The sequence below is a fragment of the Streptomyces hyaluromycini genome, assembly GCF_002217755.1.
GTDB classification, from domain to species: domain Bacteria; phylum Actinomycetota; class Actinomycetes; order Streptomycetales; family Streptomycetaceae; genus Streptomyces; species Streptomyces hyaluromycini.
The window spans coordinates 56,972-105,271 of record NZ_BCFL01000042.1; the positions used below are offsets into that span (position 1 = coordinate 56,972).

General features: G+C 70.3%; 41 protein-coding genes and 3 pseudogenes (1 of these 44 running past the window's edge). 30 read left to right on the top strand and 14 right to left on the bottom strand.

Annotated features, from left to right (window positions below; genetic code table 11):
* From SSP29_RS49830 to SSP29_RS49840, 3 genes are all read left to right on the top strand, one after another.
* Positions 1 to 587: the 3' portion of an MMPL family transporter gene (locus tag SSP29_RS49830; RefSeq protein ID WP_150136497.1), read on the top strand. Its footprint begins 532 nt before the window's first position; 587 of the gene's 1,119 nt are visible here — the last part of the coding sequence; the start codon falls outside the window, past its left edge; the stop codon is at positions 585 to 587.
* A gap of 66 nt (positions 588 to 653) precedes the next feature.
* On the top strand, positions 654 to 1,619 hold the full coding sequence (locus SSP29_RS49835) for an NAD(P)H-quinone oxidoreductase (protein ID WP_089107655.1): 966 nt from the start codon (positions 654 to 656) through the stop codon (positions 1,617 to 1,619).
* 106 nt (positions 1,620 to 1,725) lie between these two features.
* The gene (locus SSP29_RS49840) at positions 1,726 to 2,145 is read left to right on the top strand and encodes a pyridoxamine 5'-phosphate oxidase family protein (RefSeq protein ID WP_089107656.1); all 420 of its coding nucleotides are present in this window, start codon (positions 1,726 to 1,728) and stop codon (positions 2,143 to 2,145) included.
* A 5-nt stretch (positions 2,146 to 2,150) separates the two neighbouring features.
* On the opposite strand, the pseudogene SSP29_RS60810 reads toward SSP29_RS49840, so the two are convergent.
* Both SSP29_RS60810 and SSP29_RS49850 read right to left on the bottom strand, forming a co-directional pair.
* Positions 2,151 to 2,346 (bottom strand): annotated as a pseudogene (locus SSP29_RS60810) (IS481 family transposase); the annotation flags it as partial.
* 53 nt (positions 2,347 to 2,399) lie between these two features.
* Positions 2,400 to 2,882, bottom strand: a complete 483-nt coding sequence (locus SSP29_RS49850; RefSeq protein ID WP_089107688.1) for a nuclear transport factor 2 family protein — start codon at positions 2,880 to 2,882, stop codon at positions 2,400 to 2,402.
* A 96-nt stretch (positions 2,883 to 2,978) separates the two neighbouring features.
* On the opposite strand from SSP29_RS49850, the gene SSP29_RS49855 reads away from it, so the two are divergent.
* The 10 genes from SSP29_RS49855 to SSP29_RS49900 all read left to right on the top strand — a co-directional run bounded on the left by SSP29_RS49855 (position 2,979) and on the right by SSP29_RS49900 (position 13,461).
* Entirely contained in the window at positions 2,979 to 4,448 is a 1,470-nt protein-coding gene (locus tag SSP29_RS49855; RefSeq protein ID WP_089107657.1) for an FAD-dependent monooxygenase, read from the top strand.
* Between the two features lie 89 nt (positions 4,449 to 4,537).
* A complete protein-coding gene (locus SSP29_RS49860; protein ID WP_089107658.1) occupies positions 4,538 to 5,233 on the top strand; it encodes an antibiotic biosynthesis monooxygenase family protein in 696 nt (231 codons plus the stop codon).
* Positions 5,234 to 5,444: 211 nt separating this feature from the next.
* On the top strand, positions 5,445 to 5,774 hold the full coding sequence (locus tag SSP29_RS58145) for a TcmI family type II polyketide cyclase (RefSeq protein WP_089107659.1): 330 nt from the start codon (positions 5,445 to 5,447) through the stop codon (positions 5,772 to 5,774).
* Complete coding sequence (locus tag SSP29_RS49870; protein ID WP_089107660.1) at positions 5,771 to 7,042, top strand: beta-ketoacyl-[acyl-carrier-protein] synthase family protein; 1,272 nt, start codon at positions 5,771 to 5,773, stop codon at positions 7,040 to 7,042. Before SSP29_RS58145 ends, SSP29_RS49870 begins: the two co-directional genes overlap by 4 nt.
* Positions 7,039 to 8,253, top strand: a complete 1,215-nt coding sequence (locus SSP29_RS49875) for a ketosynthase chain-length factor (RefSeq protein ID WP_089107661.1) — start codon at positions 7,039 to 7,041, stop codon at positions 8,251 to 8,253. The genes SSP29_RS49870 and SSP29_RS49875 overlap by 4 nt, the downstream gene beginning before the upstream one ends.
* A gap of 51 nt (positions 8,254 to 8,304) precedes the next feature.
* Positions 8,305 to 8,571: an acyl carrier protein gene (locus SSP29_RS49880; RefSeq protein WP_089107662.1), complete on the top strand. Its 267-nt coding sequence runs from the start codon at positions 8,305 to 8,307 to the stop codon at positions 8,569 to 8,571.
* 11 nt (positions 8,572 to 8,582) lie between these two features.
* On the top strand, positions 8,583 to 9,368 hold the full coding sequence (locus tag SSP29_RS49885) for an SDR family NAD(P)-dependent oxidoreductase (RefSeq protein ID WP_089107663.1): 786 nt from the start codon (positions 8,583 to 8,585) through the stop codon (positions 9,366 to 9,368).
* A gap of 44 nt (positions 9,369 to 9,412) precedes the next feature.
* Positions 9,413 to 10,354: an aromatase/cyclase gene (locus tag SSP29_RS49890; RefSeq protein WP_089107664.1), complete on the top strand. Its 942-nt coding sequence runs from the start codon at positions 9,413 to 9,415 to the stop codon at positions 10,352 to 10,354.
* 2 nt (positions 10,355 to 10,356) lie between these two features.
* On the top strand, positions 10,357 to 11,817 hold the full coding sequence (locus SSP29_RS49895) for an FAD-dependent oxidoreductase (RefSeq protein ID WP_089107665.1): 1,461 nt from the start codon (positions 10,357 to 10,359) through the stop codon (positions 11,815 to 11,817).
* 99 nt (positions 11,818 to 11,916) lie between these two features.
* Positions 11,917 to 13,461 carry an FAD-dependent monooxygenase gene (locus SSP29_RS49900; RefSeq protein ID WP_089107666.1) on the top strand — a complete coding sequence of 515 codons (1,545 nt, stop codon included), beginning with the start codon at positions 11,917 to 11,919 and terminating at the stop codon, positions 13,459 to 13,461.
* A 105-nt stretch (positions 13,462 to 13,566) separates the two neighbouring features.
* Here SSP29_RS49900 and SSP29_RS49905 read toward each other — a convergent pair whose 3' ends face one another.
* A complete protein-coding gene (locus SSP29_RS49905; protein ID WP_245883593.1) occupies positions 13,567 to 14,616 on the bottom strand; it encodes a methyltransferase in 1,050 nt (349 codons plus the stop codon).
* Positions 14,617 to 14,852: 236 nt separating this feature from the next.
* Here SSP29_RS49905 and SSP29_RS49910 point away from each other — a divergent pair, with 236 nt between their 5' ends.
* Positions 14,853 to 15,809, top strand: a complete 957-nt coding sequence (locus tag SSP29_RS49910) for an ACP S-malonyltransferase (RefSeq protein WP_145969079.1) — start codon at positions 14,853 to 14,855, stop codon at positions 15,807 to 15,809.
* Between the two features lie 38 nt (positions 15,810 to 15,847).
* Complete coding sequence (locus SSP29_RS49915; protein ID WP_089107690.1) at positions 15,848 to 16,894, top strand: phenylacetate--CoA ligase family protein; 1,047 nt, start codon at positions 15,848 to 15,850, stop codon at positions 16,892 to 16,894.
* A gap of 85 nt (positions 16,895 to 16,979) precedes the next feature.
* On the opposite strand, the gene SSP29_RS49920 is transcribed toward SSP29_RS49915, so the two are convergent.
* Genes SSP29_RS49920 through rfbB form a run of 4 tightly spaced genes read right to left on the bottom strand, consistent with a single transcriptional unit; the run spans position 16,980 to position 21,605 of the window.
* Complete coding sequence (locus tag SSP29_RS49920) at positions 16,980 to 17,966, bottom strand: Gfo/Idh/MocA family protein (protein ID WP_150136503.1); 987 nt, start codon at positions 17,964 to 17,966, stop codon at positions 16,980 to 16,982.
* Entirely contained in the window at positions 17,936 to 19,297 is a 1,362-nt protein-coding gene (locus SSP29_RS49925; RefSeq protein WP_089107668.1) for an NDP-hexose 2,3-dehydratase family protein, read from the bottom strand. The genes SSP29_RS49920 and SSP29_RS49925 overlap by 31 nt, the downstream gene beginning before the upstream one ends.
* On the bottom strand, positions 19,294 to 20,598 hold the full coding sequence (rfbH, locus tag SSP29_RS49930) for a lipopolysaccharide biosynthesis protein RfbH (RefSeq protein ID WP_089107669.1): 1,305 nt from the start codon (positions 20,596 to 20,598) through the stop codon (positions 19,294 to 19,296). The genes SSP29_RS49925 and rfbH overlap by 4 nt, the downstream gene beginning before the upstream one ends.
* Positions 20,595 to 21,605, bottom strand: coding sequence for a dTDP-glucose 4,6-dehydratase (gene rfbB, locus SSP29_RS49935; RefSeq protein ID WP_089107670.1), 1,011 nt, complete (start codon positions 21,603 to 21,605; stop codon positions 20,595 to 20,597). The genes rfbH and rfbB overlap by 4 nt, the downstream gene beginning before the upstream one ends.
* A gap of 362 nt (positions 21,606 to 21,967) precedes the next feature.
* Between rfbB and SSP29_RS49940 the strand changes: the two genes are divergently transcribed.
* The 9 genes and pseudogenes from SSP29_RS49940 to SSP29_RS49975 all read left to right on the top strand — a co-directional run bounded on the left by SSP29_RS49940 (position 21,968) and on the right by SSP29_RS49975 (position 30,728).
* Complete coding sequence (locus SSP29_RS49940; RefSeq protein ID WP_089107671.1) at positions 21,968 to 22,789, top strand: AfsR/SARP family transcriptional regulator; 822 nt, start codon at positions 21,968 to 21,970, stop codon at positions 22,787 to 22,789.
* Positions 22,786 to 22,917: a hypothetical protein gene (locus tag SSP29_RS61100; protein ID WP_275539800.1), complete on the top strand. Its 132-nt coding sequence runs from the start codon at positions 22,786 to 22,788 to the stop codon at positions 22,915 to 22,917. Before SSP29_RS49940 ends, SSP29_RS61100 begins: the two co-directional genes overlap by 4 nt.
* Before the next feature lie 59 nt (positions 22,918 to 22,976).
* The gene (locus SSP29_RS49945; protein ID WP_150136504.1) at positions 22,977 to 23,315 is read left to right on the top strand and encodes a 4Fe-4S dicluster domain-containing protein; all 339 of its coding nucleotides are present in this window, start codon (positions 22,977 to 22,979) and stop codon (positions 23,313 to 23,315) included.
* A complete protein-coding gene (locus tag SSP29_RS58150) occupies positions 23,315 to 25,279 on the top strand; it encodes a hypothetical protein (protein WP_245883594.1) in 1,965 nt (654 codons plus the stop codon). The genes SSP29_RS49945 and SSP29_RS58150 overlap by 1 nt, the downstream gene beginning before the upstream one ends.
* Entirely contained in the window at positions 25,269 to 26,669 is a 1,401-nt protein-coding gene (locus SSP29_RS49955) for an amidase (RefSeq protein ID WP_245883595.1), read from the top strand. Before SSP29_RS58150 ends, SSP29_RS49955 begins: the two co-directional genes overlap by 11 nt.
* Positions 26,670 to 26,672: 3 nt before the next feature.
* Complete coding sequence (locus SSP29_RS49960; protein WP_089107673.1) at positions 26,673 to 28,190, top strand: type I glutamate--ammonia ligase; 1,518 nt, start codon at positions 26,673 to 26,675, stop codon at positions 28,188 to 28,190.
* Positions 28,191 to 28,246: 56 nt separating this feature from the next.
* A complete protein-coding gene (gene purB, locus SSP29_RS49965; RefSeq protein WP_089107674.1) occupies positions 28,247 to 29,533 on the top strand; it encodes an adenylosuccinate lyase in 1,287 nt (428 codons plus the stop codon).
* The gene (locus SSP29_RS49970) at positions 29,517 to 29,921 is read left to right on the top strand and encodes a GNAT family N-acetyltransferase (protein WP_089107675.1); all 405 of its coding nucleotides are present in this window, start codon (positions 29,517 to 29,519) and stop codon (positions 29,919 to 29,921) included. Before purB ends, SSP29_RS49970 begins: the two co-directional genes overlap by 17 nt.
* Before the next feature lie 84 nt (positions 29,922 to 30,005).
* Positions 30,006 to 30,728: pseudogene (locus SSP29_RS49975) on the top strand (transposase family protein).
* A gap of 362 nt (positions 30,729 to 31,090) precedes the next feature.
* On the opposite strand, the gene SSP29_RS49980 reads toward SSP29_RS49975, so the two are convergent.
* Genes SSP29_RS49980 through SSP29_RS49990 form a run of 3 tightly spaced genes read right to left on the bottom strand, consistent with a single transcriptional unit; the run spans position 31,091 to position 36,395 of the window.
* The gene (locus tag SSP29_RS49980) at positions 31,091 to 32,785 is read right to left on the bottom strand and encodes an MDR family MFS transporter (protein WP_089107676.1); all 1,695 of its coding nucleotides are present in this window, start codon (positions 32,783 to 32,785) and stop codon (positions 31,091 to 31,093) included.
* Positions 32,786 to 32,823: 38 nt separating this feature from the next.
* Positions 32,824 to 34,338: a nitrosuccinate lyase gene (locus tag SSP29_RS49985; RefSeq protein ID WP_089107677.1), complete on the bottom strand. Its 1,515-nt coding sequence runs from the start codon at positions 34,336 to 34,338 to the stop codon at positions 32,824 to 32,826.
* The gene (locus SSP29_RS49990) at positions 34,335 to 36,395 is read right to left on the bottom strand and encodes an FAD/NAD(P)-binding protein (protein WP_089107678.1); all 2,061 of its coding nucleotides are present in this window, start codon (positions 36,393 to 36,395) and stop codon (positions 34,335 to 34,337) included. The genes SSP29_RS49985 and SSP29_RS49990 overlap by 4 nt, the downstream gene beginning before the upstream one ends.
* Before the next feature lie 450 nt (positions 36,396 to 36,845).
* Between SSP29_RS49990 and SSP29_RS49995 the strand changes: the two genes are divergently transcribed.
* Complete coding sequence (locus tag SSP29_RS49995) at positions 36,846 to 37,958, top strand: ParB/RepB/Spo0J family partition protein (protein WP_167450204.1); 1,113 nt, start codon at positions 36,846 to 36,848, stop codon at positions 37,956 to 37,958.
* A gap of 34 nt (positions 37,959 to 37,992) precedes the next feature.
* Here SSP29_RS49995 and SSP29_RS50000 read toward each other — a convergent pair whose 3' ends face one another.
* Positions 37,993 to 39,000: an AfsR/SARP family transcriptional regulator gene (locus SSP29_RS50000; RefSeq protein ID WP_089107680.1), complete on the bottom strand. Its 1,008-nt coding sequence runs from the start codon at positions 38,998 to 39,000 to the stop codon at positions 37,993 to 37,995.
* A 182-nt stretch (positions 39,001 to 39,182) separates the two neighbouring features.
* Between SSP29_RS50000 and SSP29_RS58160 the strand changes: the two genes are divergently transcribed.
* From SSP29_RS58160 to SSP29_RS50015, 4 genes are all read left to right on the top strand, one after another.
* Positions 39,183 to 39,458: a hypothetical protein gene (locus SSP29_RS58160; RefSeq protein WP_145969080.1), complete on the top strand. Its 276-nt coding sequence runs from the start codon at positions 39,183 to 39,185 to the stop codon at positions 39,456 to 39,458.
* Positions 39,455 to 39,967 (top strand): hypothetical protein, encoded by a 513-nt coding sequence (locus SSP29_RS50005; RefSeq protein WP_089107681.1) that lies wholly within the window; start codon positions 39,455 to 39,457, stop codon positions 39,965 to 39,967. Before SSP29_RS58160 ends, SSP29_RS50005 begins: the two co-directional genes overlap by 4 nt.
* A 122-nt stretch (positions 39,968 to 40,089) precedes the next feature.
* Positions 40,090 to 41,988, top strand: coding sequence for a 2-oxoacid:acceptor oxidoreductase subunit alpha (locus tag SSP29_RS50010; protein ID WP_089107682.1), 1,899 nt, complete (start codon positions 40,090 to 40,092; stop codon positions 41,986 to 41,988).
* Between the two features lie 4 nt (positions 41,989 to 41,992).
* Positions 41,993 to 43,054 (top strand): 2-oxoacid:ferredoxin oxidoreductase subunit beta, encoded by a 1,062-nt coding sequence (locus SSP29_RS50015; protein ID WP_089107077.1) that lies wholly within the window; start codon positions 41,993 to 41,995, stop codon positions 43,052 to 43,054.
* A 344-nt stretch (positions 43,055 to 43,398) separates the two neighbouring features.
* Here the strand turns inward: SSP29_RS50015 and SSP29_RS60820 are convergent.
* A pseudogene (locus SSP29_RS60820) lies at positions 43,399 to 44,067 on the bottom strand (hypothetical protein); the annotation flags it as partial.
* 7 nt (positions 44,068 to 44,074) lie between these two features.
* A complete protein-coding gene (locus SSP29_RS60825) occupies positions 44,075 to 44,410 on the bottom strand; it encodes a helix-turn-helix domain-containing protein (protein ID WP_107436442.1) in 336 nt (111 codons plus the stop codon).
* A gap of 334 nt (positions 44,411 to 44,744) precedes the next feature.
* Between SSP29_RS60825 and SSP29_RS50030 the strand changes: the two genes are divergently transcribed.
* Positions 44,745 to 45,329, top strand: a complete 585-nt coding sequence (locus SSP29_RS50030) for a hypothetical protein (RefSeq protein WP_089107078.1) — start codon at positions 44,745 to 44,747, stop codon at positions 45,327 to 45,329.
* A 22-nt stretch (positions 45,330 to 45,351) separates the two neighbouring features.
* Here the strand turns inward: SSP29_RS50030 and SSP29_RS50035 are convergent, their stop codons facing one another.
* The gene (locus tag SSP29_RS50035; protein WP_089107079.1) at positions 45,352 to 47,748 is read right to left on the bottom strand and encodes a DEAD/DEAH box helicase; all 2,397 of its coding nucleotides are present in this window, start codon (positions 47,746 to 47,748) and stop codon (positions 45,352 to 45,354) included.
* Positions 47,749 to 48,300 lie beyond the last annotated feature (552 nt).

Sequence of the window (48,300 nt, forward strand, 5' to 3'; positions counted from 1 at the left end):
TCGCGATCGTCATCGCGCTGTCCCTGGCGCTGCTGATCGGGCTGGTCCGGTCCGTCACGATCGCGCTGCAGGCCGCTGTCATGAACCTGCTGTCGATCGGTGCTGCCTACGGCGTGCTGGTCGCGATCGTGCAGTGGGGATGGCTCGGTTCCGCCCTCGGTTTCACCACCGACATGCCGATCACGACCTGGGTGCCGATGATGATGTTCCCGCTCCTGTTCGGCCTGTCGATGGACTACGAGGTCTTCCTCATCTCCCGGGTCCGTGAGGAGTACGAACGCATCGGTGACAACCGGCAGGCGGTCACGTACGGACTGGCGCGCACCGCGAGGGTGATCACGGCCGCGGCCGCCATCATGGTCGTCGTCTTCGGGACCTCCCTGCTCGGCCCGGATGTCGCGGTCAAGCAGATGGGCCTGGGCATGGCCGTCGCCGTGCTCATCGACGCCACCGTCGTCCGGATGATTCTCGTCCCTGCGGTCATGGAACTGTGCGGCAAGGCCAACTGGTGGATGCCCGGACGCCGGACGGTGCAGCCGGCGACACCGGTCGCAGCGGTCGCTGTCGGAGAAGAGAACCGGGTCTGACCCTCCAACGCCTGGACGCGGCTGTGCCGGCGACAACGCCGGCGGTCGAACGGTACGGTCGCAGCCATGCAGGCGATCACAATTCCCCAGTACGGCGGCCCGGAAGCTCTCGTCCGGGCGGAGGTGCCCGACCCGATACCGGGGCACGGCGAGGTACTGATCGACGTGGCTGCGGCAGGACTCAACCGGGCCGATGTCGCCCAGCGGCAGGGCAAATATCCGCCCCCGCCGGGTGCCTCGCTCTATCCCGGGCTGGAGATTTCGGGCCGTGTCTCCGCTCTGGGCCCCGGTGTGGCCGGCTGGTCGGTCGGTGACGAGGTGTGCGCTCTTGTCACCGGTGGCGGCTACGCGGAGAAAATCGCCGTTCCGGCCGGCCAGTTGCTGCCGGTGCCCCAGGGCATCAGCCTCACGGAGGCCGCAGCCCTTCCCGAGGCCACCTGCACCGTGTGGTCGAACGTGGCCCAGGTCGCGCACTTCCAGGCCGGGGAGACGTTGCTCGTCCACGGCGGGTCCAGCGGCATCGGGACGATGGCCATCCAGCTGGGCAAGGCCATGGGCGCGCGCGTCGCGGTCACGGCGGGCAGCGCCAGGAAGCTTCAGGCGTGCCGCGAGCTGGGCGCGGATCTCGCGATCAACTACCGCGAGCAGGACTTCGTGCAGGAGCTCAAGCCGCAGGGCGCGGACGTGATCCTCGACGTGATCGGCGCCCAGTACCTGGCCCGGAACGTCGATGCCCTGGCCGTGAACGGCCGGTTGGTCATCATCGGTCTGCAGAGCGGGGGCCAGGCGGAGCTGAACCTTGGCAAGTTGCTTGTGAAGCGTGCGACCGTCGTGGGCACCACCCTGCGCGCCCGCCCTCTGGCCGAGAGAGAGGCCGTCGTGGCCGCCGTGCGCGAACATGTCTGGCCGCTGCTGGAGAACAACCGGGTGCGCCCTGTAGTGGACCGTGTTTTCCCGCTCAAGGACGCGGCCGAGGCGCACCGGCTGATGGAGAGCAGCGAGCACATCGGGAAGATCCTCCTTCAGGCGTAGGCGCAACTCCCCGCATGCGCCGGGCGTCCGGACCCGTGCGCGAGTGCGGTGCGTCAGCAGTCGAACGCCCCACGAACACCCCCACCAGAGTTAGGACGCACAGGCGATGTCGCTGGCCCAGCCGCACTCCGCTTCCGTGACGGTGTCCGCGTCGGTCGAGGTGTTCCTGAACGACCCCCGGTTCGTGGCGGCGTTCACCACGATCAGGCCGGGCGGGGCTCCGCACGTGGCGCCGGTGCGGTTCACCTGGGATGCGAAGGCCGGCCTGGCGCGGGTGCTCACGGTGCTGTCGTCGCGCAAGGCCCGCAACCTGCTGGCGGAGCCGGGCGGACGCGTGGCGCTGTGCCAGGTGGACGGCTTCACCTGGGTGACGCTGGAGGGCACGGCGCATGTGGTGCAGGACCCGCAGCGGCTGGCTGAGGGCGTCGCCTGGTACGCCCGCCGCTACCGGACGCTGCCGCCCGACCGCCCCGGCCGGGTCGTCATCGAGATCGCCGTGGAGCGCGTGCTGAGCCTCAACGCCTGACCGCGTCAAGTGCATTGCCCTGTCAGGTCGGGGACGCGGCTGGCGGGTGATCTGCCCTTCAGCGCGGTGTGTCCGCGGTGGTGATTGCGGGTGTGCAGCCAGCCGGGGAAGGCGTCGCGTCATTCAGCTTCCGGGCCGTACGGGGGCGTGGGCCCACTCGTCGAGCAGGGTGCGGTCGAAGCGTTCGGCGTTCCCGTCGGTCTACGGCCTCTCTCAGCCGGGACCCGCGTCACCGACCTCCGTGGACAGAACAGCTAAAGCCCGCGCCCGGGGCTGCCGTTGGACCACACCAGACGGAACGACAGCTCCGACAACCGCCACCCGAGGGGCGTGCGCCGGGCCCGGCCTTGCACGAAGGTCCCCGTGGTGAAGAGCTGCGGGGCCTCTTCCTGCGCCCTGGCGTGGTGGACGTGCGTGGAGATCAGGTTGGCCTGCAGTTTCGCACTGTCCCCGGTCACCTCGACCACGGCCGGGGAGCCGAGGTGCTGGGTGGCGGCGAACGCCGACAGGGCGGTGGCGTGGTAGGCGGCCATGCCGTCGACGCCCTCGTGCCAGCTGATCGGGAAGGTCACGACCGCATCCTGCGTGAACAGACCGGCCGCCCACGCGTCGTCGAGTTCCTGTACGTCGAGCGAGACCAGATAGCGGTCGAGTAACGCCGCCACACGGGTCTGGAGTTCGGTCTCCGATTCGGAGTTTTCCGTGTGTGATTCTTCGCTTGTGCGGATGAACGTCATGGCCATAAGAATGCCATCTGCGGCACGTTTGGAACGCTGTTTACGCCCTCGGTCGGTTGTAGCAATACTGGTCCTACGCAGGTGAGAAGAGGGTAGATGAACTCCTTTGACACGGACGTCTTGATAGTGGGAGCGGGCCCCACTGGACTCATGCTCGCGGGAGAATTGAGACTCAATGGAGTTTCGGTCACGGTTCTGGACAAGCTGTCGGAGCCCATGCAATTCTCGCGTGCTCTCGGATTTTCGGCGCGGACGATCGAGGAATTCGCCCAGCGCGGTCTGACCGCGCGATTCGGTGAGGTCCAGGTGATTCCGGCCGGCCACTTCGGCGGGGTGCCGCTGGACTACCAAGTGATCGAGGGCGGCTCCTACGGCGCGCGCGGCATTCCACAGTCGCGTACCGAAGCGGTCCTCGGCGGATGGGCGGCCGAACTGGGCGCGCAGGTGCGGCGTGGCGTCAAGGCCACCGGCCTGGAGGCCGGCCCCGACGCGGTGCGCCTGAAGGCCGTCGGCCCGGAGGGCGAGCTGGAGCTCACCGCCCAGTACGTGGTGGGCTGCGACGGTGCCCGCAGCGTCGTCCGCACCCTCGCGGGGATCGGCTACCCCGGCACCGACCCGGCCATCGAGCTGCGGTTCGCTGACGTCGAGGGGGTGCGGCTGCGGCCGCGCCTGAGCGGCGAGGCGGTGCCCGGCGGCATGGTGATGGTCATCCCGATCGGCCCCGAACGCAGCCGCATCATCTACTTCGACGCCGCCGAGCCGCTGCGCCCGGCCGAGCGGGCCATCACCTTCGACGAGGTCCGTGAAGCCTTCGAGCGTCTGTCGGGGGAGGACCTGTCCGGGGCCCGCCCGCTGTGGGTCAGCTCGACCACCGACGCCAGCCGGCAGGCCACCACCTACCGGCAGGGCCGGATCCTGCTGGCCGGCGACGCCGCCCACACCCATCTGCCCATCGGCGCGCAGGGGATGAGCGCGGGCATCCAGGATGCGGTCAACCTCGGCTGGAAGCTGGCACTGGAGGTCAAGGGCCGGGCGCCCCAGGCATTGCTTGACACGTACCACAGCGAGCGGCACCCGGTCGGCGCCCGCATCCTGACCAACACCCTCGCCCAGCGTCTGCTGTACCTGGGCGGCGACGAGACGGCCCCGCTCCGCGAGGTCCTCGCCGAGCTGGTCGGCTCTCACGAGGCCGTGCGGCGGCACCTGGTGGGCATGGTCACCGGCTTGGACATCCGCCACGAGGTCGGCGAGGGCGACCACCCTCTGCTGGGCCGGCGCCTGCCGGACCGGGAACTGGTGGTGGACGGCGAGAAGACGACCGTCTTCACGCTGCTGCACGCCGGCCGTGCGGTCCTGCTCGACCTCACCGGGGACCTGGGCCGGGCCGCGGCCGGTTGGGCGGACCGGCTCGACGTGGTGGCCGTGGAGCGCCTCGACCACGACGTCCCCTTGGCCGGTCTGCTGGTACGGCCGGACGGCTACGTCGCCTGGGCTGCAGCGCCGGGCGAGAACACGGCCGGACTCACCGACGCCCTGGCCCGCTGGCTCGGCCCAGCCACCCGCTGACACCTTGCCAGGCCCACTCGTGGGCTTGTCCGCAGCACCGGGCAAGCCCCACTCCGTCAAGTCCGTACTTCACAGGAAGAGACACATCGATGCCCACCATCTCCGCTCAGGACAAGCACCTGACAGTCCTCAACCTCTTCACCACCGACGCGCCCGAGAAGCAGGACACACTGATCCAGGAGATGACCAAGATCGTCCAAGCCGCGGCGTACGAGGGCTGGATGTCCAGCACCGTGCACTCGGCGGTGGACAGCCCCGGCACGGCCAACCTCATCCAGTGGCGCAGCGGTGAGGACCTGGAGAAGCGCTACGCCGGCGAGGAGTTCAAGCACCGCACGCTGCCGGTCTTCTCTGAGATCACCACCTCGATACGCCTGCTGCAGAACGAGATCGCCTATACCGTCACCCACCCGTCGCTGGGCGGCGTCGTCGAGGTCGACCCCGAGCGCAACGACTACACCGCCATCACCGTCTTCGGGGTCGCCGAGGAGAACCGGGACGAGCTCGTCGACGCCCTCGGCCCCGCGCAGACGGACATCACCGACGCCTCCGGGTTCCGGTCGCTGTCGGTCTTCAAGGGCCTGCGCGCCCGCGGCGTGGAGGGCTCCTTCGTGGTGGCCTACTCCCAGTGGGAGAGCAAGGAGGCCTACGACGCCTACCGCGCTCTGCCCGAGGCCGGCAAGCCGCTGAGCCGGCAGAAGGCCGAGGCCCGCGTGAAGGACCTCGCCACGTGGGTGGACTCCAACACCTACCGGGTGGTGCTCACCCGCGCCGGCGGAGCGTAGGGGCACATCCCGCACGGCCCGCACGCAGTCGTACGGGCGGTGCGCGCTACGCCGCGGGGCAGCGTCCAAGCGCGGCTCCGGCCATGCTCCGGCACTGCCCGTGCACGGCGCTACCGGCAGGCCGCACGGTCGAGGCGGCGGTCCCGGTGCACCGCCGCGCGCATGCCGCTGTCCGCGCGCCACATCCCACGCCGCCTGAGGAGGCACCCCTATGCACAGCACGCTGATCGTCGCCCGGATGGCACCAGCCGCCGTCAACGACGTGGCCGGGCTGTTCTCCGCCTTCGACGCCACCGACATGCCCGACCGCATGGGGACTCGCCGTCGCCAGCTGTTTTTCTACCAGGGCCTGTATTTCCACCTGCAGGACTTCGACGCGGCCGACGGCGGGGCGCGGATCGAGGCCGCCAAGACCGACCCGCGGTTCGTCCGGATCAGCGACGACCTCAAGCCGTTCATCGAGGCGTACGACCCCAAGACCTGGCGCTCGCCGGCCGACGCGATGGCCACGCGTTTCTACCACTGGGAGGTGTCCCGTTGAACGGGCGACGCGTTGTCCTCACCGGGATCGATGTGATCGCGCCCGGTGGTGTCGGCAGGGAGAACTTCTGGGACCTGCTGAGCAGCGGTCGCACCGCCACGCGCGGCATCACCTTCTTCGACCCCCTGCCGTTCCGCTCGCGGGTGGCCGCCGAGGCCGACTTCGACCCGTACGACCACGGCCTGACCCCGCACCAGATCCGGCGGATGGACCGAGCCGCGCAGTTCGCGGTGGTGGCCGCGCGCGGTGCGGTGGAGGGCAGCGGCCTGGCGATGGCCGACCTGGACCCGCACCGGATCGCGGTGACCGTGGGCAGCGCGGTGGGCGCCACGATGGGCCTGGACCAGGAGTACCGGGTGGTCAGCGACGGCGGCCGACTGGACATCGTGGACCACACCTATGCCGTTCCGCATCTGTACCACCACATGGTGCCCAGCTCCTTCGCCACGGAGGTGGCCTGGGCGGTGGGAGCCGAGGGCCCGAGCACCGTGGTGTCCACCGGCTGCACCTCCGGCATCGACTCGGTCGGCTACGCGGTCGAGCTGATCCGGGAGGGATCGGCGGACGTGGTGGTGGCCGGTTCGTCCGACGCCCCGATCTCGCCGATCACGATGGCGTGCTTCGACGCGATCAAGGCCACCACGCCCCGGAACGACGAACCCGAGCACGCGTCACGGCCGTTCGACGCCACCCGCAACGGCTTCGTGCTGGGCGAGGGCGCCGCCTTCTTCGTACTGGAGGACCTGGAGGCGGCCCGGGCGCGCGGCGCGCACATCTACGCCGAGATCGCCGGCTATGCCACCCGTTCCAACGCTTACCACATGACCGGGCTGCGCTCGGACGGCCTGGAGATGGCGGAGGCGATCAGGGTCGCCCTGGACGAGGCGCGGCTGAACGCCGACGAGATCGACTACGTCAACGCGCACGGCTCGGGCACCAAGCAGAACGACCGCCACGAGACCGCGGCGGTCAAGAGGAGCCTGGGCGAGCACGCCTACCGGACCCCGATGAGCTCCATCAAGTCGATGGTGGGGCATTCGCTGGGTGCCATCGGCTCGATCGAGATCGCCGCGTCCGCGCTGGCCATGGAGCACGACGTGGTGCCGCCGACGGCCAACCTGCACCACCGCGACCCGGAGTGCGACCTGGACTATGTACCGCTGACCGCACGCGAACAACGCACCGACACGGTGCTGACGGTGGGCAGCGGTTTCGGCGGGTTCCAGAGCGCGATGGTGCTGGCCGCTCCCGAGAGGAGCGTCCGATGACCGGCCAGGTGGTAGTCACGGGAATCAGCGTGGCCGCACCGAACGGGCTGGGTGCGGCCGACTGGTGGCCGGCGACGTGCGGAGGAAAGAACGGCATCGCTCGCATCACCCATTTCGATCCGTCGGCGTATCCGGCGCGACTGGCCGGACAGGTCCCGGGCTTCCAGGCGGAGCAGTACCTGTCCAGCCGGCTGCTGCCGCAGACGGACCGCGTGACCCGGCTGTCGCTGGTGGTCGCGGACTGGGCGCTGGCCGACGCGGACGTGACTCCGGCGAACCTCCCGGACTTCGACATGGGCGTGATCACCGCCTCGTCCGCGGGCGGCTTCGAGTTCGGCCAGGGCGAGCTGCGCAACCTGTGGAGCCGTGGCAGCCAGTATGTCTCGGCGTACCAGTCCTTCGCCTGGTTCTACGCCGTCAACAGCGGGCAGATCTCCATCCGCCACGGCTTGAAGGGCCCCTCCGGGGTGGTGGTCAGCGAGGGAGCGGGCGGCCTGGACGCGGTCGCACAGGCCCGCCGGCAGATCCGCAAGGGCACTGCCTTGATCGTCACCGGCGGGGTGGACGCCTCGATCTGTCCGTGGGGATGGGCGGCGCAGCTGTCCACCGGGAAGCTGTCCACCAGCGACGAGCCGACCCGCGCCTACCTGCCCTTCGACCGCGACGCACGCGGCTACGTGCCGGGTGAGGGCGGTGCACTCCTCATCACCGAGGAAGCCCGCACCGCCCGCGCGCGCGGCGCCCGCATCTACGGCGAGATCGCCGGCTACGGCGCCACCATGGACCCCCGGCCCGGCAGCGGCCGCCCGCCGGGCCTGCGGGCGGCGATCGCCCTGGCGCTGGCCGACGCCGGCATGGAGCCCGGTGGGATCGACGTGGTCTTCGCCGACGGCGCTGCCGACCCGGTCGCCGACCGGACCGAGGCCGAGGCGATCGGAGCTGTGTTCGGTGACCGCAGCGTGCCGGTGACCGTGCCCAAGACGATGACCGGACGGCTGTACTCCGGGGCGGCGTCGCTGGACCTGGCGGCGGCGTTCTTCACGATCCGCGACGGCGTCATCCCGCCCACCATGCACATCGACCCGTGCCGGGACTACGCCCTGGACCTGGTCATCGGGCAGCCGCGCCGGGCGCGGGTGCGCGCGGCCCTGGTCCTGGCCCGCGGCAGCGGCGGCTTCAATTCCGCGATGGTCGTGCGTGCCGCCGACTGAGACGTCGCACACCTTCACCACACCACCACGAACGAAAGGGGGCCGAATTCCATGGCCGACAACAACGCGTTCACCCTGGACGATCTCAGGAGCACCCTGCGGCAGGCCGCGGGCGTGGCCGAGGACGTCGACCTGGACGGCGACATCTTCGACACCGATTTCGAGGCGCTGGGCTACGAGTCGCTGGCACTGCTGGAGGTCGGCAGCCTCGTGGAACGCCAGTACGGCATCTCCCTGGACGAGGTGGCCATCAACGACGCCCGCACCCCGCGCGCCTTCATCGACGCGGTCAACACCCAGCTCGCCGCCGTTTCGTGAAAGGACCCGACATGACGCAGTTTTCCGCGCCCAAGGTGGCCGTCATCACCGGCGCCACCTCCGGCATCGGGCTGGCCTCGGCCCGGGTGCTGGCCGCCGACCACCGCGTCTACATCGGCGCGCGCACCGCGGAGAACGTGGCGTTGACCGTCAAGGACCTCACCGACGCCGGCTTCGAGGCGGACGGCTCGGTGGTCGACGTCCGCGACACCGCCTCGGTCGAGGCGTTCGTCGCCGCCGCAGTGCAGCGTTTCGGCGCCGTCGACGTCCTGGTCAACAACGCTGGCCGGTCCGGGGGCGGGGTCACCGCCGATCTGGCCGACGAGCTGTGGCTCGATGTCGTCGAGACGAACCTCAACAGTGTCTTCCGCGTCACGCGTGCGGTGCTGACCACCGGCGGCATGCGCGAGAAGAACCGCGGCCGGATCATCAACATCGCCTCCACCGCGGGCAAGCAGGGGGTGGTGCTCGGTGCCCCGTACTCCGCCTCCAAGCACGGTGTGGTCGGCTTCACCAAGGCGCTGGGCAACGAGTTGGCGCCCACCGGCATCACCGTCAACGCGGTGTGCCCGGGCTACGTCGAGACGCCCATGGCGCAGCGGGTGCGGCAGGGCTACGCGGCGGCCTGGCAGACGTCCGAGGACGAGATCCTGCAGAAGTTCCAGGCCAAGATCCCGCTCGGACGGTACTCCACCCCCGAGGAGGTGGCCGGGATGGTCGGCTACCTGGCCTCGGACATCGCCGCCTCGATCACCTCCCAGGCTCTGAACGTCTGCGGCGGTCTGGGCAACTTCTGACGTCCGGGTCACCGCATCCCCTTCCAGGACAGGAGTCACAGGTCATGACGACGCGTGAGGTGGAGCACGAGATCACCATCGACGCACCGGCCGCCGCGATCTACCAGTTGCTCGCGGACGTGGTCAACTGGCCGCGCATCTTCTCGCCCACCATCTTTGTCGACCGAGAGCCGACCGGTGCCGGGCAGGAACGCATCCGGATCTGGGCCACCGCGAACGGCACGGCCAAGAACTGGACCTCGCGCCGCACCCTGGACCCGCAGGTCCTGCGGATCACCTTCCGGCAGGAGGTGTCCGCGCCGCCGGTGGCGGCCATGGGAGGTGCCTGGATCATCGAGCCGCTGGCCGCGGACCGGTCCCGGGTACGGCTGCTGCACGAATATCGGGCCGTAGACGACGATCCGCACGACCTGCTGTGGATCGAACGGGCGGTGGACAAGAACAGCACCGCCGAACTGGCCGCGCTCAAGGCCAACGTGGAAACGGCGCACGCCGCCGACACCGACGAGCTGACGTTCTCGTTCACCGACAGCGTCCGAATCGCCGGCAGCGCCAAGGACGCGTTCGACTTCATCAACGACGCGGCGCTGTGGCCCGAGCGGCTTCCCCACGTGGCGGTCGCCCGGCTGACCGAGGACACCCCGGGTCTGCAGCGCCTGGAGATGGACACCCGGGCCAAGGACGGCTCGGTCCACACCACGGCCTCCTACCGGGTGGTCTTCCCGCACTACCGGATCGTCTACAAGCAGGTCACGCTGCCCGCGTTGATGACGTTGCACACCGGAGAGTGGACGTTCGAGGAGAATGAACAGGGCACCGCGGCCTCGTCACAGCACACGGTGACCATCAACACCGCCAACATCGCCGCTGTGCTGGGCGAGCGGGCCACCGTCGCCCAGGCGCGCGACTATGTGCGCGAGGCGCTGTCGGCCAACAGCAGGGCGACGCTCGGGCACGCCAAGTCCTATGCCGAACAGAAGGCCTGATCGTGGCCGAGGACCGTTCGTCCGCCGACGTCGTGGTCGTCGGGGCCGGCCCGGTCGGGCTGCTGCTCGCTGGTGAGCTGGCCGGGGCGGGCGTCGACGTGGTGGTGCTGGAGCGGCTGGACGTCCCCACCACCGCGTCCCGTGCCTCCACGCTGCACGCCCGCACCATGGAGATCCTCGACAGCCGCGGCCTGCTGCCGCGGTTCGGCCGCCCGCTCAGTGAGCTGCGCGGCCACTTCGGCGGCATACCGCTGGACCTGACGCTGCCCAGTTCCCACCCGGGCCAGTGGAAGGTGCCGCAGACGACCACCGAGGCGGTGCTGCAGGAGTGGGCGATCGCCCGCGGCGCCGTCATCCGCCGCGGCATCGAGGTCACCGACGTTGCCGAGGGCACCGGCCAGGTGGCCGTCCGGGCAGCCGGCCGGGGCGGCGAAGCCGTGGTCCGCGCCTCCTACGTGGTGGCGTGCGACGGCGAGGACAGCACCGTACGGCGCCTGGTCGGTGCCGACTTCCCCGGCCAGGACGCGGGGCGCGAGCTGCTGCGGGCCGACGTGGACGGCATCGACGTACCCGACCGGCGCTTCGAGAGGCTGCCCGAGGGGCTGGCCATCGCGGCGCGCCGCGCGGACGGGGTGACCCGGGTGATGGTGCACGACTTCGGCGCCCGGGCGGGCCACCGCGACAGCGAGGCCTCCTTTGAAGAGGTCGCCGCTGCCTGGAAGCAGGTCACCGGCGAGGACATCTCGGCCGGCACCCCGCTGTGGGTGAACTCCTTTGGCGATGTCTCCCGGCTGCTGGCCCGCTACCGGCACGGCCGGGTGCTTTTCGCCGGGGACGCCGCGCACAAGCAGATGCCCATCGGCGGGCAGGCCCTCAACCTCGGCCTGCAGGACGCCTTCAACCTCGGCTGGAAGCTGGCCGCGGTCATTCGCGGCCAGAACGGCGAGGAGCTGCTGGACACGTACCACGACGAGCGGCACGCGGTCGGCACCAGGGTGCTGGTCAACATCCGTGCCCAGGCACTGATGCTGCTCGGCGGCCCGGACGTGGAGCCGCTGCGGTCGGTGCTGGCCGAGCTGATCGGCCACGAGGAGATACGGGCCCACCTGGCGGGCATGATCAGCGGCCTGGACATCCGCTACGACATGGGCGGCGGCAGCCACCCGCTGCTGGGGGCCCGGCTGCCGCACGCCACGCTGCGGGCCGGCGGAGATCGGGTGACCACCGCAGCCCTGCTCCACGGCGGCAGCGGACTGCTGCTGGACCTGCGCGGCGGGCGCGGCGGCGGCCTGGAGTGCGCGGGCTGGCCGGATCGGGTCACGGCCGTGAACGGGCGGGCCGGCCCCGGCAGCGCTCTGGACGGCGCCGGGGCAGTCCTGGTGCGCCCCGACGGCTACGTGGCCTGGGCGGGCGACGAGGGGTTGACCGAGGCGCTGACCCGCTGGTTCGGCCCGGCCCGCTGACCGGCCGCGGGCCGCTTCCGCGCACGGCCGGCCGGCCGGACGGGGCGGCCGTCGGCACACACCGAAACGTTTTCCCATTACCAGGAGGGATTCCCCATCATGGCAGCGACAGCGGTTGACGCCGACGTCATCGTCGTCGGTGCAGGACCGACCGGGCTGATGCTCGCCGGTGAACTGTGCCTCGGCGGAGCACGCGTCGTCGTCCTGGAGAAACTGACCGAGCCCACCGGGCAGTCGCGGGGCCTCGGCTTTACCGCCCGTGCCATGGAAGTGTTCGACGCGCGCGGGCTGCTGCCCCGCTTCGGGCAGGGCGAGACCCTCGACGTCAGCCCCATGGGCCACTTCGGCGGGACCGTGTTCGACTTCACGGTCCTGCCCGACGCCCACTTCGGCGCCCGCGGCATCCCGCAGAGCGTCACCGAGAAGGTCCTGGAGGACTGGGCGGGCGAGCTGGGCGCCGACATCCGGCGCGGCTGGGAGTACGTCTCCCTCGACGACGGTTTCCTCGACGGCGACAGCGTGCGCCTCATGGCCCGCGATCCGCAGGGCGGCACACGGCGGCTGCGCGCTCACTGGCTGGTGGGCTGCGACGGCGGCAGCAGCCGGGTGCGGGCCGCGGCCGGGTTCGACTCTTCCGGCCGCGGCGCCACCCGCGGCATGTACCTGGCCGACGTCACCGGCGTGAAGCTGCGCCATCGCCCGCTGGGCGAACGCACGCCCTACGGCATGGTGATGTCCGCCCCGCTGGCCGAGGGTGTGGACCGAATCATTGTCTGCCCCGACGGCACACCCGTCCGCGAGCGGGAACGCACCATCACCTTCACCGAGGTGGCAGCCGCCTGGCGGCACATCACGGGCGAGGACATCTCCGGCGGCAGCGCGGACTGGGTGAGCTCCTTCACCGACGCCACACGCCAGACGACGCAGTACCGGCGCGGCCGGGTCCTCCTGGCCGGCGACGCCGCCCATATCCACCTGCCGGCCGGCGGACAGGGCCTGAGCGCCGGCGTGCAGGACGCCTTCAACCTCGGCTGGAAGCTGGCCGCGGTCATTCGCGGCCAGAACGGTGAAGAGCTGCTGGACACGTACCACGACGAGCGGCACGCGGCCGGCCGTCGGCTGCTGATGAACACCCGCGCCCAGGGCACCGTCTACCTCGGCGGGGCCGAGGCGGACCCACTGCGCGAGCTCTTCGGCGAACTGATTCGGTACGACGACGTCAAGCGCCACCTGGCTGGCATGGTCAGCCACGTAGACCTGCGCTACGACCTCGGTGAGGACGACGCCCACCCGCTGACCGGCCGTCGCATGCCGCCGCGGCCGCTGACCTGCTCCGACGGCACCGTCGGCATCGCCCGCCTGCTCCAGTCCGGCTACGGGATCCTGCTGGACCTGGCCGACGACGCGGACGTACGCCGGGAGGCGGCCGAATGGGAGGGCCGGGTATCGACGGCGACGATGTCGGTGCAGCCGGTCGACGGCACCGACATCCTGGCCGGCGTCCAAGCCGTACTCGTGCGCCCCGACGGCTACGTGGCCTGGGCGGGCAGCCCGGCCGACGGCGGTCTGAAGAGGCTGCGGGCTGCCATGGAGCGATGGTTCGGTCCGGCCGACTGGTCGGCGGGCCGGCGTCCCGCCGCCTGAGCCGCCCCCTCGGCGCGGTTCGCCGACGCCCGCACACAACACGCAGCGGCCCCGGAGCGGGCGAACACTCCGGGGCCGCTGAACCGTATGCCCGCGCCTGCCGGGTCAGACCGCAGTGGCCTCCACGATGGACACCGCGGCGGCGGTCTCCACCACGCGCTCCATCGTGAAGCCGGCCCGGGCGACCAGGTCGGCGTACTGGGAGGCGGTGCGCTCCTTGCCGCCCACCAGCAGCAGCAGCCACAAGTCGACCAGCTTGCCGGAGTGCGGTTCGTTGCCCTCCTCCGGCGGAACCATCTCGATCAGCAGCAGTTTGCCGCCCGGCTTCATGGCAGCCCGCACGTTGCGCAGGATCTGCAGCGCCTGCTCCTCGGGCCAGTCGTGCAGGATGTGCTTGAGCACATAGGCGTCCCCGCCGGGCACCACCGAATCGAACATCCCTCCGGCGACCGTGCGGCACCGCCCGTCGACGCCCTCCGCGGCCAGGAATTCCGCCGCCCCGTTCCCCTCGACCCGCGGGTCGGACAGAACTCCGCTGACATGCGGCGCCTGCTGCAGAATTCCCGCGATCAGCCCGCCGCGGCCGCCGCAGAAGTCCACCACGGTGCCGAAGCCGGAGAAGTCGTAGGCCGCCAGCACCGGCCCGGTCTCGGTTTCCGAGAGGGCGCCCATTCCCTTCATGAACACCTCGCCGTACTCGGCGTTGTGCTCCAGGTACTCGAAGGCCCCCATGCCCCGCAGTTTCGGCAGGCTCGGCTCACCGGTGACCACGGCCTCCAGGAGGTGCGCCCAGTCCTCCCAGTGGATCGGGTGCCCCATCAGCAGGGCGAGGTCACGCATCGACATCGGGTGGTCCGCGCGCAGCGCGTCGGCTATCGGGGTGAGCTCGTACATGCCGTCCGGCCGCCGCGCGAAGATCTGATGACTGGCGAGCAGGCGCAGCAGCCGGGCCACCGCGTCCTCGTCCGCCTCGACCTGCTTGGCGACCTGAGCCGGCGACAGCGGCCCATCGGCCAGCGCCTCGGCGATCCCGAGCCGGGCGGCGACGTACACCGACTGGGTGACCATGGAACCCATCACGATCTCCAGCAGCGCGAACGGAGCAGGCGCCAGGTCCTGGGACGCGCGCTGCAGGTCCGCCCGGGATTTCTCCACGGCTCGGACCACTGGCGGGGGCGGAAATACGGGCATGTAAATACCTCCGGTGCGACCTCTCGGATTTTCCGTCCCTCTCGCGTGAAGGGACCCGGCAAAGCAGGGTAATTAAAAGACCTACATGCTCCCTGGAGGCGTACTCGAATCTGTACGCCATCGCTTCTGAATGACATTGCGTCAGCAGTGTTGCTTGACCTTGAATAGGCTTCGGCAGAATTTAAGGTCGAGGAGGCCCTATGGGGTTGGGATTTCTATTGGGTGGCGGTGTCACCCGTGAGCCGCAGGGAATGGAGCTGTACCAGGCATTTCCCGTGATGCGCGACCTCTACGAGCAGATCGCCGACTGGTGCGCCCTGCCGGTCTCCATGCTGCTCGGCGACGAGCTGCCGCGGGAGGCCGAGGTGCAGCAGAGCCTCGCCGCCGTCCGACAGGCGGCGCTGTCCATGGCGGTGCACGACATCCTCGCCGAGCAGCACGTGCACCCGTCCGTGATCGGCGGACTCAGCCTCGGCGGCATGGCCGGTGCCGCGCTGGCCGGAGCCGTGCCCAGGAAGCAGGTGTTCCGGCTGATGGCGGCCGGGGTCGACTTCCCGGGCTGGCCGGAATCCGCACCCCGGCAGGGCATGGCCGTGGTCACCGTGCCGGACGGCGAACGGATCGGCTCCTATCTGGCCGGCCACCCCCGGGTTCACCCGGCCGTGTTCGTGGGCGCCGCAGCCGACGGATCCGGGACGTTCGTCGTGGTGGGCGGAGAGGCCGATGCCCTGGATCGGCTGGCCGAGGCCCACCCCGGCGGCGTCGTCACGGCGGTACCGGGGGAACTGGCGATCCACACACCGCTGCGTGAGCCCTATCGCGCCTTTCTCGCACCGTATCTGGCGGAGCTGGAATTCAAGAACCCCTCGCTCCCCCTGTACTCGGGCCTGGACAAGAAGCGGTTGACCACCGCCGACGAGATACGGGACATGTTCGATCGCAATCCCGTCGAGTCGGTGCACCTGCCGTACATCCACGACGGCATGGTCGACGCCGGTGTCGAACTCGCGATCATCGTCAGCGCGTCCATTCCCCCCGGACTGCTGACACTTCCGTTCCCGGTGGTCCATGTGGACCAGCCGGAGGACCTGCAGAAGGTGTTCTCCACCCTCTACGAACTCGACGTCCGGTACCCGGAAAGGAGCCTGGTGGCGTGACCACGGAAGGACTGAGCGCGCGTGACTGCGAGCGCCTCATGGACGGGTGGCTGAACACCGATCTGGACGACTGGACCCGGAGCGTCGTGCGTCGGCACTTCGACCCCGAGTCCGGCAGCCCCTACTGGCTCAGGCGCGCCGCCGAACTGCCTTTCGACCCGCGGGACATCACCTGGTACGAGCAGCTGGCCGACCTCGGGCCGTTCGACCTCGACGTGCTGCGCCACTGCGACCCGGCCGACTTCGTCCCGAGGGCGGTGAAGCGCCCGCTGAACGGCCGGATCTGGGACACCGGCGGCACCAGCGGCGCGCCCTGCCGGGTCTTCTACACCCGGGACATGCTCGTCCACCGCGGGGTGTGGCGCCGCTGGTCGTTCACGACCGAGGGCTTCGAGCCGCACCGAACCTGGCTCCAGGCCACCCCGACCGGGCCCCATCTGATCGGCAACGGGGTGTGGGAGACCGGGGAGCTGTATGCCGCGCGGGTGTACGCCATCGACATGGACCCGCGCTGGGTCAAGCGGCTCATCGCCGGCGGCCGCCTGGAGCAGGCCCGCGAGTACACCGATCACCTGCTCGACCAGATCACCATCGTGCTGTCCACCCGGCCCGTGGACTACATCAACACCACTCCGGCCCTGATGCTCGCCCTGGTCCGGCGGGAGCCGGAACTCGTCGCGCAACTGGCGGGGGTACGGCTCAGCGGTACTCACCTGACCCCGGCCGCCTACCGGGAGATCAGGAAGGCGCTCGGCGACGGACTCGTCGGCCGCAGCTACGGCAACACGTTCGGCAACGCCGCGGGCCTGCCGGTGGAGCAGCCGGACGACCTGATGCCCTACGTCCCGAACTTCCCGCAGGTCACCCATGCGGTGGTGGACAAGACCGATCAGCGCACCATCGTCCCGTACGGCGCCGTCGGCAGGGTGCGGCTAACCGTCCTGCACCAGGACCTCTTCCTGCCCAACATCCTGGAGCGGGACGAGGCCGTGCGCTACGACACGGGCGACCGGTTCCCCGTCGACGGAGTCGCCAACGTACGCCCGCTGCAGACAGCTGTCGGCAACGTGGAGGGGATCTACTGAGAGCCCGGGGGACGGCGGGCCGGCCCCCGGGTGACCCGGCCGGGACGACCGCACCGCAAGGCGCGGCCGTCCCGAGCGGAACGCGTCACCTCGCGGCCGGGTATCCGGCCGCGATCTGCGCCAGCAGTTCCGCCTGGCGGACGGTGGCCCCCTCGGCGACGACCCTGCCCTGCGCCGCTGCGGCGGCGAACGCCGCGACGCTGAGGGCGACCTGGTCGGCGGGCGGCAGGGGCGGGGAGCCCGGCAGGAGCCGGGGCACGTGCGTGGCCTGTGGTGTGAAGGCGTGCGAGAGGTCCAGCGTGGCCTGACTGCCGGTGAGGGTGTACTCCGAGCGGTAGGCGTGGTCCAGGCCGAAGGCGAGGGTGACCGTGGTGGACGTGGCGGCGTGCAGGAACAGGGCGGTGCCGGCCGTGGGCACACCGAGCCCGCCGGGATCGGACAGGTGGGAGGCGAGCAGGGTGAGGTCGGGCCCGAGCAGGTGGAGGGCCGCCCTCAGCGGGTAGACGCCGGTGTCCCACAGGGCGCCGCCGCCGAGGTCCGCCCGGTAGCGGATGTCACCGGGCGGACGCCGGGGAACGGTGAACTGAGCGTGCAGAGTCCGCAGTTCACCGAGGGCACGGTCGGCGATCAGCTTGCGGACCGCTTCGTGCTGTGGGTGCTGCACGAACATGACGTTCTCCATCAGGGCCAGCCGCCGGCGCGCGGCGAGCGCGAACAGCTCCGCCGTCGTCGTCGGCTCCAGCGTCAGCGGTTTCTCGGCCAGCACGTGCTTGCCCGCTTCCAGCGCCGCCCGCGTCCACCGTGCGTGCAGTGCGGCCGGCACCGGTATGTACACCGCGTCGACCGTGGGCTCGGCGAGCAGTGCCTCGTACCCCGTGATCGCGCGGCACCCGTACGGCCGGGCCGTCTCCTGCGCCGTGCGCGCATCCCGGCTGGCGACGGCGACGAGCCGGGTGGCCGGGCAGGCGGCGAAGGCCGGCAGCATCCGCCGCCGGGCGATGTCGGCGCAGCCCAGCACCCCGACCCGCAGCGGGGCCTCGGTCACCAGGCTACGGCCCCGGTCGTCATGCACGCCAGGAGCGTACGCGCCTGCACATTGACGTAGTGCCCGTGCCTGGCGAGTGACGCCAGCTGCCCCGGCGTCACCCAGCAGTACCCTGGCGGCAGTTCCTCATCCAGGGGCAGGTCCGGTTCCACGATCAGATACCGCGACTCCGCGTTCAGGAACCGGCCGCCCTCCTCGGAGTGCACCGCCTCGTACCGCACCTGTTCCGGCTTGGCCTGTGCCACCAGGTCCGCGAAAGGCGGCCCGTCGGTGTAGTTGTCCGGTGTGCACTGCACGGTCGGCCCGAGTTCCACGGTGTCGAGGAACCCGCCCTCGACCCTGGCGTGTGCCAGCACGTGCGGCACCCCGTCGAACCGCCTGGCGACGAAGGCGGCAAGCGCCAGTCCGGTCGGTTCGAACAGCGGCTGGGTCCAGCTGCCCACCTCGCGGTTGCCGGCCTCGACGCCGACCGAGACGACCTTGAAGTAGCGGCCGTCCGGGCGCTGGATCGACCACTGGTCGCGCTCCCAGTCCCTCACCTCGTTCAGCGGACCACACGTCATCCGCGTCTGGTGCCGCGCCCGTTCACCGGTGAACCAGGACCGCAGCAGGGTGTCCGGCAGCAGCGCTCCCTTCTCGCGGAGGGCCACCGGCGCGCAGGCCAGCACCGTACGGGCGTCCATGTTGACCAGGTTGTCCGTGTGCAGCAGTTCGCCGATCTGGCCAAGGGTCAGCCAGACGAAGTCCGGGTCCTCGGGTAACTCTTCGTCCGTCTCGACGAGCATGTTCCGGTTGGACTTGTGGAAGAACCAGGAGCCGTGCTCGGACTGCAGCACGTCGGCCAGCACCCGGCCGCGGCCGGGCTGGGTGAAGTGTTCGAGGTACTTCACGGCCGCGCCGCGGTGGACCTTGGTGTAGTTCGAGCGGGTGGCCTGCACGGTGGGGGAGAGCTGCAGCAGGTTGGGGTTGCCCGGCTCCATCTTGGCCTGCATCAGGAAGTGCAGCACCCCGTCGAGCTCCTTGGCCAGGATGCCGAGGATGCCCACTTCAGGCTGCCTGATGATGGGCTGCGTCCACCGTACGGCCGGATCCTCGCCGACTTCGGCGCGCAGTCCCTCGACGGTGAAGAACCGCCCGCTGCGGTGGCCGAGGTTGCCGGTGTGCGGCTCGAAGGACCAGCCTTCCAGGTCGTCGAACGGTATCCGGGTGACCGCGAAGTGGTGCGCGGCGCGGCGCTCGGCCAGCCAGCCCGGTATCTCTGCCGTGCGCGGCCCCGCACCGGCGGTCCGCTGCGCGGCGGACCTGGCCAGCCGCTCGGCCAGGGCGGCGTCCTCGCGGGAATGCACAGTCACCGTCATCGGTAGCTCCTCGTGAACTCCTTGATGGAGGCGATTACGTAGTCGATCATCTCGTCGGTCAGGCCGGGATAGACCCCGACCCAGAACGTCTGTTCGGTGATCAAGTCGCTGTTGCTGAGATCGCCGACCACCCGGTACGGACGGCCGACCCAGGCCGGCTGCCGGGTCAGGTTGCCCGCGAAGAGCTGCCGCGTGCCGATCTTGCGGTTCTCCAGGAAGTCCACCAGCGCCGCCCGGCCGAACGGTGCCTTCGGGTCGACCGTGATGACGAAGCCGAACCAGCTCGGTTCGCTGCGCGGGGTCGGCTCGGGCAGCCACAGGTACGGCACTCCGTCCAGGCCCTCCCGCAGCCGCCGCCAGTTGTGCCGACGGGCGGCCACGAAGCCGTCGAGCTTGTCCAGCTGGGACAGGCCCAGCCCGGCATGGAGGTCGGTGCCCTTCAGGTTGTAGCCGATATGGGAGAACGTGTACTTGTGGTCGTAGCCGTGCGGCAGATTGCCCATCTGCTGGTCGAACCGCTTCAGGCAGGTGTTGTTCTCACCCGGCTCGCACCAGCAGTCGCGGCCCCAGTCCCGCAGCGACTCCACCGCGCGGGCCAGCTTCAGGTCCGAGGTCAGGACGATGCCACCCTCACCCATCGTCAGGTGATGGGCGGGGTAGAAGCTCACGGTGGCCAGGTCGCCGAAGGTGCCTGTGAGCCGTCCGTCGTAGGTGGATCCCACCGCGTCGCAGTTGTCCTCGACGAAGGCCAGGCCGTGCTCCTTGGCCAGGTCGGCTATCTCCCCGACCTCGAAGGGGTTGCCCAGCGCGTGCGCGATCATGATCGCTCGGGTCTTCGGGCCGATCGCTGCCGTGACCCGCTCGGCGGTGGTGTTGTAGATCGGGAGCTCGACGTCCACGAAGACCGGGACCAGGCCGTTCTGCACGATCGGGTTGACCGTGGTCGGGAAACCCGCCGCAACCGTGATCACCTCGTCGCCCGGCCGCAGTGCGCGGTCACCGCGCACGGGTGACGTCAGCGCGGTCAGCGCCAGCAGGTTGGCGGAGGAACCTGAGTTGGTCAGATGCGCCTTGCGCCGGCCGAGCAACTTCGCGAACCGGGACTCGAACTTCCGGGACCGCTGGCCCGCCGCGATCCGCAGGTCGAGCGCGGCCTCCACGAGGGCGGCCCGGTCGTCGGCGTCGAGCACTGCGCCGGACGGCCAGATCTCGGTGACCCCGGGGATGAAGCCGGTGTCGCTCTGCTGGTCCGCGTGGTACTTGCGGACCTCGTCGAGAACCAGGGCCTTGCGGTCGCTCATGTGAGACCTCCGGTCGCATCGATCGGGTCGGCGGCGCCTCGGTGGCTGTCCACCGTCTTCCACCACCCGGGGTTGTTCCGGTACCAGGCGACGGTTCCGGCCAGTCCCTGGTCGAAGGGGACCCGCGGGCGGTATCCGAGCTGCTCGCGGATCTTGCTGTCGTCGAGTGAGTAGCGCCGGTCGTGGCCCTTGCGGTCGGGGACGTACCGGATCACGGACCGGTCTGCGCCGCACAGCGCCAGCAGTCGCTCCGTCAGTTCCAGGTTGGTGTGCCCGGTGCCGCCGCCGATGTTGTACACCTCGCCGGCGCCACCGCCGGTGAGGACCGTCTGCACGGCCCGGCAGTGGTCATCCACGTGCAGCCATTCGCGTACGTTGTGCCCGTCGCCGTAGAGCGGCACCGGCCTGCCCTCCAGCAGGTTCGTCACGAACAGCGGGATCAGTTTCTCGGGGAACTGGTAGGGGCCGAAGTTGTTGGAGCAGCGGGTGACCGACACATCCAGTCCGTGGGTGCGCCAGTACGCGCGGGCGATCAGGTCGGAGCTGGCCTTGGACGCCGCGTAGGGCGAGTTGGGCATCAGTTGGGCGTCCTCGGTCCACGAGCCCTCGTCGGTCGAGCCGTACACCTCGTCCGTCGAGACGTGGACGAACCGGGGCGTGCCGCGGCGCAGGCATGCCTCCAGCAGGGTCTGGGTGCCGCTCACATTGGTCCGGACGAACTCCGCGGCGGAGCGGACCGAGCGATCCACGTGCGACTCGGCGGCGAAGTGCACCACCGCGTCGTGGCCCGGCAGCAGGTCCAGCAGCAGGGGGAGGTCGCAGATGTCGCCCTGCACGAAATCCATCCGGGGATGGCCGGCGGGCAGGTTCTCCCGGCGGCCGGCGTAGCTCAGGACGTCCAGGACGGTCACCTGGGCCTGCTCGTAACCGGGGTAGCCGCCGGCGAGCAGCGTGCGTACGTAGTGCGAGCCGATGAATCCGGCACCGCCCGTCACCAGGAGCCTCATCAGGCAGCGATCCCGGTCCGGGTGTGCAGGCGCGTATCCGGCCCGCCTGGCAGCAGCAAAGCTTTCACTTTCTCTCCTCGATCGAGTGCGGACGCGTCAGCTGTCACCAGGACGCGGTGGACCACGAGCTGTCGCTCGCGTCACCTCAGAAGTGGCCCACCGCCGCCGATTCACCACCCGGCCGCCGGCAACACGGTATAGGGAGCAGGCTCTCGTGCACGAAGTTCAACCGCATTGCATCCGCGGTTGAACACCCCGGCCGGCGAAACCGTGGCACCGTCAGCGATGGACAGCGTCCGGTAATCAACAGAAGATTCATTGCTGGATATTCGGGCCTCGGCTGAGAAGGACCGGAGGGAAATATGAAGGTAAGAATCCTGGGCGCGCTGGGCGCCGAAATAAACGGGAAGTCCATTGTCCCGACCGCTAGAAAGCCACGCCAGATCCTCGCCTCACTGGCACTGTATCCGGGCCGGGTGGTTCCGGTGCCGACCCTCATGGAGGAGATCTGGGGGACCAAACTGCCGCAGAGTTCGCTGACGACGCTGCAGACGTACATCCTGCAGCTGCGCCGCCTGATCGCCGATGCCCTGGGCCCGGAAGACGCCAGCTCTGTCAAGAAGGTGCTTGCCACCCGCTACGACGGCTACTCGCTGCATATCCCCCCCGAGGACGTCGACGTCTACACCTATGAACGTCTGGTCGCCGAGGGACGGCACGCCTTCGACCAGGGCGAGGACCAGCGCGCGGCCCAGTGCCTGCGCAAGGCGCTCGACCTGTGGGAGGGGTCCGCGCTGGTCGACGTACGCGTGGGGCCGATCCTGCAGATCGAGGTGATGCGGCTGGAGGAGAGCCGCCTGGTCGCCCAGGAGCGCCGGATCGACGCCGAACTGCGGCTGGGCCGGCACGTCGAGCTGATCGCCGAGCTTACGGATTTGATCGCCCGTCACCCGCGCAACGAAGGGCTGCACTCGCAGGCCATGGTGGCCTTCTACCGGTCCGGTCGGCAGGCCTCCGCGCTCGACGTCTACCGCGGGCTGCGGCAACGGCTGATCACTGAGCTCGGCGTCGAGCCCTCCCCCCAGCTGCAGCGCCTGCACCAGGCGATGCTCGCCGTGGATCCCCGGCTGGACGTCATCGCCGGACCGCGCCGGACCTCGACCTTCGACCTGTACGCCGCGTGAGCGCGGCCCGGCCTCCGGCGCCGCACCCGCTGCTCCGCCGTACCGACCTGCTGCCGGCCGACCTGGAGACGGGGCGGTTCCACCGCTTCTCCACCGACGCTGCGGCTCATGTCGAGACTCTCCCCTGACAATCGGACGCATCCGGTTGCCGACTGTGGCCGAGAAGGCTCAAAAGGGGTCAGCTCCAGTGGAAAACGTCGTGAAAGACACCGCCTCACCGCCGGTGCCGTCCGGGCGGGCCCAGCGGATCACCGAGCGGACCCGCAGCGAGGGCTGGAAGAAGCCGCCACGCCGTATCGAGACGTCCGAGTGCATCACCTGCGACACATGCCTGCGCAGCTGCCCTTCGGAATTCGGTGCCATCTTCGACATCGGCCTGGATGTCGTGATCATCCCCGAGCTGTGCTCAGGCTGCCCGGCGTGCGTCCTGGAATGCCCCGTCGACTGCATTTACGTCGATGAGAACTGGACGCCGACCGACGAATCCGTGTGGAACCACATCGAACTCACCACCGAGGGTGCCTGATGTCCGCCCCTGTCGAGCGCGGCGAGTCCCGCCGCGCTGCCAACGCTCGTAAGCGGATCAGCCGCCGCCCAAGCAGGCTCGGCACCCCCGCCGGCGCCGCCGCCCCCGATCGTGTGCGGCCGGCCGACGCTGGCTTCCCCGGCCTGCTCGGGCGGGCCTGGCACCGCGCCGAGCAGGCCGGCGACCTGCGCACTGCGGTGCAGGTTCTGCTGACCCTCGACGGACATGTGCCGGCCGACGTGCAGCTGCGGGCCCTGAGCAGCAGCGACGAGGCCGCCCTCAGGGTTCTGTTCGGCCGGTCCTGGCGTGGCCAGGACCAGTCCGACTCTGGCGCTGGCGAGTTGGCCGACAGCGACGACGGGAAGCCTGCCTTCCTCGGCGAACTCGCCCTGACCCGGGGCGGCCGTATCGTGCTGCGCGCGCCCTCCCAAGCGCCCCTCAAGCGCGACGGGCTGGTCGGCGGGGTCCTGCGTGTGCCCTGGTCGCGACAGGCGCTGCACGCCTATGAGCAGGAGGTGAACAGCGCCGCCGCACGCCTGGCCGGGTCCGTCGCCGACTGCCGGCAGTGGCTGGCCGCCCAGGGTGCCGAGGGCCGAGAGGAGTTGCTGGAGCAGGCCAAGGAAGCGGCCCTGCGCACCGCGCCGTTCGTGCTGTACCAGGGGCACAACCAGTACACCAACTTCCGTGACCAGAACACGCTCACCGGCAAGACCCTGTGGCCCGGCCACCCCGACTGCACCCTCAGCAGCCTGCACGGGGTGCCGCTGGAGCTGTGGTCCGACAACGACGCGCAGCTCGTGGTGTGCCTGACCCTGCTGATCGCCTCGGCCGGCTTCGGCCGCGTGGAAGAGGCCAACGGCACCCAGCTCACCGTCGACCACGTCGCGTTCATGCTCGAACGCGTACGCTGCGGCTACAACACGGCTTTGCCCGGTCCCGGCATCGCGCCGGCCGCCTCGCACCGCGTGGCCGATCTCGCCGCGCTGGCCGCGGCCCTGCGCGAGAGGCGGGCCGAGGCCGGCACGGGCGCCCAGCTCTACCGCGAGATCCACGGCGCGCTGATGCACAAGATCGAGCGTGTCGCAGGGCCGGTCGCCGAGTCCGCTCGGGACGTGGAGGCGGCGATCTGCCGGGAGCTGCGCGCCCGGCTGCCGCTGACCGGTGCCACCCTTGCCGAGTTCGGTGAGGAGGCCGCTGCTCGCCAGGCCTGGCTGGCCAAGCCGTACGGCACCTACGGCACCGGCCTGGAGGCGCTGGTGCACCACACGGTCACCGCCACCGCGCACGCGCTCCGCGCCGACTTCGCCATGAGCCGCGGCATGCGCTCCCTGCCGGCGCTGATCGCGGCCCTGCGCGAGGAGCGGTGGGCGGAGATCTGCGCGTGGGACATCACCCGCTACTTCTGCTGCGTCGTACCGCTGCCGGACGCCGCCCGCCACTTCGGTGACTCCGTTGCCGCGGTCGCCGACGTCGCCTGGGCGATGTCCTCGCGGATGCAGTACAACTCCTGGCACTTCGTCCCCGGGAACCTGCCCCGTGTCGGCCCGGTCGTCGAGCGTGACCACTTCGTCCCGCCCACCATCCCCGACATCGCCTTCTTCTCCGACCAGCACCATCACGGGCATGTCAACAACAAGGTCCGCTTCTGCGTCCGGTCCCCGCAGGCGGTCACCGTCGACGGGCGGCGTTTCAACGGGTTCATCGACCTGCGGCTGCTGCGCTGCGAGGGCCCGCCGTTCACCGAGCAGGACCTGCTGGTGGCCCACCGCGTGTCCGGGTTCGTCGCCGCCGCCACCGGTGCCGCCGCGGAACTGGCCGTGGCGGGCGAGGACTTCGAGGTCACCGCGTTCGACTCGGCCTGGCACTGGCAGCAGGTCACCGGGACCGAACCCAGCACCGCCGGCCGGACCGGCACGGCCGGCCCCCGCACGGGACAGCCGGGGCGGGCGCACCGTGCGTCCTGATTCCGGCGCCGGCATCGCCGCGGCCCGGCGGTGCCTGCTCGCCGGCGACCTGACGGTGACCCAGCACATCGAGGCCACCCTGACCGCGATCCGTGAGCGGGACACGCTGGGCGCGTTCGTCGCCGTCGCCGGCGACGAGGCGCTGGCCGCCGCGGAGAAGGCCGACGCCCGCATCCGGGAAATGGGCGCCGACGCGTGGCGGGACATGCCGCTGCTGGGTGTCACCGTGTCGGTGAAGGACCTGCTGCAGACCGAGGACCTGCCCACCCGGCGCGGTTCGATGCTGCGCAACGATCGCGTCTCCCTCGACGTGCCGGTAGTGGCCCGGCTGCGCGCGGCCGGCGCTGTGGTCGTCGGCAAGACCACCACCTCCGAGTACGGCTGGAGCGCTTCCACCGTCAGTCGCGTCTCGGCGCCCACCCGCAACCCCTACGACCCCGCGTTGACGGCAGGCGGCTCCACCGGCGGCGGGGCCGCGGCCGTTGCCACCGGGCTGTGCCAGGCGTCCCTGGGCACCGACGGGGCCGGCTCCATCCGCATACCAGCCGCCTTCTGCGGCGTCGTCGGCTACAAGCCCAGCTACGGGCGGCTGCCGTACGCGCCCAACAGCGTGGACCGGCTCGCCCACCAAGGGCCCCTCACACGGACCGTCGCCGACGCCGCCCTGCTTGCCCGGGTCGCCGCCGGGCCCCACCTCGCCGACCCGGACTCGGCGCTGGGCTCACTGGACCGGGCCCGGGACGGCCGCGTGCTGCGTGTGGGCTGGATCCACCACGACGGCACCGGCGCGCAGATCACCGAGGTCACCGACCGTGCCCGCCAGGCTCTGATCGCCCTCGGGCATCAGGTCGAACCCATCTCTGTGCCGTACGACGATCCCTACCCGGCGCTGGTCGACATCCTGGCTGCGGCGGAGGCTGCCGACACCCCGCCGTGGGCCGAGCAGTGGTGCGACCCGGGCCGTCTCGAGATCGTCCGTTACGGGCGCACCCTGAGCGGCGTCACCGTCATCCGCGCCGAGGAAGTGCGCCAAGCCCTGCGGGTCCGGCTGCGTGGCGTCATGGACCGCTATGACCTGCTGGCCATGGCCACCGTGCCCGTCGAACCCTTCCGTGCCGACGCCATCGCGCCCGACCGGGCCGCCGATCCGCGCGACCTGCAGTGGCTGTCCTGGGCACCAGCCGCGTATCCGTTCAACATGACTGGCCAGCCCGTCGTGACCGTGCCCGCCGGACTGACCCGCTCCGGCCTGCCGGCCGCCGTGCAGCTCGTCGGTCCGGTCGGCGCCGACGCGCTCGTCCTGGCCGCCGCCGGGCGACTGGAGAGCGAGCTGGGCTGGCTGCCCCGGCCGCCCGTGGCCTCCCCCTCCCCAGGCGAAAGGACGCCCTGAACCATGTACACCCGGTCCTGGACCTCCCTGTCCGCGCAGGGCAGTGTCGGGCGGCCCTCCTTCGTCGCCGACCACGGATTGTGGGACGAGGCCCAGCTCGCCGCCGCCGAACGCATCGAGGCCGACCTGGCCGGAGTGGACCTGGTACGCCTGGTCTTCGGCGACCCCCACGGCCTGGCCCGCTCCAAGACCCTCACCGCCGACGCTTTCCGCTCGGTGCTGCGCAACGGCATGAACTTCAGCCCCGGCCCGTTCCTCTTCGACACCGGCCACGCGGTCGCCGTGGACTTCCTCGGCGCCGACCCCGGCGTGGGCGTCGACGAGATCACCGGCGCCGGCAACTTCATCGCCGTCCCCGACCCCCTCACCTTCCAGGTCCTGCCTGACCAGCCCGGCCACACCGCACGCACCGCCTGGGTCATCGCGGACGAGTACCTGCGCGGCGGCACCCCCCACCCGCTGTCCTCCCGCGACGTACTGCGCCGCGTCCTGGCCCGGTACGGCACACGCGGCCTGAGCCCCGCGGTGGGCCTGGAGGTCGAGTGGTACCTCACCCGCCGCCTGGACGACGAACCCGGCAACGCCGGCAACGGCTTCGGCCTGCAGGGCGAGGCACCCCGCGTCGCCGCCGTCAACACCGGCTACCAGTTCAACCTCGACGCGCACTACGACACCGTCGCCCCCCTCACCGACCCGCTGGCCCTGCATCTGCTCCAGCTCGGACTGCCGCTGCGCTCCATGGAGCACGAGTCGGGCCCCGGCCAGGTCGAAACGACGTTCAGCCCCATGTCGGCCATGGACGCCGCGGACGCGATGCTGTTGTTCCGCACCATCACCAAACAGTTCTGCGCCCGGCGCGGCCACCACGCCTCCTTCATGTCCCGGCCCGCCATCGACAGCGCGGACCCCAGTGGCTGGCACCTGAACCAGTCGGTCATCGACACCGCCACCGGCCAGAACCTGTTCGCGGCCGAAGGCCCCTCCGGCGGTATGTCTCCCGACGGCAAGGCGTATGCCGACGGCCTGCTGGAAAGGGCACGGGAGCTGTTCGTGCTGTCGGTGCCCACCGTCAATGGCTACCGCCGCCTGGCCGCCGAGCACACTCTGGCCCCCACCCGCATCGGCTGGCGTGTGGAGGACCGCAGCGCGATGCTGCGGGTGGTCGGCACCGGCGCCGGCGCCCACATCGAGAACCGGGTGGGCGAACCCTGCGCCAACCCCTACCTGAACATCGCCGCTCAGCTCTTCGCCGGCCTCGACGGCCTGGCCGCCGGTGCCGTCGTCCCCCGCGAGGGAGCCCTGGCGGCCGGCAGCGATCTGGTGCCGCAGTCGCTGCGGGAGGCCCTGGACGCCTTCCGGGCCGGTCGCGCCGCCGACCTGCTCGGCACGCCCCTCGCGGCCTGCCTGGTCAAGCTCAAGGAGAGCGAGCTGCGCCGCTACGAGGCCTGGTGCACGCACAACCCGCCCGTGCCGGGCCAGACCACTCAGTGGGAGCAGCGCGAGTACTTCGGCGCGTACTGACCCCGCGGCACTGCCCGCCGCGATCCCCCGACCGATCCACGGACGAAAGCAGTGTCATGATTTCTCGCTACACGCTGCCTGACATGGCCGAGTTGTTCTCCGACCAGAACCGCTACGCCACCTGGGTCCGGGTGGAGATCCTCGCCTCCGAGGCGCAGATGCGGCTCGGTATCGTCCCCGGGGAAGCTGTCGAGGACATGCGCCGCGCCAAGGTGCCGCTGCCCGCCCGGGTCGCGGAGCTCGAAAAGGAACGCGACCACGAAGTCCTGTCGTTCCTGGCCTCCTACTGCGAGGACATCCCCGAGTCCTCCGCCGTGTGGGTCCACCTCGGCATGACCAGTTACGACCTGGTCGACACCGCGCTCGGCTACACCCTGGGCCGGGCCGCCGACCTGCTGCAGGGCGCCGCGCGCCGGCTGCGCCGCGTCCTGGTCGAGCGCGCCCTGGGGCACTGGGACACCGTTGTGGTCGGCCGCACCCACGGGGTCCACGCCGAACCCACCACCTTCGGCCACAAACTCGCGGGCCACGCCTTCGCCGTCGACCGGTCCCTGACCCGCCTGGCCGCTGCCCGCGACGCCGTCGCCGTCGGCACCATCTCCGGATCGGTGGGCACCTACGCCCTCATCGACCCGTCAGTGGAGGCCCACGTCTGCGAGTCGCTCGGGCTGGGCATCGAACCGGCCCCCAGCCAGGTGGTCGCCCGCGACCGGCACGCCCAGCTCCTGCAGGCCGTCGCCACCCTCGGTGCCTGCGTCGAGCAGATCGCCCTGGAACTGCGGCTGCTGCAGCGCACCGAGGTCCGCGAGGTTGAGGAACCGCGCAGCAGCGCCTACCAGGGGTCCAGTGCCATGCCCCACAAACGCAACCCCACGACCAGCGAACGTCTGTGCGGCCTGGCCCGGCTGCTGCGCGGCTATGCCACCGCTGCCCTGGAGGACGTCGCCCTCTGGCACGAACGCGACCTGGCCCACCAGTCCGTCGAGCGGGTCATCCTGCCCGACGCGCTGTCGGTCGGCCACTTCCAGGCCGAGGCAGCCGCCGACCTCATCGCGGGCCTGCAGGTCGATGCCGACCGTATGCGCGCCCACATCGACCAGACCGACGGCCTCGTCTACAGCTCCTCGGTCCTCGCCGAGCTCCTCGCCCGGGGCGTCGAACGGGAACAGGCCTACCGCAGCGTGCAGGCGGCCGCCAACCGTACGATCGCCACCGGCGAGCACTTCGCCGACGCACTCGCCGGCATCGGCGTCACCACGCACGACCTGACTCCACAGCGCTTCCTGACCCACCACGACGTGATCCGCAGCCGATTGGAGAAACTCCGTGCCCTGGACGATTGAACGTGCCCGCGGCGAGGACCTGGATCTGGACCAGGTGCTCGCCGTCTACCGGGACTCCGGCCTGGGGGAGCGGCGCCCCGTCGACGACCGGCAGCGCATGGGCGAGATGGTCCGCAACGCCAACCTCGTTCTGGTCGCACGCGACGACGACGGCACGCTGATCGGCATCGCCCGCAGCGTCTCGGACTTCTCCTATGTGACCTACCTGTCCGACATCGCCGTCGCCTGCACGCACCAGCACTCCGGCATCGGCCGCGCCCTCATCGACGCCACCCGCAAGGAGGCACCCACCGCCAAGATCGTCCTGCTGTCCGCGCCTGCAGCCGCGGAGTACTACCCCCACATCGGCTTCACCGCCCACAACTCTGCGTGGGTCCTCAACCCTTGACGCATCCGTGAACCTGTCGTGCGCCTGGACGAGCAGTTCCGATTGCGGGTTCTCACACGTAGGAAGGGTGTCCGACATCGGGTTGTGACGACCGATTTGGACACTCCCTTGACGGCACTGCATGTGCATGTCGATGACCGTTTGAAGACTCCGCGACGGCGTGGGCGTCCACCCCGACTGACCGATGCCGAACCGGTGATCCTGGCAGTAGCCCAGGCCGTGCTGGGCTTTCACGGCGAGGCCCGCTGGCTGCGCATCGCCCACGCCCACCTGCACGGCATGTTCCCCTACCTGCCCCGACGGCCCGCTTACAACAGGCGCCTGCGAGTGGCGCTGCCGCTGGTCAAGCGGGCCGTCCGGTCGCCGGCGGCGGACCCCGACCGGTGGCTGGACGATGCGTGGATCGTGGACTCACCGCCTGTCGAGTGCGCCCGCTCCCGGGAAGCCGTACGCCGCTCCGACTCGGCCGGACGGGTAGGCTACGGCTACTGCCGCTCCCACTCCCGCTTCTGCCGGAGTCTGAAACCGGCCGCTCTGCTGGACTTCGAGCCCGGGCCCGCCACTGCCCGGCCCGGACTGCCGATCCTGGCGGACAAGGGCTGCATCGCCGTCGGACTCAACCGCTTCCTCGCCGCCCGCAGCGTAAGCCTGCTGCGGCCCTCCCACCACAACCGAGGCGTCCCCCACAGCCGGCAGAAGCCCTGCTCAAAACGGTGCGACAGCTGATCGAGTCGGTCAACGACCCTCTCAAGGGCCGACTCCACCGGCGCACCCGTCACCAGGTCACTGATCGCCTACGACCACTGAGCCACATCGGAACCTCTCGTCCAGATGTGCTGTCCCGGGACGTCGGCGACAGCGATCACTGACATGTGATCTTGAAATGGGTGAGACACCTCTGGCTCGGCGCGGATCGACGCATCTGCACCGGCGACCGGACAGGCGACGTCAGGAAGCCTGCCTCCGGCGGCATCACCGTCGAGCGCGCCCTGACCGACAACGGCTCCTGCTGCACGTCCCGTCTGTGGCGCGATGCCCTGGCCGCAGCCACGCGACGCCTTCCCCGACCGGCTGCACACCCGCAGTCACCACCGCAGACACACCATGCTCAAGGGACGGCCGCCCGCCAGCCGAGCCCACGACCCGGCTGCCTGCCCACCGCGGTGCCCTCACCCCTGCCCCTCCTCGGCGGCGCGGGCCTCGATGCCCGACACTTTGCGCAGTGGAACCTCCCTGGTCCACAGGACCAGCAGGAACGCGACCGCGAACACACCGGCCGTGATCAGGAAGACCACGTGCATCGAGTCAGCGAAGCCCTGCTGGAACGGCTCGGCCAGGCGCGGGTCCAAGCGCTGGATGAATGAGGAGTCGCTGAGCACGTTCGGCCCGCCGACGCCCGAGCCAGGGTTCTGCACCATGTCGAGCACCGGCTTGTCGGACGGGTTCCGCAGCACGGCCGGGTCGTGCAGCGCAGCCTGGAAGGACGGCGTCCGTGCCGCCGACCCGAGCGCCGAGGCGATCTTGTCGCCGACGTCGCTGAACAGCACCGACAGGAAGACCGCGGTACCGGTGGTGCCGCCCATCTGCCGGAAGAACGTGGCCGAGGCGGACGCCACCCCCATGTCCCGGGGCGGCACGGCGTTCTGCACCGCGAGCACCAGCGTCTGCATGCAGCAGCCGAGGCCGAGCCCGAACAGCACCATGAACGCCATGGCCTGCCGCAACGGAGTGTCCCACTGCACCCGGTAGGCGAACAGCAGCAGCGCTACGACCATGACGGCGGTGCCGATCGTCGGGAAGATCTTGTACCGTCCGGTCTTCGCGGTGATCCGGCCGCTGACGACAGAGCCGATGATCACGCCGAGCATCAGCGGCAGCATCTGAAGACCCGAGCGGGTCGGACTCGCGCCCTTCACGATCTGCAGGTACTGCGGGATCATCAGCATCCCGCCGAACATGCCGGCACCGATCAGCACGGACAGCAGGCTGGTCTTGCTGAACGTGCCGTTGCGGAACAGACGCATCGGGAGAAGCGCGTCGTCACCCGCCTTGCGCTCCACGACGATCCACGCGGCGACGCCGGCCGCGCCGACGCTGTAGCAGACCAGCGAACGCGCCGAGCTCCAGCCCCATGCGCGACCTTGCTCAGCGACCAGCAGCAGCGGCACCACGCCAGCGGTAAGGGCGAGCGCGCCCCACCAGTCGATACGGCGGTCGCGGCGGGTGTGCGGGATGTCGAGGACCTTGGCGACGACGAACAACGCCACGATCCCGATCGGCACGTTGACCAGGAACACCCAGCGCCAGCCGGTGACACCGAGTATGCGCTCCTGCCCGGCGAGGAATCCGCCGGTGAGCGGACCGGCGACGCTGGACATGGCGAAGGTGGCGAGCATGTACCCCTGGTAGCGGGCCCGTTCGCGGGGCGGCACCAGGTCGCCGATGATCGCCAGGGCCAGCGACATCAGACCACCGGCGCCGACGCCCTGCACCGCACGGAAGACGGCCAGCTCTGTCATCGAGGTGGAGAAGGCACACAGCGCCGAACCGACGACGAAGACCGTGATCGCGGTCAGGAAGTACGGCTTGCGTCCGTGCAGATCGGACAGTTTGCCGTACAGCGGTGTCGCGATCGTCGCTGTGATCAGGTACGCGGTCGTCGCCCATGCTTGGCGGCTGAGTCCGTGCAGATCGTCCGCGATGGTGCGGATCGAGGTGGAGACGATCGTCTGGTCGAGCGCGGCCAGGAACATGCCCAGCATCAGGCCGCTGAGGATCGTCAGGATCTTCCGGTGGCCGAGGCCGGCGGATTTCGGTGCTGTGGTCCGGGGGTCTCCGCCGAGGGCGGCCACTGCCTCACTCATGGGTCTGCGCTCCCTGCTGCACGAGCCGGTACCGGTCCTCAGGTGGTCGTGGCCGCAGAAGCCGTGCCGGCTCGGTGTCGCGCCGCTTCCGGTACGCCTCGAACACCGCTCGGCCGGCGGCTGCCGTACGGCCCGTCGCCGCCGCCGACGTCGGCCAGCGCCCGGTCCACCAGTGCGGTGGCCGCACCGGTGTACGCGGCGGGGTCGAGCAGCCTGGCCAGTTCCTCACGGGTGAACACCTCTCGCACCTGGGGCAGTTCCGCCAGCACCTCGGCAAGCGGCCGGCCGGCCACGGCCGCCAGCGCCGACGCGTCGCTCAGCACCTGCCTGGCCGCCGCCTTGCCCAGCAGCGGCGCCAGCACCGCCGAGGCCCGCTCGGAGACGAGCTGGCCGCCGGTGGCTGCGGTGTTCACGCGCATCCGCTCCGGGTGCACCGACAGACCCCGGACCAGCTCGACCGCGGCGTGCGCCGCACCGCCGGTCAGCCGCAGACATTCCCGCAGCGGCTGCCACTCGGCATGCCACAGCCCCGCCGACCGCTCGTCCTCGGTGGCCAGGCACTGCATCAGCACCGAGGCCAGCGCCGGCACTTGCACCGCGGCTGAGCGGATGAGCGTGGCGAGCACTGGGTTGCGCTTGTGCGGCATCGCTGAGGAGACGCCCCGGCTGGCAGCGGTCGGCTCGGTCACCTCACCGACCTCGGTGCGGGTCAGTACCAGCACATCCGCGGCGATCTTGCCCAGCGCACCGGCGGTGTGTGCCAGCGCCGCCGCCAGGTCGGCGACCGGAGTGCGCAGTGCGTGCCAGGGCAGTGCCGGGACCGCCAGCCCCGTCTCCTCGGCGTAGACGGCAGCCAGCTCCACCATGCTGTGGCCGTCGGCGTCCTCACCCGCGTACTGCAGATAGCCCGCCAGCGTGCCGGCCGCGCCGCCCAGCGACACCGGAAGTCCTTCGTCGGCGACACGTTGCAGACGTTCGGAGGCCTCCAGCACCAGCTGCCGCCAGCCGGCCGCTTTCAGGCCGAAGGTGGTCGGCACCGCGTGCAGCCCCAGGGTGCGGCCAGCCATCACCGTCTCCCGGTGCGCCCTGGCCAGCTCGGTCAGGGACCCGGTCACGGCGCGCAGATCCGCGCCGATCAACCGCAGCGCCCGCGAGGCCACCAGCATCGCGCCGGTGTCGAAGACGTCCTGGCTGGTGGAGCCGCGATGCACATACTCCGCGGCGGTCACCGACTGCTCAGCCACCACCGCCGACAGCGCCTTGACCAGGCCCACCACAGGGTTGGCCGTCTCGCGGGCGGCCATCGCCAGCCGGCGCACGTCCAGGTTCTCGGCGCGGGCGGCGGCCGTGATCACGGCCGCCGCCTCGGCGGGCGCGGTGCCGCACCGCGCCTGGGCCCGCACCAGCGCGGCCTCCGCGTCCAACATCGCTTGCAGCCAGGCTCCGTCGCCGACAGCGGCCTCCACCGGCGTGCCCGCCCGCACCGGGGACAGCAGCCCCGCATCCAGGTAGACGGGCAGTGCCTCCCGGCCCGGCCCGTCGGAGTCGCTCATGTCGCCGGTTCCCTTCTCATGCCGTCGCGCCCCATTCCGTCCTGCGCATCGAGCGAGGCCCGCCCGGCGCGGCCGGCCGGGGGCTCTTCCACGCCCGGCGGCCGGGGCAGGTCCAGGACAGCCGCCGCGATGGCGTCGGAGTCCTCCAGCGTCACCGAGCCGACCCCCGGGCGTATGCCGGCAGCGGTCACCCAGTGCACCGACTCGGTGGGTATCCCGTAGGCGAAGCGCCGCGGATGGGGCACCCCGCGGGCGTCCAGCAGGTGATAGGGGCGGGTGGTGACCGCCAGCCCGCCGGTCTCGTAGTCCTGCCCGTCCGCTGAGGGGATGCTGTACGGCCGGCACTGTCCTGTGGCCAGCAGATGGCGCAGCAGCGGATCGGCTGTGCGGCGCAGGTCGGTTTCCGGAAGCCGACCCTCGATCAACGCCGTGGCCCGCACCCGCACATCTGGGATCTCGCTGGAGGTACCGAGGAAGCAGGGGCCGTCCGCGCCGTCCTCGACCGCATGCACTCGCATCCCCGGACCGGTCACTCTCAGCAGACCGGCGTCCATCAGCGCGGCCATCTCCTCGATGCGGGAGGCCGGCGGGCCGATCGACAGGTAGGCGTTGAGCGGCGTGTACCACTGGTCCAGCTCGTCGCGGTACGAGGCGCCGTCCAGGCTCCCGTGGTCGACAGCGAGCCGCACCTCGTTGCGCAGATCCCGCAGCACGTCGAGGGCCGCCTTCAACGGCCCTGTGACGTTGCCCTCCCGGGCCAGCGCCACGTCCCGGTCCAGGTAGGCACGCAGCCACGCGCGGAAGGACGCCAGGTCACGCAGGGCATCCGGGCCGTAGGGGCGGGCCACCCGCTCCCAGCTCCAGCGTTCGTGCACCTCGACACCGGCCTCCCGCAGCAGCCTCTCCTCGGCTGCGCCGGACTCGGCGCACAGGTAGCGGCCAGTGAACTCGGCAGCGCGTGACCGGCCGTGCCGGCGGGTGATCAGCGCCTCGTAATAGACGCACTGCACCTCCCTGGCGATCAGCGGCCACAGGTCGACACCGAAACGCACCGGGGAACGGGGGGACTTGCTGCCCGACAGCGCGGCGACGTATTCGGCAGTCAGCAGCCGGGGCCGGTAACGCCCGTGAGGGCCCTTCTCGTTCTCCCCGCGCGCCTGGTACGGCACCCCACGCCGCGAACCGGCGTACAGCGTGGGCTCGTGGCCCGAGGGGCGGTAGACCAGACGGCCGCCGACGCGCTCGAAGACACCGCCGCGGCCGTGGGTGAACAACGCCAGATAGTCGAAGAAGTTCAGGCCGAGCCCCCGCACGAGCACACTCTGGCCCGCGCCGATGCACGACAGGTCCACATCGGCCGGGTTGGCCGGGGCGATGTACGTCAGGCCGTTGCGGGAGGCGAAGTCGTGCAGCTCCCGCTCGGCAGCGGTCAGCGCCGTCGGCACGTGGCCCTGGGCGAGCACCACCGCCGACAGTCCGGTCAGCTTGGTGCCGTCCTCCAGCACCACCGTCTGCGCCCCCACGCTGCTGCAGGCCGGATCGGCGTCCTCCAGCCGCACCGCCCGCGCCCGGTGCACGCGCACCGCCACATGCGCGGCGGCGTTCGCGGTGACATGCCGGAACGCCCAGAGCAGGTAGTGCCCGTACAGGCCACGGGTGGGATACGTGTCCGGTCCCAGGGCCCGGGCCTCCGCCAGTTCCTCAGCGCTCAGCCGCACCGACCCGGCGCAGACGGCGGACGCCACGGAGGAATCGCCGTCCGAGCTGAGCGCCTTGGCCCACTGGAACAGACTCGGCCCCTCCTCCAGCGGCCCCTCGATGGTGACACTGGCGTCGGTGAACACCGTCACCTGGGAGGCGACGGTGTTCATCAGCAGGCGCCGGGACTGCGAGGGCCGCCACACCCGGCCCGAGCCGGGCGGATACGGATCGACGACATGAACGGTCAGGTGGCTGTAGCGGGGGGACTTGCGTTCCTGCGCACAGAGCCGTTCCAGTACGGACAGCCCACGGGGCCCGGCGCCGACGAGGCACACTTCCATACGTCCGCTGCTCACAAGGACACTCCGCTCAGCAGATCATGATGGTTTCCTGGCGCTTGCGAGCCGAACAGAGCGCCACCTGCCAAGACGGCGGCACGGGGGCTGCGGCCGTGCCACGGGTGTCCCGCGCATGCCTGACGTCCCATGCGTCTCCTTCCTCCGCGAGGATCAGCCGCGACGCTCAACAGCAGCTCGGATCTCGCTTGGGGCCTGCAGGGCGGTGATCAGCCTCGCTCACCAGAGTTGAATATGCGCCGTGAGCCTCGTTGGAGCCCTGCTCGAACCGGTGTGGACGACCGGCACGGGGGAGGCGCACATGTCAGCGCGGTCCGGCCACGGCGGGCGGCGCACATACAGGTGTCAGGGGCCCGTCAGCACCGCGTCAGCCCGTATTGGAAAGTTCCAGACGACATCTCCGGCCCAGGGACGGGTCGCCCCCATCACGCCTGCCAACGAGGAGTCGCGGTGACAGCCAATCAGGTCGTGCCCGTGCCCGTGCCCCACCAGGCCGGCTTTGACATCGGCCCGGACGCCGGTCCCGACCCCCGTTCGCACAAGGGCATCGACGCCCTGCCTGGCGAGGGGCCGGACACCGGCTCGGACACCAGCTACGACAGCCTGCTCGCGCTGCGCGACACGATGCTGCGTGAGGGAGCGGTGGAACTGGTGCCTCTGGCCGGCATAACGGTCACCGACACCCCGCGGACGGCAGGCGTCGACGGGAAGTGGGCCCTTACTCTCTCCGAGCTGGACACCGAGCTGCCGCCGATCGTGGTGCACCGGCCCACCATGACCGTCATCGACGGCATGCATCGGCTGCGCGCCGCCCAGCTGCGCGGCCGCGACCGCATCGCGGTCCGCTTCTTCGAAGGCTCCGCGCAGGACGCCGCACTGCTGGCGGTGGCGATGAACATCGTCCACGGCCGCCCCCTGTCACAGGCTGACCGGGCTGCGGCGGTCGAACGGATCGTCAGGATGCACCCGTACTGGTCCGACCGGGCCATCGCCGTCATCGCCGGACTGTCCGCCAAGAAGGTGTCCGAGATCCGGCGACGCTCGGGCGACCCGGTCCGGGGCGAACGCCGTATCGGCCTGGACGGCCGGGCACGGCCTCTGAACACCGTACGGGGCCGGGAACTCGCCGGAGAGCTGCTCCGCGCCGACCCCACCGCCTCACTGCGGACCGTGGCCCGCAAGGCGGGCATCTCCCCGGTGACCGTCGCCGACGTACGCAACCGGCTGCTGCGCGGCGATGACCCCGTCACCCCGCGCCAGCGCCTGGCTGCCCGGCGCGGCTCCCATGAACGGTCCGCGCCCCAGCAGAACACCGACTCCAAGTCGCCCAACGAGCTGTTCATCATCTTCGACTCGCTGCGCCGGGACCCGTCGCTGCGGCTGACCGAGGCAGGGCGCACCGTCCTGCGGATGCTGGAGGCATGCTCGCTGATGGTCCGCGACCGCCGCCAGATCATCGCCAGCCTGCCGCCGCACTGCACCGGTCAGATGGCCGCCCTCGCCGGCGGCTACTCCGAGCTGTGGCGGGTCTTCGCCGACGAACTGCGGGCGTGCGAGGAGTAGGGACGGGAGCAGGAGCACAAGCTCACCGGGCCCGTCAGGCGCCGGTGAGCCGTTCGATCCGGCTGAGCAGATCCTGCTGCTCCCGGGAGAGCCGCTCGATACGGCGACGCAGCAAGGCCACCTCGCCGCGCAACAGATGCACGCTCAACTCGCCGTCGGACCGCTCTCCCTGTTCCGGCGGCGCCCCGGCCGCCCGTCCCGGTGCGGGCCACTCCGGCGGCTCGGCCAGCCGCACCACGGGAACGCACGCCGCCCCTGGCCTCGCATTCCGGATGACACCGGGATCCTCGTGCTGCGAGACCGTCTCCATGCAACCGCGCAGCGCCGGCCCCGGCTCCACCCCCAGGTCGCTGGCCAGCCGACGGCGCGCCCGCTCATACGTACCGAGCGCTTCGGCCTGCCGTCCGCACCGGTACAACGCGATCATCAGCAGCTCGTAGAACCGCTCCCGCAGCGGGTGTGTCGCGGTCAGCTCCTTCAGCTCGACAGTGATCTCCCGGTACTGGCCAGCGCGCAGGCACGCGTCGTAGAGCATCTCCAGCGCCACCATGCGATGCTCCTCCAGCATCGCCGCCTCCGCCGCGCAGATGGAGCCGCGCGCGCTGCCCTCCAGCGCCCGGCCCCGCCACAGCGCCAGCGCCGAACGCAATACCTGCGCCGAACGCCCCGGATCGACAGCGGCCAACTCCCTGCCCTCGGTGACCAGCCGCTGGAAACGCTGCGCGTCGGTGCTCGCGCAGTCGGTCCGCAGCACGTACCCCATCGGCCGGGTCACCAGCCAGCCGTGGCGCGCACAGCTGTCACCAGGCACCGCCTGCAGCAGCCGGCGCAGCCGCGCCACATGGGCCTGCAGGGCATTGGCCGCGTTGGCTGGCAGCCGGTCGCCCCACAGTTCGTCGACCAACCGGTCCGCGGACACCTCCTGACCGGCCTTCACGATCAGCGCACCGAGCAACGCACGCTGCTTGGCCCCCGCAGGCATGATCCCCACGCCGGACCGATCATCGTGAATCTGAACAGAACCAAGGATCCGAAACTCCATCTCGCCCCTCCCCCGGGAAACTCGACGAGCTTGCGACAGGAATCCCGAAACCAGCACTTCCCCGCAAACCGCTGGTCCGCTTCCGGCAGTGGACAGTAGTTCCCCCGCGGCACCCACGCAGGATCCACCACCGGCACACAGCACGCCTTCAGCGAATCTTTGAGGCCGACTCAAGTGGTCCGGTGCCGGCAGCGCCGCCCAGCTCATGGCTGAACAGGCCGACCGAGGAGTACGAGGAGTTTCGGCTGCCCGCCGCTGGCCTGGCGGCAGCACGGGCGTGCGCCGAACCGGCCCTGGAAACAGTGTGGTCGGGCTCCCAGCTGGGCCGGTATCCGGCCGCTCCGCTGCCGTTGACCCTGCGGAACGCCACCGACGGCGACCCGCACCGGGCCCACGCCCTCGTCGCCGCCCGGAGGGAGAGCCCCGACAGTGGGCACGGGCCCCCGCCCAGTATGTGATCGCCCACAGTGCCCTCGGCTCGGACGACCTCGTACGCGCGGAGGCCGCTCTGCGCACCGCCGACGACACCCTCCGGTTCCTCGGCGGCCGTTGGGGTACCGCCCTGGCCCCGGATGCCCTCGCTGCCCTGGCCGGAGCCCGCGGGGAGCGCGCCGTCGCCCTCACCGAACAGGCGCTCGCCCTCTCCGAACGGCTGGGATACGACCGCGCGGCGCACGTCTTGGCGGCCTGTGGCGACCACCTGGCTGGCACCGACTCCGGCGCCGCGCGCGCCGCCTACACCCGCGACGCCGACCTGGCCGCCCACGTCGGGAGCCCCGACTGTCTGGCAGCGGCCCGACACGGCCTCGGCGGCCCACGCCCTGCTGGCGGGCCAGACGGCCAAGGCCGGTGCACGGGCCACCGGGTCCGCGCCCTGCTCGGCCTCGCGAGTATCGCCGAGGCCGGTGGCGTCCGGAGCGCGGCCCGCCTCCACTACGTCCCACGGCTTGACGCCCGGGACCCGTGACGCACAGCCGTACGACGGCACAAGCGCCCCTCTAACGGCCCTGCCTAGCCTCTGGGGCAGGTCTGCGACCCACGCTGTACAGCTAGAGGTTGTCCGCCGCACTGACAGGAGCCGAGACAGATATGTCTGTGGAAACCACCAAGCCACCCGCGACGGGCAGATTACCCGTGAAGGAGTTGTGTTGTTTGGGGCGGGTGGTTATTCGGTTTGCGGGTGATTCGGGTGATGGTATGCAGTTGTTGGGTGATCGGTTTGTGTCGGAGACGGCGTTGTTGGGTAATGATCTGTCGACGCTGCCGAATTTCCCGGCCGAGATCCGGGCGCCTGCGGGCACTCTGCCGGGGGTTTCTTCGTTCCAGTTGCATTTCGCCGACCATGACATCCTCACTCCCGGTGATGCGCCGGATGTGCTGGTGGCGATGAACCCGGCTGCGTTGAAGGCGAACCTGCCGGATGTGCCGCGCGGGGGGGAGGTCATTGTCGACTCGGATGGGTTCACCGGACGGGCGATGCAGAGGGTCGGCTACGGCACCTCGCCTCTGGAGGACGGGTCACTCGACGGTTACAGCCTCCATCCGGTGCCGCTGACCGCGCTGACGGTGGAGGCGCTGAAGGAGTTCGGTCTCAGCCGTAAGGAGGCCGAGCGCAGCAAGAACATGTTCGCGCTGGGTCTTTTGTCGTGGATGTACCACCGGCCGACCGAGGGCACGGAGAGATTCCTCCAGCAGAAGTTCGCCAGGAAGCCCGAGGTCATGAAGGCGAACCTGGCGGCTTTCCGGGCGGGCTGGAATTTCGGTGAGACGACGGAGGAGTTCGCGGTCTCCTACGAGGTCGCCCCGGCGGCCACCGCTTTCCCGGTGGGCAGGTACCGGAACATTTCCGGGAACCTGGCGCTGTCCTACGGGCTGGTTGCCGCGTCCCGGCTGGCGGGTCTGCCGTTGTTCCTCGGGTCGTACCCGATCACCCCGGCGTCGGACATTCTGCATGAGTTGTCCAGGCACAAGAATTTCGGTGTGCGTACGTTCCAGGCGGAGGACGAGATCGCCGGTGTCGGTGCGGCGCTGGGCGCGGCGTTCGGCGGTGCGCTGGGCGTGACGACGACCTCGGGTCCGGGAATCGCGTTGAAGTCGGAGACCATCGGCTTGGCGGTCTCGCTGGAGCTGCCGCTGCTGGTGATCGACGTCCAGCGGGGCGGGCCGTCGACGGGGCTGCCGACCAAGACCGAGCAGGCCGACCTGTTGCAGGCGATGTTCGGGCGTAACGGTGAGGCGCCGGTCCCGGTGATCGCGCCGCGGACGCCGGCGGACTGTTTCGATGCGGCGCTGGAGGCGGCGCGGATCGCGCTGGCGTACCGGACTCCCGTGATGCTGCTCTCCGACGGGTATCTGGCCAACGGCTCCGAGCCCTGGCGGATCCCGGAGCTGGAGGAGCTCCCGGATCTGCGGGTGCAGTTCGCGAGCGGACCGAACCACACCCTGGAGGACGGTACTGAGGTCTTCTGGCCGTACAAGCGGGATCCGCAGACCCTGGCCCGGCCGTGGGCGGTCCCGGGCACGCCGGGTCTCGAGCACCGGATCGGCGGCATCGAGAAGCAGGACGGCTCGGGCAGCATCTCTTACGACCCGGCCAACCACGATTTCATGGTCCGCACCCGGCAGGCCAAGATCGACGGCATCGGCGTCCCGGATCTGGAGGTGGACGACCCGGAGGGGGCGCGCACGCTGGTGCTGGGCTGGGGGTCGACGTACGGGCCGATCACGGCGGCGGTACGGCGGCTGCGGGCGGCCGGCGAGCCGATCGCGCAGGCGCATCTGCGCCACCTCAACCCCTTCCCACGCAACCTCGGTGAGATCCTGTCCCGGTACGACCGCGTCGTCGTCCCGGAGATGAACCTCGGTCAGCTGGCCACGTTGATCCGCGCGCGATACCTGGTGGATGTCCGTTCCCACAACCAGGTCAACGGCATGCCGTTCAAGGCCGAGCAGCTTGCCACGGCGCTGAAGGAGGCCATCCATGACTGACGCCATGACCGACGCCACCGACGGACTGCTGCAGCTGATCCCCAAGGCCGAGGCCAAGCAGTCCGTGAAGGACTTCAAGTCGGACCAGGAGGTGCGCTGGTGCCCGGGCTGCGGTGACTACGCCGTCCTCGCCGCCGTGCAGGGCTTCATGCCCCAACTCGGCCTGGCGAGGGAGAACATCGTCTTCGTCTCGGGCATCGGCTGCTCGTCGCGTTTCCCGTACTACATGAACACGTACGGGATGCACTCCATCCACGGCCGCGCTCCCGCGATCGCGACCGGGCTGGCGACCAGCCGGCGGGACCTGTCCGTGTGGGTGGTGACCGGTGACGGTGACGCGCTGTCCATCGGCGGCAATCACCTGATCCATGCGCTGCGCCGCAACGTCAACCTGAAGATCCTGCTGTTCAACAACCGGATCTACGGGTTGACGAAGGGGCAGTACTCGCCGACGTCCGAGGTCGGCAAGATCACCAAGTCGACGCCGATGGGCTCGCTGGACGCCCCGTTCAACCCGGTGTCGCTGGCGATCGGCGCGGAGGCGTCCTTCGTGGCACGCACGATCGACTCCGACCGCAGGCACCTGACGGAGGTGCTGCGCGCGGCCGCCGCCCACCCGGGCACGGCCCTGATCGAGATCTACCAGAACTGCAACATCTTCAACGACGGCGCCTTCGACGCTCTCAAGGACAGGCAGTCGGCGGACGAGGCGGTGATCCGTCTGGAGCACGGGCAGCCCGTCCGCTTCGGCGCGGACGGTGCGCGCGGTGTCGTACGGGACCGGCTCACCGGCGATCTGAAGGTGGTCGACGTGAGCGCGGAGAACGAGTCCGAGGTCCTTGTGCACGACGCCCGCTCCCCCTCCCCCACCACGGCCTTCGCGCTGTCCCGGCTGGCCGACCCCGACACCCTGCACCACACGCCCCTCGGCGTCTTCCGCTCGGTGGAACGGCCCGTCTACGACGTCCGGATGTCCGGGCAGCTGGACACCGCCGTCGAACAGCACGGCAGGGGCGACCTGGCGGCGCTGCTGGCCGGCGGGGACACCTGGACGGTCGCGGGCTGACCTGGCACCCGGTCTTTCCATGTCGGCTTTGCGGGACGGCGGGTGAGCCGGCCGGTGACCTGTCGGACCGTCGGCGGTGCAGGAGGAGCTGCTGCCGGCGCGGCTCGCAGGGGCGCGATGCAGGCGCGGACCATCTGGTGGATGACCGGGGCGTTCTCGGCGAGGGGTTCGCGGTGCAGCCGGGTGGCGTTCGTGCATCCTGGGGCGAACCGCTGTTCCAGGGCTTGTCAGGGTCCGGCCTGGTGGGTCGGGGCCGGTTCTCACGGAGGGTGCCCTGCCGGTCGGTGGCGCGCGCGTAGCGCAGCACGGTGCTGAGGCCCCGGCCCGGATGCCTGGCGGATCGTCCGGCGCGAGTGGCCCTGGGCGAGCAGCGCGTGGACCGGGGCGTGCGCGGCTTTCTTGCACCGGGCCCGACGGCCGCCAGGGCCCGGGCCGGCGGGCACTGTGGTGTCGATCGTGTCGGCGTACGCGGTCCTGGGCCTCTCGTGCCAGGGGTCCAGGAACGCGCCGGTCTCGTGGCGCAGGTACGCCTCCGGCGGGGGGACGTTGTGGCCGAGTTCCTGCGCGTAGGCGACGGTGCGGGTCTCGTACCGGGCCGGGCCCGTCGGCCGCTCGCCCGACGGCGTGAACGGCGGGGGAGGGCGCGGGTCCAGGCCGACCGGGGAGAGGCAGACCAGCCAGCACCCCGGGATCTTCGGGTCGAACGCCGGGGCACTGGCGTGCTCGGGGGCGGACAGGCCCACGGTCAGGCGGGCGGCGGCGGCCAGGAACGTGGTGTTGATGTCCGGGCCGGCCGCGAAGGGCAGCGCGGCCTCGCCGCCGGTGGGCAGGTCGACGTCGCGCACCCACTGGTAGGCCTCTTCGTCCAGGAAGCCGCCCGTCCAGCCCTGCGCGACGGGGTGTTCGGGCCGGGCCTCCGGCGGGGCCGGGTCGACCGGCGTGCCGCCGGGGGAGCCGGGGTTGTGCCCGCAGACCCGTCCGCCGGCCGCGTCCCGCACGGCGCGGGGGCGCGGCGCTCCGTTACGGCCGGCGCCGCCTCATCCGGGGCCGGAAAAGAGGAACCGGCACCCGGCGCCTCCGCCGCACTGACGGCCGCCGGCGCCGGGACGGCCGGGGAGGGAGCGGCCGCAACCGGGGCAGCCGCTGGTACGCCTCCGGCCGCGGCGGGCGCGGCTCGCTGCGCCCGTGCTCCCAGTCCGTCACCGTCTGCTGGGTGGTCTTCAAGGCCTGCGCCAGACGGGCCTGAGTGACCCCCGCCGCCTCCCGCAGCCGCGCCCGCTCCGCCGGGGTCGGCAGCTGCGGTTCCTCCGCCAGCAGCACGTCGACCGACGCGAACAGCTCTTCCTGACTCGCCAAGGTGGCTCACCTCCGTCAACCGCACCAGCAGTTACTTAACCCTGGATTTAACCTATTCTCTTGACTCTTTCGGGGGTGTCGTGTCGCCCCGTGACAGCGGCAGCCAGCGGCACCCTGACCTCAACCTTTCACCAGCGAAAACACCCCGAGCTGACGCCTCACCAGTTGGTACAGCACAGAGTGAGAACGGCCGCCGCCACGGACTCGACTTCGGCAGCGCTCACTTGGGCAGCTCGTGATGCTCAGAACCTCCTCAGAACCGGTGTCAGGTCCCCTAGGCACGGCGAGCCTTCGGGCAGCGCTCACAGATGGGCGCCGGAGCCGAGGGAGCAGCATGGCCGGGCCGGACAACGTCGCGCGCATCATTGCGGCCGGTAGCGCGTTGATCACAGGTGTCAATATGGCGGTGTCGTATGCGACTTACGTGCGCAAGCGGCCCCGCCTCGCGGTGAAGGTGAGCTTCGCGGACGCGCCCCACTACAGCATTGAGGGTGGCGTCCGGAGCTACCTCGTCGTGCACCTTGCCAACCGCGGTGAGGCAACAGTCAGGGCCGTCTATGTCGGTCTCGATACCGCATGGGGGGAACGGCCGCGATCCCGACAGTTCGGCCGCCTACGTAGGAAGTGGCAGGGCGGCGCCGTAGCGTATGTCCTGACATATATGGAAGACCTCAGCCTGGAGTCTGAGTTTCCTGTCACTTTGGGAGCATTCGAGGAATCTAGGCCCTTGTTCCGTTTCGGCGGTTGCTTGAAAGAACTCAACGAGCTGCCAGAGCGAAAGTGGCATCGTGCCAGCGTCGGCTTGCCGGGCGGGCGACACATCTATAGCCCATGGGTCGAAGAGGAATGGCTCTCGTGCGGCTGCGCCGGGTGTACTCCGCTGGCGCAGCAGCTCACCTTTGACGACCTTAACGGCTAGAAGCACCAGATATCCGACGCCGCTACGCCGCCGCCCATTCCAGTCCGAGTGCGGCCAGCTGCACAAGCCTGTCCGCACTGAGCTTGGCTCGGCGGGTCTTCGTGTTCGACAGGAAGACACCCAGCTTGACCGTGACCTCTTCACCGTCGATCACGATCACTTCTTCGTGAGAGCGGCTGACGGGCCCCACAGAGCCCGTGCGCTCCCGGTACTGGGTAAAAGCCGCAACCCCCCGCTCGAACGCCCCCAAGCGGCCCCCAGAGGCCTTGGCGGGCGCCTCCAGCTCCGGGGCCGGCGGCTGGATCCCCAGAGCCGTCAGCCGCTCCCGTTGCCCGGGCACGAGGCCCTGCCACACCGCGTGTTCCTGATGCCGGGCCAGCCACCGCCCCACGTCCATCCCGTGCACGGTGACGCCGGGCAGGACGACGGCCTGGTCCTCCTCACGCAGCAGCTCCCGCACGGCCGCATAGTGCCGCTGCCAGTCCGCCGGCCACTCCGGGTTCCAGTCCGGATCGATCTCGGCGAGCGCGGCCACCCGCTCCGGATGGCCCTCCAAGGCCCCCGCCCGGCGCAGGTTCGACAGCCACTGCCCCACCGGCCGGTCCAACGCCATCGCCCCCCGCGGCGCGCACAGCGTCCAGTGCATCTCGAAGTACACCCGCGCCGCCGCCAGGTTCTCCTGGAACTGCGCGTCCGCGACGTCCCACACCATCCCCAGCGACTCCAGCCGCTGCGCCCGCACCGCCGACAACTGCCCCGCCCCAAACGCCCTTCGCTGTTCCGCCACCCACGTCCCCAGCGGATACGACCCCTCCCGGTGGTCATAGGGCACCCTCGCCCCGCCGGTCCTCTCGGCATACCGCTTCAGCGCCGCCCACCCCCGCGCCCAGTCCTGCCGCTCGACGCTGATCACGTTGAACGACACCCAGTTCGCGACCATGACCGGATCCCTCGGAGCCGCAAAACGCAGCAGCAGCCGGGATTCCTCTTCACCCTCCTCAGGGGCCGCACCGATCGTCTCCATAGGCTTGGTACGCTGCAATCCCTCCTGCGGGATGGCAAGCAATTCCACAGCCTCTTCATCGTGAGCCCGCAACCCCTCCAGGACTTTCACCAAAGGCCGATACGACCCCGAGGTGAACATATCCTCCGGCTGCTCCCCCTCCTTCAGGAACACCGGAACAATCAGGGACGCCAATTTCCCCTGACCGGGCTTCTGCCGCAAAGCACGACCGATCGCCTGCACAATGTCATGCGGAGCACCCTTGGGATCAATCAGCGCAACGGAATCCACGGCACGGATATCGACGCCTTCCCCGAGGACGCGACAATTCGAAAGAACGGCCCGCTGAGCGGTACCACCGAAACCACCAAGGACGTCCTCCCGGCGCTCCGGGGTGTGCTCACCGCACAGCCAGTCAGCCCACAGCGCCGACGGGTACTTGCCCGACTGGTCCGCATGCAGCCGCGCCGCCACACCCCCCAGCCCCTCCGCGAACGCCTGCGCCTCGATCCTCCGATGGTGGAACGTGATCGTGGTCTGAAGCCCGTGATCCGCCATCGTCCGCAACAGCGCACCCTGGAGCGCACCCATCCGCTCCCCACGCACCCCTTCCTCGCGCGACAGCGGCCCCCGCAACCGCTCCGGCGTCACCACCGGGTCCGTCAGCTCCACCACGATGATCTGATACCGGGCCAGCAGCCCCCGCGCCACGGCCGACGCCAGCGTGAGCTTGTACAGCACCGGCCCGAAGATCTCGGCATCGTCCATGGAGGCCGCCAGCTCCGCCGGCAGCGCGTCCCGCACCCCTTCCGCCACCTCCCACGTCGGGGGCCGCTCCTGCCAGATCCGCGGCGTCGCCGTCATGTACAGCCGGCGCGCCGCCGGGATCACACCCTGGTCGTGAACGGCCGCCCACGCCTTCCCCAGAGAACCGCTGGTCCGATGCGCCTCATCGACCACCACCAGGTCCATCGGCGCCAGCCGCTGCCCGTACTCGCCCTCGAACGCCTCCGCCAGCACACCCAGACTCGCGTACGTGCCGAACATCGTCACCGGCCCGCTTCCGTGCCAGAGAGCAAGCCGGACAGGATTCGTGGTCGCCCGCACATCAAGCCCCCACAATTGCGGGTCCTCTTCCAGCGAACAAACTGCCACCGCATCACCAACGTGCCCGGTATTCCGCCACGACTTCACAGTCTGCTTCAGCAGGTCCAGAGTCGGCACCAGAACCAGAACGCGCCCGTGAGGAATAAGCCTCTTGGCCGCTACGGCAGCCATGATTGTTTTTCCTGTGCCGCACGCGGAATGCACCTGCCCGCGCAGCCCGTCCGCCGGGATACCGCCGGGCGGGATATCCAGGCCGCGAACGATCGCGTCAACAGCCTCGATCTGATGGTCACGAAGTTTCACGGCCATTCCCGTACTCTCCATTTCTGCCTGAATTCACCGGGAGGGAATCCACGAACGATGACTGGTCCCGGGGATGGTGGGCTCTGACTCCATACTCTACACAGCGCATCATAGTGATGCACCTACCTTCAGTGAAGTCTCACCTCGCAGAATGCATCGTGGCCTGTTCACGCCTCACCAGGCTGGCCGATGATGTAGCATGAGCCGCGCACTGACATGGTTTTTGATCGTCCGTCAGAGCGACAGAGTGAGTATCCGTGAAGATTCCCGTTCGACTGGCACCCGATGCCCCGTCAGTCTTGTTGCGGAGGTCACGGCTTGGAATTCCAGTCGCTACACAGCTCCCCAAACGATGCACCCTCCCTGTTGCTGCCGCTTTTCGGATTCCCGCTTGCGGGAATCCTTCCGATGCGCGCTTGCGCGCATCGGCGCTTTTAACAATTCCGCTTGCGGAATTCAATTCCCGCGCCTGCGCGGGAATTTTTCGGTAATTCAATTTCGCTTGCGAAATTGAATTCACTACCGTGCGCGCCAGCGCACGGTATCCCGCTCCGCGGG

What these genes read in the sequence shown, in the direction of transcription:
- rfbB (WP_089107670.1), bottom strand. Translation starts at nt 21,605, where the DNA reads ATGAGGCTCCTGGTGACGGGCGGTGCCGGATTCATCGGCTCGCACTAC.
- SSP29_RS50000 (WP_089107680.1), bottom strand. Translation starts at nt 39,000, where the DNA reads ATGGAGTTTCGGATCCTTGGTTCTGTTCAGATTCACGATGATCGGTCC.
- SSP29_RS49980 (WP_089107676.1), bottom strand. Translation starts at nt 32,785, where the DNA reads ATGAGTGAGGCAGTGGCCGCCCTCGGCGGAGACCCCCGGACCACAGCA.
- SSP29_RS50030 (WP_089107078.1), top strand. Translation starts at nt 44,745, where the DNA reads ATGGCCGGGCCGGACAACGTCGCGCGCATCATTGCGGCCGGTAGCGCG.
- rfbH (WP_089107669.1), bottom strand. Translation starts at nt 20,598, where the DNA reads ATGAGCGACCGCAAGGCCCTGGTTCTCGACGAGGTCCGCAAGTACCAC.
- SSP29_RS49940 (WP_089107671.1), top strand. Translation starts at nt 21,968, where the DNA reads ATGAAGGTAAGAATCCTGGGCGCGCTGGGCGCCGAAATAAACGGGAAG.
- SSP29_RS49850 (WP_089107688.1), bottom strand. Translation starts at nt 2,882, where the DNA reads ATGACGTTCATCCGCACAAGCGAAGAATCACACACGGAAAACTCCGAA.
- SSP29_RS49890 (WP_089107664.1), top strand. Translation starts at nt 9,413, where the DNA reads ATGACGACGCGTGAGGTGGAGCACGAGATCACCATCGACGCACCGGCC.
- SSP29_RS49925 (WP_089107668.1), bottom strand. Translation starts at nt 19,297, where the DNA reads ATGACGGTGACTGTGCATTCCCGCGAGGACGCCGCCCTGGCCGAGCGG.
- SSP29_RS49885 (WP_089107663.1), top strand. Translation starts at nt 8,583, where the DNA reads ATGACGCAGTTTTCCGCGCCCAAGGTGGCCGTCATCACCGGCGCCACC.
- SSP29_RS49875 (WP_089107661.1), top strand. Translation starts at nt 7,039, where the DNA reads ATGACCGGCCAGGTGGTAGTCACGGGAATCAGCGTGGCCGCACCGAAC.
- SSP29_RS50010 (WP_089107682.1), top strand. Translation starts at nt 40,090, where the DNA reads ATGTCTGTGGAAACCACCAAGCCACCCGCGACGGGCAGATTACCCGTG.
- SSP29_RS50035 (WP_089107079.1), bottom strand. Translation starts at nt 47,748, where the DNA reads ATGGCCGTGAAACTTCGTGACCATCAGATCGAGGCTGTTGACGCGATC.
- SSP29_RS49985 (WP_089107677.1), bottom strand. Translation starts at nt 34,338, where the DNA reads ATGAGCGACTCCGACGGGCCGGGCCGGGAGGCACTGCCCGTCTACCTG.
- SSP29_RS49835 (WP_089107655.1), top strand. Translation starts at nt 654, where the DNA reads ATGCAGGCGATCACAATTCCCCAGTACGGCGGCCCGGAAGCTCTCGTC.
- SSP29_RS49840 (WP_089107656.1), top strand. Translation starts at nt 1,726, where the DNA reads ATGTCGCTGGCCCAGCCGCACTCCGCTTCCGTGACGGTGTCCGCGTCG.
- SSP29_RS58145 (WP_089107659.1), top strand. Translation starts at nt 5,445, where the DNA reads ATGCACAGCACGCTGATCGTCGCCCGGATGGCACCAGCCGCCGTCAAC.
- SSP29_RS49880 (WP_089107662.1), top strand. Translation starts at nt 8,305, where the DNA reads ATGGCCGACAACAACGCGTTCACCCTGGACGATCTCAGGAGCACCCTG.
- SSP29_RS49900 (WP_089107666.1), top strand. Translation starts at nt 11,917, where the DNA reads ATGGCAGCGACAGCGGTTGACGCCGACGTCATCGTCGTCGGTGCAGGA.
- SSP29_RS49855 (WP_089107657.1), top strand. Translation starts at nt 2,979, where the DNA reads ATGAACTCCTTTGACACGGACGTCTTGATAGTGGGAGCGGGCCCCACT.
- SSP29_RS49960 (WP_089107673.1), top strand. Translation starts at nt 26,673, where the DNA reads ATGTACACCCGGTCCTGGACCTCCCTGTCCGCGCAGGGCAGTGTCGGG.
- SSP29_RS49910 (WP_145969079.1), top strand. Translation starts at nt 14,853, where the DNA reads ATGGGGTTGGGATTTCTATTGGGTGGCGGTGTCACCCGTGAGCCGCAG.
- SSP29_RS49860 (WP_089107658.1), top strand. Translation starts at nt 4,538, where the DNA reads ATGCCCACCATCTCCGCTCAGGACAAGCACCTGACAGTCCTCAACCTC.
- SSP29_RS58150 (WP_245883594.1), top strand. Translation starts at nt 23,315, where the DNA reads ATGTCCGCCCCTGTCGAGCGCGGCGAGTCCCGCCGCGCTGCCAACGCT.
- purB (WP_089107674.1), top strand. Translation starts at nt 28,247, where the DNA reads ATGATTTCTCGCTACACGCTGCCTGACATGGCCGAGTTGTTCTCCGAC.
- SSP29_RS50015 (WP_089107077.1), top strand. Translation starts at nt 41,993, where the DNA reads ATGACCGACGCCACCGACGGACTGCTGCAGCTGATCCCCAAGGCCGAG.
- SSP29_RS49915 (WP_089107690.1), top strand. Translation starts at nt 15,848, where the DNA reads ATGGACGGGTGGCTGAACACCGATCTGGACGACTGGACCCGGAGCGTC.